This window comes from Actinoplanes sp. URMC 104, from assembly GCF_051386375.1.
Lineage (GTDB): Bacteria > Actinomycetota > Actinomycetes > Mycobacteriales > Micromonosporaceae > Actinoplanes.
Genome location: NZ_JBPQTO010000001.1, coordinates 1 through 53626 on the forward strand (window position 1 = coordinate 1; position 53626 = coordinate 53626).

General features: G+C 70.5%; 72 protein-coding genes (1 of these 72 cut by a window edge). 49 read left to right on the top strand and 23 right to left on the bottom strand.

The window, feature by feature from the left end:
- Positions 1–185: 185 nt before the first annotated feature.
- The 6 genes from ACSNN8_RS00005 to ACSNN8_RS00030 form a co-directional block, all read right to left on the bottom strand.
- Positions 186–407 (bottom strand): hypothetical protein, encoded by a 222-nt coding sequence (locus ACSNN8_RS00005; protein ID WP_436645936.1) that lies wholly within the window; start codon positions 405–407, stop codon positions 186–188.
- Positions 407–1165 (bottom strand): hypothetical protein, encoded by a 759-nt coding sequence (locus tag ACSNN8_RS00010; protein ID WP_436645938.1) that lies wholly within the window; start codon positions 1163–1165, stop codon positions 407–409. The genes ACSNN8_RS00005 and ACSNN8_RS00010 overlap by 1 nt, the downstream gene beginning before the upstream one ends.
- A 95-nt stretch (positions 1166–1260) precedes the next feature.
- On the bottom strand, positions 1261–1686 hold the full coding sequence (locus ACSNN8_RS00015; RefSeq protein ID WP_436645940.1) for a hypothetical protein: 426 nt from the start codon (positions 1684–1686) through the stop codon (positions 1261–1263).
- A complete protein-coding gene (locus tag ACSNN8_RS00020) occupies positions 1683–1871 on the bottom strand; it encodes a hypothetical protein (RefSeq protein ID WP_436645941.1) in 189 nt (62 codons plus the stop codon). Before ACSNN8_RS00020 ends, ACSNN8_RS00015 begins: the two co-directional genes overlap by 4 nt.
- A 74-nt stretch (positions 1872–1945) precedes the next feature.
- Complete coding sequence (locus ACSNN8_RS00025; protein WP_436645943.1) at positions 1946–2551, bottom strand: hypothetical protein; 606 nt, start codon at positions 2549–2551, stop codon at positions 1946–1948.
- A gap of 36 nt (positions 2552–2587) precedes the next feature.
- Positions 2588–2821 carry a helix-turn-helix transcriptional regulator gene (locus ACSNN8_RS00030; protein ID WP_436645945.1) on the bottom strand — a complete coding sequence of 78 codons (234 nt, stop codon included), beginning with the start codon at positions 2819–2821 and terminating at the stop codon, positions 2588–2590.
- Positions 2822–2982: 161 nt separating this feature from the next.
- Between ACSNN8_RS00030 and ACSNN8_RS00035 the strand changes: the two genes are divergently transcribed.
- Entirely contained in the window at positions 2983–3771 is a 789-nt protein-coding gene (locus ACSNN8_RS00035) for an SAM-dependent methyltransferase (protein WP_436645946.1), read from the top strand.
- Between the two features lie 46 nt (positions 3772–3817).
- Here ACSNN8_RS00035 and ACSNN8_RS00040 read toward each other — a convergent pair whose 3' ends face one another.
- Genes ACSNN8_RS00040 through ACSNN8_RS00050 form a run of 3 tightly spaced genes read right to left on the bottom strand, consistent with a single transcriptional unit; the run spans position 3818 to position 5005 of the window.
- A complete protein-coding gene (locus tag ACSNN8_RS00040; protein ID WP_436645948.1) occupies positions 3818–4057 on the bottom strand; it encodes a hypothetical protein in 240 nt (79 codons plus the stop codon).
- A 25-nt stretch (positions 4058–4082) separates the two neighbouring features.
- Positions 4083–4346, bottom strand: a complete 264-nt coding sequence (locus ACSNN8_RS00045; protein ID WP_436645950.1) for a hypothetical protein — start codon at positions 4344–4346, stop codon at positions 4083–4085.
- Complete coding sequence (locus ACSNN8_RS00050; protein WP_436645951.1) at positions 4343–5005, bottom strand: group I truncated hemoglobin; 663 nt, start codon at positions 5003–5005, stop codon at positions 4343–4345. Before ACSNN8_RS00050 ends, ACSNN8_RS00045 begins: the two co-directional genes overlap by 4 nt.
- A 77-nt stretch (positions 5006–5082) precedes the next feature.
- On the opposite strand from ACSNN8_RS00050, the gene recR reads away from it, so the two are divergent.
- From recR to ACSNN8_RS00065, 3 genes are all read left to right on the top strand, one after another.
- Entirely contained in the window at positions 5083–5676 is a 594-nt protein-coding gene (recR, locus tag ACSNN8_RS00055) for a recombination mediator RecR (protein WP_436645953.1), read from the top strand.
- Positions 5673–5981 carry a hypothetical protein gene (locus tag ACSNN8_RS00060; RefSeq protein ID WP_436645955.1) on the top strand — a complete coding sequence of 103 codons (309 nt, stop codon included), beginning with the start codon at positions 5673–5675 and terminating at the stop codon, positions 5979–5981. The genes recR and ACSNN8_RS00060 overlap by 4 nt, the downstream gene beginning before the upstream one ends.
- A gap of 531 nt (positions 5982–6512) precedes the next feature.
- Positions 6513–6809 carry a hypothetical protein gene (locus ACSNN8_RS00065; RefSeq protein WP_436645957.1) on the top strand — a complete coding sequence of 99 codons (297 nt, stop codon included), beginning with the start codon at positions 6513–6515 and terminating at the stop codon, positions 6807–6809.
- A 356-nt stretch (positions 6810–7165) separates the two neighbouring features.
- Here ACSNN8_RS00065 and ACSNN8_RS00070 read toward each other — a convergent pair whose 3' ends face one another.
- Positions 7166–7324: a hypothetical protein gene (locus ACSNN8_RS00070; RefSeq protein WP_436645959.1), complete on the bottom strand. Its 159-nt coding sequence runs from the start codon at positions 7322–7324 to the stop codon at positions 7166–7168.
- Between the two features lie 59 nt (positions 7325–7383).
- Between ACSNN8_RS00070 and ACSNN8_RS00075 the strand changes: the two genes are divergently transcribed.
- The 10 genes from ACSNN8_RS00075 (at position 7384) to ACSNN8_RS00120 (ending at position 14267) form a co-directional block, all read left to right on the top strand.
- Complete coding sequence (locus ACSNN8_RS00075; RefSeq protein WP_436645960.1) at positions 7384–7977, top strand: endonuclease domain-containing protein; 594 nt, start codon at positions 7384–7386, stop codon at positions 7975–7977.
- A 164-nt stretch (positions 7978–8141) separates the two neighbouring features.
- Complete coding sequence (locus tag ACSNN8_RS00080) at positions 8142–8516, top strand: hypothetical protein (RefSeq protein ID WP_436645962.1); 375 nt, start codon at positions 8142–8144, stop codon at positions 8514–8516.
- Positions 8517–8519: 3 nt separating this feature from the next.
- Positions 8520–8693 carry a hypothetical protein gene (locus ACSNN8_RS00085; RefSeq protein ID WP_436645964.1) on the top strand — a complete coding sequence of 58 codons (174 nt, stop codon included), beginning with the start codon at positions 8520–8522 and terminating at the stop codon, positions 8691–8693.
- A gap of 74 nt (positions 8694–8767) precedes the next feature.
- A complete protein-coding gene (locus ACSNN8_RS00090) occupies positions 8768–9205 on the top strand; it encodes a hypothetical protein (protein ID WP_436645965.1) in 438 nt (145 codons plus the stop codon).
- 121 nt (positions 9206–9326) lie between these two features.
- Positions 9327–9725 carry a hypothetical protein gene (locus ACSNN8_RS00095; protein WP_436645966.1) on the top strand — a complete coding sequence of 133 codons (399 nt, stop codon included), beginning with the start codon at positions 9327–9329 and terminating at the stop codon, positions 9723–9725.
- 89 nt (positions 9726–9814) lie between these two features.
- A complete protein-coding gene (locus tag ACSNN8_RS00100) occupies positions 9815–10105 on the top strand; it encodes a hypothetical protein (RefSeq protein ID WP_436645968.1) in 291 nt (96 codons plus the stop codon).
- Complete coding sequence (locus ACSNN8_RS00105; protein ID WP_436645970.1) at positions 10102–10701, top strand: hypothetical protein; 600 nt, start codon at positions 10102–10104, stop codon at positions 10699–10701. Before ACSNN8_RS00100 ends, ACSNN8_RS00105 begins: the two co-directional genes overlap by 4 nt.
- 339 nt (positions 10702–11040) lie before the next feature.
- Positions 11041–11460 (top strand): hypothetical protein, encoded by a 420-nt coding sequence (locus tag ACSNN8_RS00110; RefSeq protein ID WP_436645972.1) that lies wholly within the window; start codon positions 11041–11043, stop codon positions 11458–11460.
- Between the two features lie 15 nt (positions 11461–11475).
- Entirely contained in the window at positions 11476–13197 is a 1722-nt protein-coding gene (locus ACSNN8_RS00115) for a hypothetical protein (protein ID WP_436645973.1), read from the top strand.
- Positions 13198–13250: 53 nt separating this feature from the next.
- Positions 13251–14267, top strand: coding sequence for a neprosin family prolyl endopeptidase (locus ACSNN8_RS00120; RefSeq protein ID WP_436645975.1), 1017 nt, complete (start codon positions 13251–13253; stop codon positions 14265–14267).
- A 264-nt stretch (positions 14268–14531) separates the two neighbouring features.
- Here the strand turns inward: ACSNN8_RS00120 and ACSNN8_RS00125 are convergent, their stop codons facing one another.
- Entirely contained in the window at positions 14532–14831 is a 300-nt protein-coding gene (locus tag ACSNN8_RS00125; protein WP_436645976.1) for a hypothetical protein, read from the bottom strand.
- A gap of 49 nt (positions 14832–14880) precedes the next feature.
- Between ACSNN8_RS00125 and ACSNN8_RS00130 the strand changes: the two genes are divergently transcribed.
- The 34 genes from ACSNN8_RS00130 (at position 14881) to ACSNN8_RS00295 (ending at position 45948) form a co-directional block, all read left to right on the top strand.
- Positions 14881–16443, top strand: coding sequence for a phage portal protein (locus ACSNN8_RS00130; RefSeq protein WP_436645978.1), 1563 nt, complete (start codon positions 14881–14883; stop codon positions 16441–16443).
- Positions 16440–16763, top strand: a complete 324-nt coding sequence (locus ACSNN8_RS00135) for a hypothetical protein (protein WP_436645980.1) — start codon at positions 16440–16442, stop codon at positions 16761–16763. The genes ACSNN8_RS00130 and ACSNN8_RS00135 overlap by 4 nt, the downstream gene beginning before the upstream one ends.
- Complete coding sequence (locus ACSNN8_RS00140) at positions 16760–16948, top strand: hypothetical protein (protein ID WP_436645982.1); 189 nt, start codon at positions 16760–16762, stop codon at positions 16946–16948. Before ACSNN8_RS00135 ends, ACSNN8_RS00140 begins: the two co-directional genes overlap by 4 nt.
- Complete coding sequence (locus ACSNN8_RS00145) at positions 16945–17517, top strand: hypothetical protein (RefSeq protein WP_436645983.1); 573 nt, start codon at positions 16945–16947, stop codon at positions 17515–17517. Before ACSNN8_RS00140 ends, ACSNN8_RS00145 begins: the two co-directional genes overlap by 4 nt.
- A complete protein-coding gene (locus ACSNN8_RS00150; protein ID WP_436645985.1) occupies positions 17514–17756 on the top strand; it encodes a hypothetical protein in 243 nt (80 codons plus the stop codon). The genes ACSNN8_RS00145 and ACSNN8_RS00150 overlap by 4 nt, the downstream gene beginning before the upstream one ends.
- A gap of 54 nt (positions 17757–17810) precedes the next feature.
- Positions 17811–18311: a peptidase inhibitor family I36 protein gene (locus tag ACSNN8_RS00155; RefSeq protein WP_436645987.1), complete on the top strand. Its 501-nt coding sequence runs from the start codon at positions 17811–17813 to the stop codon at positions 18309–18311.
- A gap of 105 nt (positions 18312–18416) precedes the next feature.
- The gene (locus tag ACSNN8_RS00160) at positions 18417–21449 is read left to right on the top strand and encodes a GDSL-type esterase/lipase family protein (protein ID WP_436645988.1); all 3033 of its coding nucleotides are present in this window, start codon (positions 18417–18419) and stop codon (positions 21447–21449) included.
- A gap of 11 nt (positions 21450–21460) precedes the next feature.
- Positions 21461–21610, top strand: a complete 150-nt coding sequence (locus ACSNN8_RS00165) for a hypothetical protein (RefSeq protein ID WP_436645990.1) — start codon at positions 21461–21463, stop codon at positions 21608–21610.
- Positions 21610–22194 (top strand): DUF4082 domain-containing protein, encoded by a 585-nt coding sequence (locus ACSNN8_RS00170; RefSeq protein WP_436645991.1) that lies wholly within the window; start codon positions 21610–21612, stop codon positions 22192–22194. The genes ACSNN8_RS00165 and ACSNN8_RS00170 overlap by 1 nt, the downstream gene beginning before the upstream one ends.
- A 17-nt stretch (positions 22195–22211) precedes the next feature.
- Positions 22212–23438 (top strand): hypothetical protein, encoded by a 1227-nt coding sequence (locus tag ACSNN8_RS00175; protein WP_436645993.1) that lies wholly within the window; start codon positions 22212–22214, stop codon positions 23436–23438.
- A gap of 71 nt (positions 23439–23509) precedes the next feature.
- Entirely contained in the window at positions 23510–24118 is a 609-nt protein-coding gene (locus ACSNN8_RS00180; RefSeq protein ID WP_436645995.1) for a hypothetical protein, read from the top strand.
- Between the two features lie 69 nt (positions 24119–24187).
- On the top strand, positions 24188–24586 hold the full coding sequence (locus ACSNN8_RS00185; RefSeq protein ID WP_436645996.1) for a hypothetical protein: 399 nt from the start codon (positions 24188–24190) through the stop codon (positions 24584–24586).
- A 150-nt stretch (positions 24587–24736) separates the two neighbouring features.
- Positions 24737–25882 carry a hypothetical protein gene (locus ACSNN8_RS00190; protein ID WP_436645998.1) on the top strand — a complete coding sequence of 382 codons (1146 nt, stop codon included), beginning with the start codon at positions 24737–24739 and terminating at the stop codon, positions 25880–25882.
- Positions 25883–25945: 63 nt separating this feature from the next.
- Complete coding sequence (locus ACSNN8_RS00195; protein ID WP_436645999.1) at positions 25946–26365, top strand: head decoration protein; 420 nt, start codon at positions 25946–25948, stop codon at positions 26363–26365.
- Positions 26366–26437: 72 nt separating this feature from the next.
- Positions 26438–27475, top strand: coding sequence for a major capsid protein (locus ACSNN8_RS00200; RefSeq protein WP_436646001.1), 1038 nt, complete (start codon positions 26438–26440; stop codon positions 27473–27475).
- Positions 27475–27828 carry a hypothetical protein gene (locus ACSNN8_RS00205; protein ID WP_436646003.1) on the top strand — a complete coding sequence of 118 codons (354 nt, stop codon included), beginning with the start codon at positions 27475–27477 and terminating at the stop codon, positions 27826–27828. Before ACSNN8_RS00200 ends, ACSNN8_RS00205 begins: the two co-directional genes overlap by 1 nt.
- Positions 27829–27909: 81 nt before the next feature.
- Positions 27910–28599, top strand: a complete 690-nt coding sequence (locus tag ACSNN8_RS00210) for a hypothetical protein (protein WP_436646004.1) — start codon at positions 27910–27912, stop codon at positions 28597–28599.
- On the top strand, positions 28592–28906 hold the full coding sequence (locus tag ACSNN8_RS00215) for a hypothetical protein (protein ID WP_436646006.1): 315 nt from the start codon (positions 28592–28594) through the stop codon (positions 28904–28906). The genes ACSNN8_RS00210 and ACSNN8_RS00215 overlap by 8 nt, the downstream gene beginning before the upstream one ends.
- An 11-nt stretch (positions 28907–28917) precedes the next feature.
- Entirely contained in the window at positions 28918–29478 is a 561-nt protein-coding gene (locus tag ACSNN8_RS00220) for a hypothetical protein (protein WP_436646007.1), read from the top strand.
- 64 nt (positions 29479–29542) lie between these two features.
- Positions 29543–30265, top strand: a complete 723-nt coding sequence (locus ACSNN8_RS00225; protein ID WP_436646008.1) for a hypothetical protein — start codon at positions 29543–29545, stop codon at positions 30263–30265.
- 92 nt (positions 30266–30357) lie between these two features.
- Entirely contained in the window at positions 30358–30741 is a 384-nt protein-coding gene (locus ACSNN8_RS00230) for a hypothetical protein (RefSeq protein WP_436646010.1), read from the top strand.
- A 122-nt stretch (positions 30742–30863) separates the two neighbouring features.
- Positions 30864–31529, top strand: coding sequence for a hypothetical protein (locus ACSNN8_RS00235; RefSeq protein ID WP_436646012.1), 666 nt, complete (start codon positions 30864–30866; stop codon positions 31527–31529).
- 157 nt (positions 31530–31686) lie between these two features.
- Entirely contained in the window at positions 31687–31890 is a 204-nt protein-coding gene (locus ACSNN8_RS00240) for a hypothetical protein (RefSeq protein ID WP_436646013.1), read from the top strand.
- Between the two features lie 52 nt (positions 31891–31942).
- Positions 31943–32404 (top strand): hypothetical protein, encoded by a 462-nt coding sequence (locus ACSNN8_RS00245; protein WP_436646015.1) that lies wholly within the window; start codon positions 31943–31945, stop codon positions 32402–32404.
- 3 nt (positions 32405–32407) lie between these two features.
- Complete coding sequence (locus tag ACSNN8_RS00250) at positions 32408–33163, top strand: hypothetical protein (RefSeq protein ID WP_436646017.1); 756 nt, start codon at positions 32408–32410, stop codon at positions 33161–33163.
- A gap of 45 nt (positions 33164–33208) precedes the next feature.
- Positions 33209–39616 (top strand): hypothetical protein, encoded by a 6408-nt coding sequence (locus ACSNN8_RS00255; RefSeq protein WP_436646019.1) that lies wholly within the window; start codon positions 33209–33211, stop codon positions 39614–39616.
- Positions 39617–39700: 84 nt separating this feature from the next.
- Positions 39701–40663 (top strand): phage distal tail protein, encoded by a 963-nt coding sequence (locus tag ACSNN8_RS00260; protein ID WP_436646020.1) that lies wholly within the window; start codon positions 39701–39703, stop codon positions 40661–40663.
- Between the two features lie 13 nt (positions 40664–40676).
- Positions 40677–41972, top strand: a complete 1296-nt coding sequence (locus ACSNN8_RS00265) for a Gp37-like protein (protein ID WP_436646021.1) — start codon at positions 40677–40679, stop codon at positions 41970–41972.
- A gap of 18 nt (positions 41973–41990) precedes the next feature.
- On the top strand, positions 41991–42959 hold the full coding sequence (locus ACSNN8_RS00270; protein ID WP_436646023.1) for a hypothetical protein: 969 nt from the start codon (positions 41991–41993) through the stop codon (positions 42957–42959).
- Positions 42960–43055: 96 nt separating this feature from the next.
- A complete protein-coding gene (locus ACSNN8_RS00275) occupies positions 43056–43541 on the top strand; it encodes a hypothetical protein (protein ID WP_436646024.1) in 486 nt (161 codons plus the stop codon).
- Between the two features lie 64 nt (positions 43542–43605).
- The gene (locus ACSNN8_RS00280; RefSeq protein WP_436646025.1) at positions 43606–43899 is read left to right on the top strand and encodes a hypothetical protein; all 294 of its coding nucleotides are present in this window, start codon (positions 43606–43608) and stop codon (positions 43897–43899) included.
- A 13-nt stretch (positions 43900–43912) separates the two neighbouring features.
- Positions 43913–44401, top strand: coding sequence for a hypothetical protein (locus tag ACSNN8_RS00285; RefSeq protein ID WP_436646027.1), 489 nt, complete (start codon positions 43913–43915; stop codon positions 44399–44401).
- 96 nt (positions 44402–44497) lie between these two features.
- Positions 44498–44869 carry a hypothetical protein gene (locus ACSNN8_RS00290; RefSeq protein ID WP_436646028.1) on the top strand — a complete coding sequence of 124 codons (372 nt, stop codon included), beginning with the start codon at positions 44498–44500 and terminating at the stop codon, positions 44867–44869.
- Positions 44870–44964: 95 nt separating this feature from the next.
- On the top strand, positions 44965–45948 hold the full coding sequence (locus tag ACSNN8_RS00295; protein ID WP_436646029.1) for a LysM peptidoglycan-binding domain-containing protein: 984 nt from the start codon (positions 44965–44967) through the stop codon (positions 45946–45948).
- A gap of 67 nt (positions 45949–46015) precedes the next feature.
- Here ACSNN8_RS00295 and ACSNN8_RS00300 read toward each other — a convergent pair whose 3' ends face one another.
- From ACSNN8_RS00300 to ACSNN8_RS00315, 4 genes are all read right to left on the bottom strand, one after another.
- Positions 46016–46138 carry a hypothetical protein gene (locus ACSNN8_RS00300; RefSeq protein ID WP_436646031.1) on the bottom strand — a complete coding sequence of 41 codons (123 nt, stop codon included), beginning with the start codon at positions 46136–46138 and terminating at the stop codon, positions 46016–46018.
- A gap of 237 nt (positions 46139–46375) precedes the next feature.
- Positions 46376–46903: a hypothetical protein gene (locus ACSNN8_RS00305; RefSeq protein WP_436646033.1), complete on the bottom strand. Its 528-nt coding sequence runs from the start codon at positions 46901–46903 to the stop codon at positions 46376–46378.
- Positions 46904–46936: 33 nt separating this feature from the next.
- Positions 46937–47986, bottom strand: a complete 1050-nt coding sequence (locus ACSNN8_RS00310; protein WP_436646034.1) for a DUF5131 family protein — start codon at positions 47984–47986, stop codon at positions 46937–46939.
- 895 nt (positions 47987–48881) lie between these two features.
- On the bottom strand, positions 48882–49916 hold the full coding sequence (locus ACSNN8_RS00315) for a metal-dependent hydrolase (protein ID WP_436646035.1): 1035 nt from the start codon (positions 49914–49916) through the stop codon (positions 48882–48884).
- Between the two features lie 80 nt (positions 49917–49996).
- Between ACSNN8_RS00315 and ACSNN8_RS00320 the strand changes: the two genes are divergently transcribed.
- Positions 49997–50191, top strand: a complete 195-nt coding sequence (locus tag ACSNN8_RS00320; RefSeq protein ID WP_436646037.1) for a hypothetical protein — start codon at positions 49997–49999, stop codon at positions 50189–50191.
- Here the strand turns inward: ACSNN8_RS00320 and ACSNN8_RS00325 are convergent.
- The 8 genes from ACSNN8_RS00325 to ACSNN8_RS00360 form a co-directional block, all read right to left on the bottom strand.
- A complete protein-coding gene (locus tag ACSNN8_RS00325) occupies positions 50188–50670 on the bottom strand; it encodes a DUF3307 domain-containing protein (protein WP_436646038.1) in 483 nt (160 codons plus the stop codon). The two genes, ACSNN8_RS00320 and ACSNN8_RS00325, sit on opposite strands and share 4 nt — an antisense overlap.
- A complete protein-coding gene (locus ACSNN8_RS00330; RefSeq protein WP_436646039.1) occupies positions 50667–51029 on the bottom strand; it encodes a hypothetical protein in 363 nt (120 codons plus the stop codon). The genes ACSNN8_RS00325 and ACSNN8_RS00330 overlap by 4 nt, the downstream gene beginning before the upstream one ends.
- 77 nt (positions 51030–51106) lie before the next feature.
- Positions 51107–51622 (bottom strand): hypothetical protein, encoded by a 516-nt coding sequence (locus ACSNN8_RS00335; RefSeq protein ID WP_436646040.1) that lies wholly within the window; start codon positions 51620–51622, stop codon positions 51107–51109.
- Positions 51615–51995, bottom strand: coding sequence for a DUF6248 family natural product biosynthesis protein (locus tag ACSNN8_RS00340; RefSeq protein ID WP_436646042.1), 381 nt, complete (start codon positions 51993–51995; stop codon positions 51615–51617). Before ACSNN8_RS00340 ends, ACSNN8_RS00335 begins: the two co-directional genes overlap by 8 nt.
- A complete protein-coding gene (locus tag ACSNN8_RS00345) occupies positions 51992–52189 on the bottom strand; it encodes a hypothetical protein (protein WP_436646044.1) in 198 nt (65 codons plus the stop codon). Before ACSNN8_RS00345 ends, ACSNN8_RS00340 begins: the two co-directional genes overlap by 4 nt.
- A complete protein-coding gene (locus tag ACSNN8_RS00350; RefSeq protein WP_436646046.1) occupies positions 52186–52995 on the bottom strand; it encodes a hypothetical protein in 810 nt (269 codons plus the stop codon). Before ACSNN8_RS00350 ends, ACSNN8_RS00345 begins: the two co-directional genes overlap by 4 nt.
- Positions 52992–53366: a hypothetical protein gene (locus tag ACSNN8_RS00355; protein ID WP_436646048.1), complete on the bottom strand. Its 375-nt coding sequence runs from the start codon at positions 53364–53366 to the stop codon at positions 52992–52994. Before ACSNN8_RS00355 ends, ACSNN8_RS00350 begins: the two co-directional genes overlap by 4 nt.
- 13 nt (positions 53367–53379) lie before the next feature.
- Positions 53380–53626, bottom strand: partial view of a hypothetical protein gene (locus ACSNN8_RS00360; protein ID WP_436646049.1) — the final stretch only. Its footprint extends 287 nt past the window's final position; the window shows 247 of its 534 coding nt (coding positions 288–534); its start codon lies beyond the right edge, outside the window — the gene reads right to left on this strand; the stop codon is at positions 53380–53382.

Below are 53626 nucleotides of genomic sequence, written 5' to 3' on the forward strand. Positions count from 1 at the left end.
GCGGGCTTGGGCTTCGCGCCACATGGCGAGTTCGGTGCCGGCCTGGATGTGACGGCTGCCGGTGTGCATGCGCTCGGATCGGCCGTCGAGCCAGGCGGCGATCTCGTCGTGGCGGAGCTGGATGCGGTTGTCGGTGGTCATGGTTCCTTCTCGTTGTGCTGGTGGGCCGGGCCCGGGCAGGTGGATCAGTCGTCGGCGTTCGTCGTTTTCATCAGGTCGTCGACGGCGGTGCGCGCTACGGCGATCAGCAGGCTGATCCGTCGGGTTCGCATGTCGGACCGCGCGATGAGGTCGAGGCCGTCGAGGGGGGTGGCCGCTACGACCATCTCGGGCGTGACCCACTTCGGTGTCCGGCGCGGCAGCTCGGCCACCATCCGCGCCAGCCGCTGAGCCTCGCGAGCCTTCATCAGTCGCCGGCTCCCCAGACGCCGCCGCGGCCGTGGGCGTAGGTGCGCTGCTGCAAGAACCGGACGGGGTGATCGAGGACGAGTGTGGAGTGGGCGCGGCCGTCTTCGGGGTGGTGGGTGAGCTCGCGGGTGGCGGCGTTCCAGTGGTGCGAGGTGTGGCGCTGCCCGTCGGCGGCGTCGACCCAGCCGGTCTTGGCGTCGTGCGCCTTGGTGGTGGCGATCGCGTACAGGTCACCTTGGCGGTCGACGCGCTTGCCGGCGGCGGTGGCCTTCTTGACGGCGGCCGGGGTGATCCAGTCGAGGGCGTCGGTGACGGTCTCGATGGTGCCGGGGATGCGGACGGCGAAGTCGCCGTTGTCGTCGCGGCCGCACAAGTAGGAGATCGCGGCGAAGCGGGAGCCGTATGCGCGGCTGTAGTAGCGCCAGCCTTCGACGTGCAGCACGACCAGGCGGTCGCGGCGGTCGGTGATCGCGAGGGGCAGCAGGCGCAGGTCGGATGCTTTGCTGCCGGATTCGATGCCGATTTCGCCGCCGCGGCGCAGCACTTCGTTGGTGTAGCGGCGTGTGAGCACCGCGGGGAGGCGCTCGGCGGCGGGTTTGGCCGGCGCGGGCAGGGACGCTCGGAGCTGGCGGCGGGTGCGGCGCAGGTCGCGGATGGCCTTGATGGTGCGCAGGTTGCGTACGCCGTGCTCTTTGAGCGCGGCGATGAGGGCGGACGGGTCGCGTTCCAGGTAGGGCGGCAGGGTCAGGGTCGTCAAGGGTGGCTCCGGGGCTTGGAGTTGTGCTGACGACTCCACCCTACGACAGTCGTCTACAGTTGTCTACAAATGGATTACTAGGCTGGTCAGATGGACTATCCGCTCTCCAGGCCGCTCACATCCACGTCGAACCCGGCGTACACGGACGGGAACCCGGTCACGACCACAGCGCCGAGCTCGCGCGCCTCGTGCGCCACCTGGGCGAGCATCAGCGGGCCGATCAGCGCGACCGGCCTGGCCGCCGGCGCGGCGCGCAGCGCGGGCGCGGCCGCGGTCCCGACGGCGATCGCGTCGTGCTCGGACAGCGGCAGGGTGCGGATCCCCCGGAACGCGAGGATGAAGTCCCACTGGGCGGGCCGGGCGTTCATCACGGCCTGGGCCTCGGCGATGGCCAGGGTGGGCACGACCAGCGAGATGCCGCCGCTGTCCGCGTCTTCCATCAGCCGCATCAGGGTGCGGTGCCCGTTGAACAGCTCGACCAGGGCGGACGCGTCGAGGACGCGCAGAGCGTGCAGGGTCACGCGGCGCGGCGGCCGACCTGGGCCCGGCGCGCGGCGACCCGGTTGTCACCGGCGGCCAGCCAAGCCTGGTAGGCCTGCTCCTCTTCCTCGGTGAACGGCGTCGGCACCGGCCGGCCGAGGATGCGGGCGAGCCGGGCGGCCGCGGGCTCTCGGGTGCCGCTGCTCATGTCGGTGCCGTCTGCCATGGCGTTCAGGGTACGCACGATGTCCCACCGGCGCGAGCAGCCGGACGGCGCCGCGTCCCTCCCCGGGCAGGCACCTACGGCTCGATCAGCCGCTCGGGCTGCCCGCCTGGTGTGTGCTGCCAGCGGATGCCTGCCGCGTCGGTGTACTTGACGCCGGTCCGGTGTTTGCGGTTGGGGTCCGACCAGGGACTGGGTTGGTCCTTGGCGTACTCGCCTGAGCCGCCGGGCTCGCCGGGCGGCAACTGCGGCTGGATGACCAGGGCAAGTTGCTGGCCGGGCCTGAGAATGGACAGGTCGCCGCCCATGCGGGACCAATGCCTGAGGCTGAGCTGGCTATGGACCCGAGCAGCGGGTCCCGTCCGGATCGTCTCCTCCATGAACGGCTCGATCGCGCGAATCGGCAGCGGCGAGTCGTTGATTAGTTGGATGTCCCCTAGCCATCCCGGCAGGCGTTCATTTGTCGGGTGGCCCTTGGGGTCGTACCTCCACTCCAGCTGGACGGTGACCAAGCGCGCCTGCCTGGCCTCGTCGTCGCGCTTGGCCGCGGCCGCGGCTTCGGCTTCGGCCCTGTCCTTCCGGCGGTCGATGATGAACTGGCCGGAGAGGAATCCAAGCGCGCCGGCCGTGCCGATCGCTTCGACCCAGTCGGGGACGCTGCCGAAATCGGGGGTGAAGGGCATGCCCGGCATGATGCCCGACCGGCGCGAGCCGGTCGGCTACCGGTCGGTCTCGGGTTCCTCGGCCAGTTGGGCGCGGTGGGTGTCGATCCACTCGAGCACGTCGGAGGCGAGCCACGCCTTGCCCATGGCGAGGTAGTCGACGACCGGGTCCGGGAAGCCTTTGCGGCCGATCAGGACGTACGCCCATTGGCGGGAGACGCCGAGCGCCTGCTGGATCTCGGTGACGCCCATCAGCCGCGGCACGGTGCGGTCTGCGCGCGGGTCTGCCATGTGCATGACGCTATGAGCTGCAGTAATGCCTCAAGGTCATTACCAACGTTCGATGACGTGAGGTGATGACGTCAGGTAAAGTGCGGGCCGCGGTTGCGGCGTTCTGCCGGCGCCGCAGCCGCCCTAGTCGTCGAAGCCCCCGACGGTCTGGAGGTCCACCCGTGTCCGACCCGCTGAACGCTGACATCGCGCACCCTGCCCGCCGGTACAACTACTGGTTGGGCGGCAAGGACAACTTCGCCGCCGACCGCGAGTCGGCCGACCAGATCGCCGCGGTGAAGCCGTCGGTGCGTGTCTCCGCGCTGGAGAACCGCAACTTCATGCACCGCGCTGCCCGGCACCTCGCCGGGCTGGGCGTACGGCAGTTCATCGACATCGGCACCGGCCTGCCCGTGGAGCCGAACCTGCACGACGTGGCGCAAGGCGTCGCCGCTGACGCGCGGGTGGTGTACGTCGACAACGACCCGCTGGTGATGACCCACGCCCGCGCGCTGATGGTGGGCACGCCCGAGGGGCGCACCGACTACGCGGAGGCGGACCTGCGCCGGCCGGTCGAGCTGCTGGCCGCCGAGCAGGTGCGCGACACGCTGGCGTGGGATGAGCCGATCGCTTTGATGCTGATCGCGATCCTGCACTTCCTGTCCGACGACGACCATCCGAAGAAGGTGGTGGCCACCCTCGTCGACGCGCTGCCGGCGGGGAGCTGGATCGTCGCGTCGCACGGCACCGCCGAGCTCGAGCACAACCCGGAGATCGCGGCCGACTTCGCCCGCAGGCAAGGGGTGTGGCTGCGCGACCGGGACGCGTTCGCTGCGCTGTTCGACCATCCGCGGGTGCAGCTGGTCGACCCGGGCCTGCCGATGGTGTCGCGCTGGTGGCGGGAGCCGGACGATCCCGTGCCCGCCGATGATCTGGTCTCCGTCCGCGGCCTGGTCGCGAAGGTCAGCTGAGGACGGTTTCACGGGGGACGCGCGGAGGCACTGCGCTGCGCGAGGGTCAGGAAGTGGCGGCTTCCTGGCCCTCGTCGCTTCCCGCAGCCGGTCGGCGCGGGGTCAGGATCGCGGCGACCGCCGCCCGCAGCTCGTCGGCGCCGGCGACCGGGTGCGGGTCGACCAGGGCGCGGGAGCGGCACGCGTCGAGGTCGGGGGCGGCGGCGCGGCCGGTCGCGGTGTCCCACGTCAGCTCGGGGCACGTGCACAGCGGATGCCGGGCGGGCCGGTCGTGGTCGAAACTCATTTTGGGCCGCCACCGGGCGCGGCGGTCACCGCTTGCGGCCTTTCTTCGCGGGCTTGCGGACGGTGAGGCCTTCCCAGGTCGGGGCGTCCGCGGTCAGGTGCACCGCCGTGCCGGCTGGTTCCTCGCGGGTCGTCGTCGGCATGCCGTACGGCGCCGTGAGGCGCTGCTCGACTTGCAGGTCCACGAGGATCTTGTTGGAGCCGGACGCCTTCAACTCGATGGTTCTGGTCTCGGCGCCGCGGCGGATCTCGATGCGGACGTAGTCGGCGCCGTCGGTCTTCTTGCTCACGCGGGCTGCAGCTCCTTGGCGATGATCAGGTCTTCGACGAGCATCAGCTGCGCGGCGAGGAAGATCCGGATCTCGTGCGGCACCCGCAGCCGGTAGAGCACGGTGTTGAGGTGGGCGCACAGGAACGAGTACGCGGCCGGGCTGATGCCGAGCGGCTGGTGTGAGGCGCGCAGGATGCCGGCCGGGTCTTCGTAGTGGACGGGGCCGCCGAGCAGCTGGCCGACGAGCAGCGGCAGGTGCCGCTTGAGGTGCGGCATCGCCTCGATCGGGAAGTACGGCGCGAGCAGCGGGTCGGCCTGCACGCTCGAGTAGAACTGGTCGGTCGCGGCGCGCAGCGCCTCGGGGCCGAGCTGCTGGTACGGGGTGCGCCCGTCGGCGTCGACCGGCGGGGTGGTGATGGAGACGTACGTGCCCGGCTCGGGGCGCGGCTCGGCGTGGTTCGGGTACGTGCGGATGGCCACGGTGGTGCTCCTTCGGTGGGCGGCTTCGGTGGCGCGGGCGGCGGCCCGGGCGGCGCGCCGTTCGGGGCGTGCGGGGTCGAGGAGACGCCAGCTCGCGATGCCGGCGGCGGTGAGCACCCCGGCGATGCCTGCGGTGGTGGCGTTCGGGTGCGCGGCGAGCGCGCTGGTGATGTCGGTGTAGTGCACGGTCTCCCCCATCGACGCCGGTCACCGGTCACCATATCTGGCCGTTCCGACATTGCTACGTCCGTACAGGGACGGGCAGGATGGGACCCGTGTTCGAGGGTGTGGTGCAAGACCTGATCGACGAGCTGGGCCGGCTGCCCGGCGTCGGCCCGAAGTCGGCGCAGCGGATCGCGTTCCACGTGCTGTCCGCCGAGACGGCCGACATCAAGCGGCTCGTGTCGGCGCTGCACAAGGCGGCGACCGAGGTGCAGTTCTGCGAGTCGTGCTTCAACGTCTCCGACGCCAAGCTGTGCCGGCCGTGCCGGGATCCGCGCCGCACCGACGAGGTGCTCTGCGTCGTCGAGGAACCGAAGGACGTGGTCGCGATCGAGCGGACCGGCGAGTTCCGCGGCCGGTACCACGTGCTCGGCGGGGCGATCAACCCGCTGGAAGGCGTCGGCCCCGACCAGCTGAAGGTGCGCGAGCTGCTGGTCCGGCTGCGCGACGCCCAGGTCCAGGAGGTCATCCTGGCGACCGACCCGAACACCGAGGGCGAGGCCACCGCGAGCTACCTGGCGTACCTGATCAAGCCGCTCGGCATCACGGTCAGCCGGATCGCGTCCGGGCTGCCCGTCGGCGGGGACCTCGAGTACGCCGACGAGATCACGCTCGGGCGTGCGTTCGAAGGAAGGCGGACGGTGTGACCGGCACCGAGATCGACGTGTACCCCGTGGGCTGGCTCAAGGAGCTGCAGCTGTTTCGCCGCGCGCTCCACGCAGGACCCGACGCGCGGCGGTGGGCCGCCGGCCGGCTGCGGCGGCAGGCACGCAGCAACCTGCGGCACATCCGGCGCCGCCAGTGGCGCGACCTCAAGAACACCTTCAACGGCTACCTCGCCGAGCCGTACGAGTTCCCGGCCGGCGTCACCTGCTGCGGCACCGGCTGGACGCGGGCCCGCGCCCGCCGCGATCTCGACCGGCTCGTACGCGCGGCAGGAGCCCGACGGTGAAGTGGCTGATGGTCCTCGCCCCGATCGTCGCCACGGCCGCGGCGACGGTGGTCACCGCGGTCCGGGCCGCGTACGCCTCCCGAGTGTGCGCGTGTGGGCGCGACTGCCGCTGATGCACCAGTCTTGATCTCGGACACCGTGTCACGGATCGGAGCATTCGGGGCACGAGTGTGCAACGCCTTGAATTGCCGTACTCACAGGCCGTCACCGATTTCCCATCCGGTACAGCCTCGTCACTAAATACGGCGCGCCGACCCGCCTCTGACGTTGCGTCCGCTTCGTGCGGCGCATAGCGTCTACCCCAACATCAGGTACTTACAAGGGTGTAAGTCATCCACAGGTTGGGGTTTCGGCCTGCGGTTGTCCACAGCCTACATAGACGTTCCGCAGCTGGTCGGCTCCACTGCAGAGTTCTTCGCCGGTACCGGCGTCCTTGACCGGGCGCTCACGGCCGTTGGCTTCGATGTCGTCGAGGTCATCGACCCCGGCATCCGCCGGGGTTAACCCACCGGGGGAGGAACAGCAGTGTCCATGTCCACCACGGACGGGACGGAGGTGCAGTCTGGGCCCAATTCGGCCCAGCAGCGCCACCGGACCTCCGACCAGAACCGCCCGGAGAAGCCGCCTCGCAAGGGCGGCCGGCACCGGGCACCCGGACGGCAGCGGTTCACCCCGCCGTCGCCCACCGACCTCCTCAAGATCGCGTACTGGTTCGACCGGGGCGCGGAGGAGTTCGGGAAGCACGAAGCCTCCATCAGGGCGTGGTTTCACACCCATGTGGAGGCCGCGTGGCAGATCGTCGACGCCCTCGTCCGGCAGATGAGCTGAGCGTCGCGGTCTGGGTAACTCGGACGAGCCTTCACGCTGGCAGGCGTGGGGGCTCGTTCGATTTTCTTGTCACGGCACGCTCGGCGATATCTGAGGCTCCCGTCCCTCCGGGTACCGATATTCCTGCACGCGCCTGCACCGGAGTTAACTCCGTACAAGTCAACTCGTCAACCGGAGATGGACAACAAGTTCCAGCCCATCGTTCATTTCACCTGCTGAAACGCTGTTCGCGCATCTTCGCGCCGCTTCGCGCACCCGCGTGTCGCTCACGATGTCGGAACCCAGGGCGCCGGTGCGGCTTGGAGACGGGCAGGGCGTGCGCTACCCGTCCCCGAGCACAACGCCTTGCGGGCTGGTCAGTCGTCCTCGCGGGCGTGGCGCGCCACGTACGTCTTCTGAACGGCGGCGCGTTCGAGGGCCTCGTCAAGGAGCAGGTACTTCTTGATGTTCACGGTCGAGCGGACGCCGACTTCGCGGCGAGGGTTGATGTCGGTAGCGAGATGGGTTTCGGCCATGCGCGGGAGTGTAGATCGATCAAGCCGTGCTGTCGTACCCGTCCGGCACACTGGCCGGCATGCCCTCGATCGACGCGTCCACTGTGGCGGGCGTCAGCGTCGAGCTGACCTGGGAGTGCTGCTGGATCGGCCTGCCGAAGGTGGCGCTGCAACGGCACCACCTCGACCCGGAGACGTTCCGGGAGATGGTCGTGGCGCAGGGCGGCGCGTGCGCGATCTGCGGGTACGTCGCCGCGGACCGGCCGCTGCTGATCGACCACGACCATGCCTGCTGCCCCGGTAAGCACTCCTGCGGGCGGTGCGTGCGGTCGCTGCTGTGCGCCGGCTGCAACGGCTTCCTCGGCGTGCTCGAGGTGACCGGCGAGCTGGGGTCGACGCGGCTGCAGGCGATGCGGGCGTACCTCGCCCGGTGGGGCGTCGACCCGTTCGAGGCGGAGCAGTTCCGGCGCGCCGGTGAGCGGCACCGCGCGCGCCACGCCAAGCAGGGCATCGACTGCCGCTGCTACCACTGCACCGGCGACATGACGCAGCCGTCCGGGTGGATCGCTGAGGCGCTCGCGGCGGGCCGGCCGGTGTGGGATGAGGTCGAGCGGCGCAACGAGGAGGCGCTGCAGCGGATCCGGGACGCCGGGCTGAGCGTCGACGGGCTGTGACGGCGCCGCGCTGACCGAAAGTACGATTTCGGCCATGTCGGTCATCGGCAGCTCTTGACGAAGATCCTTAACTCACCCCATCCTCTCTATGTTGCTTGCACCATGACCAAGATCGGCGGTCCCGCTCGGCGGTGGCCGCCGTTCGCCGTTTCCGGGGGTGGTGCATGGCGTCCGAACGAACCCGCCCGGCGTGGAGCAACTCCAACCGCAAAGGCCGACTGCCCCAGAACTGGAACGAGCTGCGTGCACTAGGGCACCAGCTGAACCCAGAGCACATCTGCCACGTCTGCGGTAAGCCGGGCGGGTCCGACTTCGATCACAAGACCGCCGGGGACGACTCGTGCCAGCAGCCCCAGGTCCACGTGCAGCCGTGCACCTGCAACCTGGACTGGTGCCACAACCGCACCGATTTCCTCGCCGGCCGGTCGGACAAGAACTGCCACGGCGAGAAGTCGGCCGGTGAAGGCGCGCGGGCCCTGGCCGCGAAGCTCAAGTCGCAGCGGCGCCCACCGGAGCAGCACCCGGCGTTCGCGGACTGACCGGTGGCCGAGATCCACGTGACCCCGAAAGACGACCTGATCACGCACGAGGACAGCGGTTTCTGCGTGTGCGGGCCGCGCCTGGACCTGATCCGGCATCCGTCCGGCGCGACGAAGTGGGCGTACATCCACCCGTCGCTGGACAACCGCGAAAACCAGCAGGGAGGCCGGACGTGATGCACGACTGCCACAACTGCTTCCCGTGCAGGCTCGACCGCCTCGAGGCTGCCCAGCACCGAACGGAGACGCTCGTGGCATCCACCCTGGAGCAGGTCAAGCAGCTCGGCGCGGGCATCAGCCAGCTCACCGAGATCGTGGTCGACCTGGCCGCCGAGTTCAAGGCGTTCAAGGCGGCCGTCACCGTCGACCAGGAGTCCCCCAGCCCGGAGATGCAGACCGCCCTCGACGAGGCGAACGTCGCGCTCGCGGCGGCCAAGGCCCGGCTGCAGGAGCTGGACGTGGAGATCGGCGACGCGGACAGCGCGGACGGCGAACCGGCCGCCGCGCCCGGCCCGCTGGACTCGCCGACGTCGGAGTTCCCGATCTTCGACGAGCTCGGCGGCGGCGAGGTCGGTGTGGACGTGCCCGAGGGCGTGACGGTCGAGCCGGCCGACGCCCTGGACGACCCGGACGCCGGGACGCAGGTGGCTGTCGAGCCGGTCGACTGGTTCAGCAACCGCCCCGCCTGAGACTGCCCTCTGCCGGCCCGGCCTGGGCTGCGCTACGAACTCGCGCGGCCTTCCGGGCGCGCGTGCCCAGCCGCGGCCGTTCAGGCGTGGCTGGCGACTCCTCGTCGAAAGGACGCCTCGCATGGCGATGACCCTCACCACCGACGACATCAACGCGATCGTGAACGCCATCTTCGCGAAGCAGATCCCGGTCGGCAGCAGCAGCACCACGTTCCAGGGCTGCCAGTCGGTGTTCATGGCGCGTACCGACGCGATCACGAACACCCAGATGCCGGCGCAGGGAACGCAGCTGAACAACCTGGCCACCGCGGTCAGCGGCGTCAACACCGCGGTGGGCGCCGTCAACACTGCGGTCGGCGCGGTCAACACCAAGGTGACGACGCTGCAGAACACGGTCGACACCAACGGCACCGCTCGGCTGGACGCTCTGCAGTCGAGCGTCGACCTGCTGACCGCGGACCCCGCCTCGGGCGACTCGGTGATCGTCGACGCGACGCGCTACGCGATCGCGAACCCGTGACCGGTGCGGGGGCGTGCCCGGTTCGGGTGTGCCCCCGCCTGCACGTCCCCCAGGCCGTGAGGCCTTCCGCTTCCCGAGGAGATACAGGCATGCCTTCGTTCGGTGACGGCACCGGCCCGAAGAAGAAGCACAAGCCCGCCGACGGCGACGACCTGGACGGCTTCGAGGTGCTCGGCGGTTCGGTGGTGTTGCAGCTGGCCGTCGACCCGTCCCGCCTCGAGGCCGTCTACGAGCAGGTCCGCGCGGCGACCCGGCAGGGTGTGCTCGACGGGTACGCCGAGGCGATCGCGCTCATCAACGCCCCCGGCGACGGCGACGAGCCCGTCGACGAGCACGGCGCGCTCGTCGAGCCCCCGCCGGCGGCGCCCGAACAGCTGTGACCACGGTCGTCGGTCTGGCCGGGCTGACCGGGCTGTGGATGGCCGCCGACACGATGACCCACGTGTACGAGCGGCCGGTGTCTGGCGCGTCGAAGATCGTCCGGCTGCCGATGGCCGGTGGGCAGCATCTGCTGCTCGGCTTCGACGGCAGCCCCGGCATGCCGGCCATCGCGCTGCGGCTGTGGACCGACGAGCTGAAAGGCGACGTCGAGCTGCCGCCCAGCGTGGACCTGCTGCCGGCGTTCACGGCGCTGATCGCGTCGGCGCTGACCGAGGCGTTCCGCGAGGCCGGCATGACCGACATGGAGATGCGGCTCGACGGCACGATGCTGCTGGGTGTGCCCGGCGGTGAGGGCTTGGAGCCGACGCTGTGGACGATCACGCACCACACGGCGATCCGGCACCTGGACGGCCGCGGCGCCGTCGGTTCCGGTGAAGGCCCGGCGGTGGGCGCGCTGGATGCGCTGCTGACGCTCGGGGTGAAGCCGGGCGACGCGGTGCGGCAGGCCTGCGAGATCGGGGTGTCGCGGGACCGCTCGTCCGGTCTGCCGGTGCTGGTGGAGACGTTGACGACCGTTCCCGACACCAACGTATGATCGTCGGTACGTTGGTCCGGGCGGACCAGCCCGGCCGCGTCCGATACGTGGCCGGGCCGCGACGAGTCATTCGCCTTCAGTGCCGCTTCTGCTCGTGTCTGCTTCACCGCCCGGCCGCCCGGACCCAACGCCTCCCCCGCTGGTGACCACGCCCAGCGCGAACTGATCGATCCAGATGTCCCAGCGCGCCGGGTTGGGCGCGCACGGCCGCGGAGCCCGGAATGGGCCGCGGCCGTTTTGTTGCCCGCGAATCCCGGAATGGGAGTGATCACGATGCCCGGACCCGCACCGAAGGAGATAAAGCACGGCCACACGCCTAACGCGCTCTCCTGGACTGAGGTGCCCGACAAGCCGTTCGAGGACGGACCTGAGCTGCCGCCGTTGGGCCGCAACAAGAAGTGGCACCCGCTCGTGCAGCGCTGGTGGGCGATCGTCAAGGCGATGCCGCACTGCGTGCTGTGGCGCGACGAGGACTGGCAGAAGGCGCTCGAGCTGGCCTACGACAAGGACCTGTACTGGAAGAACGGCGAGGACCGTACGACCAGCCAGGCCACCGAGATCCGCCGCAAGGAGGACCAGCTCGGTATCGGCCTGGAGGCGCGGACCAAGCTGCGCATCAAGTACGTGGTGCCGCCCGAGGTCGAGGAGCAGCAGGCGCGCGACAACGCCGCCCAGGCGCTCGCGAAGCAGGCGGCCGGCGGGACCGGCAACGTGCTGTCGATCGCTGACCGCCGGAACGCCGCCAAGAAGCCCGCGTAGGCGTGCGGGGCCAGGATGCCGCACCAGAAGATCCTGTCGCCCGACTACGACCCCGAACGCAGCCTTGGGTGGCTCGCGACTGCCTGGATTGAACACAACGTGCGCCACGGGCCAGGAGACGTCGCTGGCCAGCCGGTGCACCACGGGCAGGAGTACACCGAGTTCATCGTCGCCTGCTACGCGATCGGTGACGACCCCACGAACAACCACCTGCTGCACGACACCGCCTTCCTCAGCCGGCCGAAGGGCTGCGACAAGAGCGGCATCGCTGGCAGGCTGTGCCTGTTCGAGGCGTTCGGGCCGAGCCGGTTCACGGGCGAGTACGCCAAGGGCGGCGAAATCTACCGCGATCCGTACGGGTCGTTCGTCTACGAATATCAGCCGGGTGAGCCGATGGGCCGCCCGGTGCAGTCGCCGTTCATCCGCATTCTCGCGACCGAGGAGAATCAGACCGGGAACACGTTCCGGACGGTTCTCTACAACCTGACCAACGACGAATGCCCGCTATATTACTGGCCCGGTCACGACGCCAGTAAGGAGAAGGTTTTCCTCAAGGCCAATGGTGGCGGCGAGATTCGCACGAGCACGGCCAGCGCCGCCTCGAAAGATGGCGGCCTTGAGACGTTTGTCGTGGCAGACGAAACGCACCTCTACGATGTGCCCGAACTTCGGGACATGAAAGAGACCGTGGCGCAGAACCTGGAAAAGCGCAAGAAAGGCGCTGGAACCTGGCTTCTGGAAACCACGACAATGTTCGCGCCCGGCGATGAATCGGCGGCGGAAGCGACCTTCAAAGAGGCCGAAGCGATTCTGGAAGGCCGTAAGCGGCGAGGCGCAGCCCGCCTGTATTACGACCATCGATGGGGGCAGGTGGAAAACCTCGCCAACGAGGCGGAATTGCGGCAGGCGATCATCGAGGCGTACGGCGACGCGCTGGAATGGATCAGCCTTGAAGGCCTGATCAACAAGGCGTACGACACCCGCACGACCCCGGCACGGTTCCGCCGCTACTTCCTCAACGCCCAGACCAGCTCGAAGGACAGCTGGATCAAGCTCGAGGAGTGGGAGGCGTGTAAGCGACCCGACCGCGAGCTCAAGGACGGCGACCTGGTCGCGCTTGGACTGGACGGGTCGATCACCGACGATGCCACCTGCCTGTCGGCGGCGTCGATCGAGACCGGCCACGTCGAGCTGCTCGGCTGCTGGGAACGACCGCCCGGCGCCGCCGGCGAGGACTGGATCGTCCCGCGCGAGGAGGTCGACGCGGCCGTCGCTCAGGCCTTCAAGCGGTTCCAGGTCGCGGCCTTCTTCTGCGACCCCCCGCACTGGCAGGACTCGATCGCGGCGTGGGAGGCCGAGTACGGCGAGCGGCTGAAGGTGAAGGCCAGCCAGAAGCACCCGCTGCACTGGTGGACGAACCGGCCGACGCAGATGGTCGAGGCGCTCGCGGCGTTCCGTGAGGCGGTATGGGAGAAGCGGCTCTCGTTCACCCCGCCCGAGGACCGGACCGGCCGCGTCGCCGAGCTGGCCGCCACGCTGCGCAGGCACATCAGCAACTGCCGGGAACGGCCGAGCCGCGCCGGCCTGCAGATCGGCAAGGAACACAAGGGCAGCGACAAGAAGATCGACGGGGCGATGAGCACCGTGCTCGCGTGGACCGCGCGGATGGCGTGTGTCTCCGCCGGCGTCAAGCCGGAAGGCCCGAAGCAGGTGTACGTCGCCCGCCGCATCCGATAGCCCCCGCACACAGCCGGACGACCCCCGTACGACTCCCTGGGAGGGGAAACCACATGGGTAACCTGTTGCGCCGCGGGCGGCTGGCGCTGCTCGCCTCGATCGGCGTCGGCGCGCTCGCGCTGGCGGCCGGCTGCACGGGCGGCGCCGACACGCCGGTGGACACGCCGCAGGTCTCGGCCAGCGTGGTGCCGCCGCAGTCGCTACTCAAGCCGCCGTCGACGCTGCCGTGGGGTGCGGCCCCGCCCGCCGGCGCGGAGCCCGGCCCGAACGCGGGCGAGATGCCGGTCGGGGTCGTCGCTCCGAAGGGGATGGCGCCCCGCGAAGGATCGGCGAAGCGGGCGGCGGCCGCGAACGTGACCGCTGCCGACTCGGACGTCTACTACTACTACGGCAACGGCTGGGAGACGCAGGCCTCCCCCGCCGACGGGCTGTGGGCGGACGTGGACATCGCCGCGCCGGCCTACGACATGGTGGGCGACTACCACACGCTGGTCGAACTGGCCGCGATCAATTACAACAGCACCAACGGCCGCAACATCGTCGAGGTCGGCTGGGCGCGGAACAAGCCCGTGTTCGGTGACGACCAGGTGCACCTGTTCGTGTTCCAGTGGGCCAACGACAACGGCGGCTGCTACAACGGCTGCGGGTTCGTCACCTTCGGGCAGGGCGGCGCCGTGCCCGGCATGGTCCTGCCGACCGGGGTGAGTAAGAAGTTCGGGCTGCAGCACTCGGGCAACGCCTGGTGGGTCATCTACGACGGCAAGTACGTCGGCTACTTCCCGGACAGCGTGTGGACGTCGCAGAACGAGACGTTCACCAAGGGCACCGACCTGCGGGTGTTCGGTGAGGTCGCCTCGACCAACGCCACCGCGCCTTGCTCGGACATGGGCAACGGGCTTCCCGGCTCGAACCCGGCCGCGCTGCGGGTCCGCAACGTGACCTACTACAACGGCGGCAAGCCGAACATGATCGGGGCTGTGAGGCCGGTGGCCGCGCAGACCGCCGGCATCTACAACGTGACCATGCAGTCGACGCGGTCGTTCCGCCTCGGCGGTCCGGGCGGCTGTTGACGTAGCCCCCGGTTGGGAGGCGCGGGGCCCGCTCCCACGGCGTCGCTGACGCCCGGGCCCCACGCCTCGCCCTTACTGCCTCGGGTTGCAGCGGCCCGGGTTCGGGGCGTTCGGAGGGGTGTCGAGAAACCCTCCGGATCCGAATCGTACGGAGGCTGTTTCCGCAGGTCAAACACTGTATAACGACGCTCTCGTTATACCCGCGCGACTAGACCCGGGCGGCGCCCGGTCGCTAATCGCGGGTACGGGTTGGGCCTTCGCAGCTCATGCCGCGCCGGCCCACCACACCAGGGTGCTCTTGCCGTTGCCGCGTGCGGCGTGCATCACAGCGTCCACCGCCCAGGTGCAGGTGTGCGGACGGCCGTCACAGCGCGCCGCGGCGTCGACCACGTCGGTCCAGGTGCGGCGCTGCCAGATGTGGCGCTCGGTCCAGCCGTACGCGTCGACGCTGCGCGTTCGGACCGTCGGCATCGGCCACGGCTCGCGGGGTGGCTGCCCGGCCAGCAAGGCGTACCCGCCGCTGAGGCGCTGCTGATCGACCGTCACCCAGCTCCGTCCAGTCATGGCCGCAACCGTACTGACGTACCTACGTACCGATCGAGAGGGGGCGACCGTGATCGAGACTGAGGTGGCCTACTCCCCCGGCTGGTACTTCAAGCAGCTGTTCAACCGGCTCGCGGAGAAGGAACGCCGGGACCGGCTGCAGCTGCTCGACAACCACCGCCGCGGCAAGGCACCGCTGCCGCGCGGCGCCGAGAACGCGCGGGAGGCGTTCGAGGCGTTCTGCCGCATGGCCCGCTCCAACTTCGCTGAGCTGATCACGGCGGCGCTCGCCGAGCGGATGCGGCCCGTCGGGTTCCGCACCGCGTCCGACTCCGACGTGACCGGTGACCCGGAGATCGGTTCGCTCTACAAGCGGGCCGGGCTCGCGGTGATCGCCGGGGACGTGCACCACGCGATGCTGGCGCTGTCCGAGTCGTACGTGATCGTCGGGGAGTTCGACGACGAGATCGACGCCGCGGTGGTCACCAACGAAGACCCGAAGCTGATGATCGGCTGGCCGGACCCGGTACGGCCGCGCCGGCTCAAGGCGGCGTTGAAGGTCAAGCACGACGAGGCCGACAACGTCGACCGGGCCTACCTGTATCTGGACGGCTCGGTCTACGGCAAGGGCAAGCCCGCGGCCGTGCTGGTCGCCAACCGCAAGGCGTCCGGCTCGCTCGGCCCAATCCACGGCTTCAACGCGAAGTCGTGGTCATGGGACGAGCAACGCTCCGGGGTGCTCGCGCACGACCGGATCCCGGTGGTGCGGTTCGCCAACAAGGACGAACTCGGGGAGTACGAACCCCACCTGGACCTGATCGACCGCATCAACCACCAGCTGCTGCAGCGCATGACCGTCGCGGTGATGCAGGCGTTCAAGCAGCGCGCCGTCAAGGGCCTGCCGCAGTTCTACCCCAGCGACTTCCCCGACCCGGCGCTGGCCGGGAAGCTGATCGACTACGCCGGGGTGTTCGCGTCCGACCCCGCCGCGATCTGGCAGCTGCCCGAGACCGCGGAGATGTGGGAGTCCGGCGCCGTCGACCTTCGGCCCCTGGTCGACGCCGTGTCGGCCGACGTGCAGCACCTCGCCAGCGTGACGCGTACGCCGCTGCACCTGATGATGCCGGCGGGCGATAACCAGTCCGCGGAGGGCGCGAACCTGCAGAGAGAGGGTCTGACCTTCAAGGCCCGCGACCGGATCGACCGCACCAGCGACCGGTGGACGCAGGTGCTCGGGCTGATGCTGCTGCAGGCCGACCCGAACACCGACCGCAAGGCCCTGGCCCGGATGGAGACGATCTGGGCGTCGCCGGAGCTGCTGTCGCTCGCCGAGCGGGCCGACGCCGCGGCGAAGGCGAAAGACGACATCCCCGTCCGGTCCCGGCTGACGCACCTGTGGCAGTTCCCGCCGGACGTGGTCGACCAGATGATGACCGAACGCGCCGACGAAATGCTGCTCGCACAGCAGATGGCGTTCGCGTCGGCCGCCGCCGCGCAGGCCTCCACCGCCGCGGCCGCGCTGCCCGGCACACCACAGGTGCCGCAGATCGGCGCGGCCGGCGCGATCGGGCCGCCCGTGCCGGACCCGCTCGCACCGCCCACCACCACGACCGGGACGGGGGTGGCGGGGTGACGGTCGTCTACATCTCGATCGGCAACAGCGACGACAAGCTGTCCCAGCGGGACTGGTCCGCGTTCGTCACCGCGGTCGGCGTCGCGGTCGCGCGCGTGTCCGCGCTGCCCGGCGCGGTCGTGCACGGGGCGTGGCTGTCGCACCCGGACCGGCCGTGGCAGAACGCCTGCTGGTGTTTGCAACTGCCAACAGCCGACGCGCACGTCGAGCTGCTACGGCACCGCCTGGCGCAGCTGGCCAAGAAGTTCCGGCAGGACTCGATCGCGTGGGCGCCGGTCACCGAGACCGAGTTCATCCGGCCGCTCGGGGGCACGCCGTGACCTACTTCCCCATCCCGCGCGACGTGCCCCGGCGCACGCAGGAACGGCTCGCGGAGACCGAACCGCAGGCGATCGAGCGGCTGATCGCTGACGAGACCGGCGGGGAGCTGCTCACCCCGGTCGTCGACGTCGTCTACGTCGACAGCCCGCAGCAGGACAACCGCATCGTGGAGTGGAAGCCGTGAGCGCCGACATCCTCGGCCCGGGCGATGTGCTCGTCATGGCCGTGCCGGGCGGCTGGCGCAAGAAGCTGGTCCGGTTCTTCATCAACTTGCAGGCCCGGCTGACCGGCTCCACGGCGCCGCAGGACCACGTCGCGGTTCTGTCGCACCAGGACGACGCCGGGAACTGGTGGGCGATCGAGGGCAAGCCCTCCAGCGTCGGCTTCGTGCTGGCGGACAAGTACCTGCGCACGCCGCTGCTGGTCACCAACGCCGCCCAGCCGAAGACCGACGAGCAGCGTGAGCTGATCGTCCGCGTCGCCACCGAGCTGCTCGGCACCCCGTACGACTGGACGGCGATCGCGACGCTCGGCGTCCGCGCTGCCCGGGTCAACGAGCTGTGGGACCGCACCCTCGCGAAGGACTGGGGCGAGGACGAGATGCCGGTGCACGTCATCTGCTCGTCGCTGGCCGACCTCGCCTACGAGAAGGCCGGGCTGCCCTCCCCGGGCGGCACGGTCGGCACCCGGTTCACCCGGCCGGCCGACTGGACCCGCTTCTGCCAGGAGCGGGAGTGGGAGGCGGCCGCTTGACCGGCCCGGCTGACACCGAGCAGGCGCTGTTCCTCACCGAAGCCTGCGACTTCCGGCTCGACCACTGCGGCCGGCCGATGCGCGTGAAGCGCTCGAGCACGTCCTGGACCGGCAGTTGGCCGACCGGCACGCAGAACCTCACCAACAGCTTCGAGTGCGACCGCTGCGGCGCCCGCCTCGACCTGGCCCTCGTCGAGCCGGACGGCAGACCCGTCGACGAGCCGCCCACCCCCGCCTGATCCGCCGCACCACGTCCCCGGATCAGGTCTCCCTCCCCCAGCAGAAGGAAGACCATGCTCAAGCGTGTCCTGGCGTTCTTCGCGACCGCCCTGCTCAGCGTCGGCGTCCTGTCGGTCGCGTCGCCGGCGCAGGCCGCCATCAACGGCTGCCCCCAGTCCGGCGGCTACATCTGTCTCTACGACTGGATCAACTACGGCGGCGGGCGCTGGCAGATTTCTGCGCAGAACGCGTGGGACGCCCCGTCCAGCTGCATCAACCTGACGCAGTCGAGCTTCACCACGGGTCAGCCCGTGTACGACCAGGCCGCCAGCTTGCAGATCACCGCGGCCACGAACAGCGACTTCATCGACCGGCGCTGGCTGATCTACGACTGGATCAACTGCAACGACAACGGCCCGCGCAAGCAGTTCTACGTCGACGGGACGGCAGGCACCTCGAACCTCAGCTACATCTCGAAGCCGCAGGGCCCGGCCGGTGACCAGAACTGGTACGAGTCGATCGCCAGCATCAGCATGTGCGAGATCAGCCTGACCTGCCCCCCGTGGATCGTCTAGGCACACCCGGCTACGAGGTGCCGGGCTCGCTCGACTAGGTCGGGCCCGGCACCGATCCGACGCACCGCTTCCCCCGAAGACCCCTGCACCACCTGGAGGTAGCTGGTGACCGCTCTGGCGTACACCGTGTTCGTCGGGACCACGAAGTACCCGGCCGGCACGGACCACACCGACATGCCGGCCGAGGCGGTCGCGGCGATCCGCAACGGCGAGGCGTGGGTCGGTGGGGTCGCCCCGCCGTACGACGCGCCGCCGCCCACTAGGCAGCCCAAGCCGATCCTCTCGATGTACGAGCTGACCAGCGGGCCGCGGCTGCTGACCGCGCTCGGGTTCAGCCTCGACGACCTTCCCGGTGGGGAGGACCCGGGCGGGCCGGCCAGCTTCATCGACTGGGCGAACATCCTCAACAAGCCGGCCGTGTTCCCGGCGGCGCCGCCCGCGTGGGTGAACGTCACCGGCAAGCCGAGCACCTTCCCGCCGTCCGGGCACAGCCACGCCACCTCCGAGGTGACCGGCCTGGACAACGCGCTCGCGGGCAAGGCGGCCGCCGGTCACACGCACACCACGTCGCAGGTCTCCGGTCTGGACTTCGCGCTGTCGGGCAAGGCCGACACCGAAGCGCTGGCGGGCAAGGCGAACGTCAGCCACACGCACGCGACCGGTGACGTGACCGGTCTGGACACGGCGCTGGCCGGGAAGGCGTCAACCAGCCACACGCACACCGCTGGTCAGGTGTCCGGCCTCGCGCCGGTCGCGACCTCGGGCGCGTTCGGCGACCTGGTCGAAGTGCCGGCCGTGTTCCCGCACGCGCCGATCACCTGGGACGAGATCGAAGGCAAGCCGACCACGTTCCCTGGCGGCGGCGAGGGCGGCGGCGGGACCGGCGGGTCCGTCTCGTGGGGTGACGTCACCGGCAAGCCGTCGACGTTCCCGCCGTCCGCGCACCAGCACCCGACCACCGACATCACCGGCCTGTCGTCGGCGCTGGCCGCGAAGGCTGACGCGTCCGCGCTGGCCGCGAAGGCTGACGCATCCGCGCTGGCGGGCAAGGCCGACGCCGTGCACAGCCACACCACGGCCGACGTGTCCGGCCTCGACACGGCGCTGGCCGGGAAGTCCGACAGCGGGCACACGCACACCGCCGGGCAGGTGTCCGGGCTCGCCACGGTCGCGAAGACCGGCGCGTACGCCGACCTGACCGGACTGCCGACCATCCCGCCGGCGGCGCCGGTGCAGTCGGTCGCGGGGAAGACCGGTGCGGTCACCCTGGCCAAGGGTGATGTCGGGCTGTCCGCCGTCGACAACACCGCCGACGCGGACAAGCCGATCAGCACAGCGACCGCGTCCGCGCTCGCGGGCAAGGCCGCCACCTCGCACCAGCACGCGGCCGGGGACATCACGTCGGGCACCCTGCCGACCGGGCGGGGCGGCACCGGAATGAACTCGTTCACGGCGGGCGGCTACGTGCGGGCGGCGTCGAGCTCGGCGCTCGAGCAGCGCACCGCGGCGCAGGTGCTCTCCGACATCGGCGCGGCCGCCGCGGCGCACTCGCACGCCACCAGCGACGTGTCCGGGCTCGACACGGCGCTGGCTGGGAAGGCGGCGGCCAGCCACGCGCACGCGACCAGCGACGTGACCGGCCTGGACACGGCGCTGGCGGGCAAGGCGAGCACCACGCACACGCACTCCGCCGGGGACATCGCGTCCGGGACGCTCGGGGTGGCCCGGGGCGGCACTGGCCTGTCCAGTCTCACGGCCGGCGGCTACGTGCGGGCGGCGTCCAGCTCGGCGCTCGAGCAGCGCACCGCGGCGCAGGTGCTCTCCGACATCGGCGCGGCCGCCGCGACGCACTCGCACGCCACCAGCGACGTGTCCGGGCTCGACACCGCGCTCGCGGGCAAGGCGAGCACCTCGCACACGCACACTGCGGGGCAGGTGACCGGGCTCGCGACGGTGGCGACGTCCGGCTCGTACAACGACCTGACCGACAAGCCCACCGGCGGTGGCGGGTCGTCGGCCTGGTCGTCGATCACCGGACGGCCGGACTACCTCGCCGACCGGGCCAACGCGCTGCGGACGTGGCGGGCGGCGCTGGCCGACCGGCACTACAACCCGGCGAAGATCGCGGTGATCGCCGACAGCCTGTCCGAGGGTGTCGGCGCCGGGGCGTACGGCCGTGGGTGGGTGCCGATGCTGCTCGGGCAGCTGCGCATGCGGTACCCGGTCACCGGCGTGACCGGCGGCCCCGGGTTCGTGTGCTCGTGGGACAACCCGGGCGTCGGCGCCCCGCCCGCCTACTCGTATCCGGTGGTCGTCTCCCCGAACAACTTCACGTTCCTCGAGAACGCCGGCTTCGCCATGAAGTCGTGGAACATGCAGGCCACGAACGAGACGATGACGTACACGTTCACCGGCACCAGCATCCACGTCTGGTACCTGCTGCAGAGCGGCGGCGGCTCGTTCTCGATCACCCTCGACGGCACGGTCGTCGCGTCCAGCGTGTCGACCGCAGGCACCGCAGCGCGCGGTATCTGGACGTCGGCGGCGCTGACTCCGGGCACGCACACCATCGTCCTGACCCGGCTGTCCGGGTCGTGCCGGATCAACGGGTTCCGCGTGCACGACGGCGACGAGGCCAGGGGCATCCAGATGTTCAACGGGTCGCAGAGCTCGCGGCAGGCGGCGGAGTTCGTCGCGCAAGCCTCGACCGGCGGCGGCTGGGCGGACTGGATCAACACGATCCAGCCGCACCTGTGCATCATCGAGCTCGGGCTGAACGACTGGGGCAACGGCGCGACGCAGTCCGTCCTCAAGGCGAATCTCAAGAGCATCATCTCGACGGTGAGGGCGCGGACGTCGACCAACCCGTCGTTCGTGATCTACGCGTCGCCGCAGGTCAACTCGGGCCCGTACACGATGACGTACGCGCAGCTGCACCAGGTGTGGGAAGAGGTCGCGGCGGAAGACACAGGCGTGTGCCTGCTGGACATCGCCGCCCGGTTCCGGTCCCCGGAGGTCGATCCCTCCGAGGGCTACTACTACCGCCTCGGCAACACCGCGACGCTCGACATCCACCCGAACGACAAGGGCCACAGCGCGATCGCGGACGCGGCCGCGTCGTTCCTGGCACCGCAGTAAGGAGGCTCCAGGTGGCTGTGCTTCGTCTTCCGCCGCACGCCGATGGCGGCGCCGTGCTCGACACCGCCCGGGTTGGGCCGACGATCATCGTGCTCGGACCGTCCGACCCCGTACCCGCGGGCACGGCGGCCGGCACGGTGATCATCCGCCGGGCTAGCTGATGGCGAACCTGTTCGGCAGCGAGGTGCCGGCGTCGCCGAACCTCGCCGACGGCACCGGCTACACGCTCGGCACCCGGTTCTCCGCCACGGCGGCGGGGCAGGTCGTCGCGGCGCGCTGGTACATCCCGACCACGGCGAACACCGGCAACCTGCGGTTCGTGCTCTACAACGCGACCGGGTCGTCGATCCTGGCCGACCGCACCGTGGCGGCGCCGACGACCGGGCTCGGGTCGTGGCAGGAGTTTGCGTTCACCACTCCGGTCACGGTGACGGTGGGCGCGCAGTACACGATCGCGGTGCTCACCCCGAACCGGTACGTGTGGACGCAGAACTACACCTGGCCGAAGACGTCGGGGCCGCTGACGACCCCGAACCCGGGCGGGTACGTCTCCTACTCGTCGACGCTGGCCTACCCGAACGACACGTTCTCCAACGTCAACTTCTTCGTCGACGTGAACTTCCAACCGGCGGCCGCGGCCGCGCCCACGGTCAGCGTGTGGAACGGCAGCGCGGAGATCCCCGCGTCGGTCAGCGTGTGGAACGGCAGCACGGCGGTGGCGACCACGCTGTCACTCGCGACGTAAGCCGGGGGGGGTGAGCGATGACGCAGCCCGCCCTCGCCCCGCAGCCGCAGCAGCTCGCGCAGCTCACCCCGGCGCAGATGGCGGCGCTGCTGGCCCTGGTGCAATCGCAGGCGGCGCTGCGGCGCCAGCTCACCCAGACCGCGGTGGCGGCGGTGCTGCTGCCGTTCCGTGCGTTGTCGGCGGCGGACTGGTGGGACGCCGACAAGGTGTCCGGCGCGATCCGGCAGGCCCTGGCCATCATCCAGCCGGCGCAGCGCAACGCCGTCGCGATCGCCGACGCGTACATCGCCCGGGCCACGTCGATCATGACCGGGCGCACGGTCCGGCCGGCCGGGTCGATCGAGGTCACCCGGATCCGGCGGGTCATCCCGGCGCCCATCCTCGAGCAGCTCGCCGAGATGCCGGGCCGGTTGCCCGTCGACGAGCCGGGTGTGACCGCGCCGGGTCGTCGCCGCGCGGCGCGGCCTGGGCGCAGCCCGGCGTGGATCGAGCTGGGCGACACCTGGAACGGTCCGGCCGACACGGTCGACGACGAGTTCTGGGCGATGGTCGACGAGTCGCTCAAAGAGTTCCTGCCGCCGTCGTACGCGTACGGCCGGGTCGCGGACAACTTCCGCTACCAGGTGACGGTGCGCGGCGACACCGAGGATAAGGCGCAGCAGAAGGCGCTGGTGCGGCTGGCCGCGGTCGCGGAGACCGACGTGACCCTCGCGGTGCGGGAGCAGTACCGGCATTCGATGGGGCAGGTCACGGCGACCGGGTGGCGGCGGGTGCTGCACCCGGAGCTGTCGGAGACCGGCCCGTGCGGGCTGTGCATCGTCGCGGCGAACAGGGTCTACAAGGTGGCCGACCTGATGCCGCTGCACAACGCGTGCCGGTGCGAGGTGCTGCCGATCATCGGGAACCTCGACCCGGGGTTCACCCTCAACAGCAACGACCTCAGCAACCTCTACAAGGCGGCCGGCGGCACCGCGCGGGACGCGCTCAAGCGGGTCCGGGTCGTGCTGGCCGAGCACGGCGAGCTCGGGCCGATCCTCGTCAACGGCGACCAGAAGTACCGCGACCCGATCGCCGTGGCGAAGTCGCAGTCGGCTGATCCGCGGATCCGCGCCCGGTCCGAGCTGGACGCGCTGCTGGAGATCAACGACATCACGAAATTCCGCGTCGAGCGCGGCGAGTCCCTGCCGAAGTCACTGCGATGGCAGCAGGACCGGATCGCTGAGCTGCAGGCGCTTCTCTCCTGATCTCCGGGGCGGGCGTGTAGGGAAGCCACGCCCGTCCCGGCCCGCTTCCCAACCCCGCCCGGGAGGGCACCTTGACGTTCAACCTGCGCGACATCCCCGGTCTCCTTGTCCGCGTCAGCGGCTGCCGCGGCGACCACCCGGACGCGTGCACCGCGTATCTGGTCGACGCCGACGGGCGGCCCGTCATCGCGGACGCCCGGCCGTACGCGTGGACGCTGCGGATGGAGCCGGGCAGCGGGCCCGGCTACTTCGACCTGTCGAAGGCCGAGCAGACGCTGATCGGGGACTTCCTCGAGCTGCACGGCATCACCCCGACGACGCGGTTCATCAACGGCAACACGCTCGAGGTGCGGGTCCGCTGCGACGGCACGCTGATGCTGCACACCTGGCGCGCGGTCGTCGACACCGGCGACCTGGTGATGTGCGAGTCCTGCCCCGGCTGCGTGAAGCAGGAACGGGTGATCGTGCCGCTCGCGGCGCCGGTCCCGGACGTGCCGGGCGCGTACATCGACCCCGGCTCGCCGTGGCTGCCGAAGCGCCGAGCGACCGACCGCAGGCACGCACTGAACGCGCTGTTCATCCAGCCGGCCGTGTACGACGCCGGCGGCCTGGCCGCGGTGAACCTGCGCCTGTCGGCGCTCACCAGCGCCGCCCGGGAGCGGATCGTGCGCGCCCACTGACTGTCCGGGCCGGGAGAGCTGGGGGGCGGTCCTCCCGGCCCGGACCCGACATCACGAGAGGGGGCCGTCATGGCGGCATGGGACTGGCCGGACACCCGCATCGAGCGGGTCATCGACGCCGACACCGTCGACGCGATGGTCACCCGCGACCTCGGGTTCGGCGCGACCGCGACGTTCCCGGTGCGGCTTCGGCTGAACCGGATCGACGCGTACAAGGACACCAGCGCCAAGGGGGTGCTCGGCGCCCGTCTGGTCGAGGGCCGCACCCGCGATGTGCTGGTCAATGCCACCACAGTCAAGCCGTACAAGTACGGCGGCCCGAAGGAACGGGCCGGTGAGTGGATGGTCGAGATCGTGCTGCCGGACGGCACCAACCTGTCCGACCTGCTGGTCTCCAAGAAGCTCGCCATCTACTGGGACGGCGAGGGCCCGCGGCCCGCCGTCGACCCCGCAGACCACCCCGCCTAGCTCGGGGTTCGCGCCGCCCGGACCGGTTGTTTTCCGGCCGCTGCCGCGCACCAGTTCCACCAGCCTCCGCCGACCGGCGGGGGCTTTTTTCATGCCCGCCATGGGCCGGACCTGCGTCAACGTCCACAACCCGGAATGGGGATCTAGCACATGAAGCCGTACCTGGCTGACACCGAGGCTCTGCCCACGCACGAGACGCTCACTCACCCGATCACCGGGCTGCCGGTCACCGCGATCGGCCGCCGCCGTGACGGCCGGCTGATCTGGCCCGCCATGGGCGGCTCGCAGCCGAACGGTGACCCGTCGATCCCGCCGCCCGCGCCGCAGCCGCCTGCTCCGCAGCCGACTCCGCCCGGCCAGCCGCCGGCGCAGCCCGCGCCGCCCGCCCCGCAGCAGACCCCGCCCGCGCCGCCGGCGCCGGTTCCGGGTCCGCCGCCCGGCGGCGACCTGGGCTTCCCGCCGCACACGCCGGTCGAGCAGATGACGGTGCAGCAGCAGGCGAACTTCTACAAGCACCACATGCGGCGCAACCAGGACCAGCTGCGCCAGTACGCCGACTACGAGCAGATCCGGCAGGAGCGTGACCAGCTGCGGCAGGCCACGCAGACGGACCTGCAGCGGGCGCAGGAGGAGGCCCGCCAGCAGGGTGTGCAGCTGGGCCAGCAGCAGGCGGGCCGTCAGGTCGTGGAGGCCTATTTCCAGGCCGCCGCGGCGGGACGGATGAGTCCCGAGCAGGTCGAAGCCGCTGTCCGGGTCGTCAACACCGACGCCTTCATGGCGAACGGTGTCGTCAACCGGCAGGCCGTCTTCGACTACGTCAACGTGCTCGTCGGCGCTGCGCTGCCGGCCGTCCCGGCGTACGGGCAGCCGCCCGCCGCGCCGGTCGCGCCCGCGCAGCCCGCACCGGTCGGCCCGTACGGCGCATACCAGCCGGTCGCGCCGGTGGCCCCGGCCGCGCCCGCTCAGCCGGTGTACGGGCAGCCGCCCGCCCCTGCCTACCCGCAGCAGCAGTACGGGCAGCAGCCCACCGTCCCGCAGCAGCCGGCGTACGGCTACCCGGGGCAGAACGGCCAGCAGTGGCCGGACGCGTACGGCACCACCAACCGGCAGCAGCCGGTGACCGACCCGTACGCGCAGGCCGCCCTCGGCGGCCAGCCGCAGCGGCAGGTGCCCGACTACGGGCAGGGCTCGGTCCCGCAGGTGCCGCAGAGCGGCCTGGCGGCGGGCGCCGCCCGCGCCGCGCAGCGGCACGGCGGCCGCACCCGCACGCAGCAGATCAGCGGCCAGCAGAGCTAGCCGCACGGCCTGCCGTCGGCTCGCTCACCACTTTCGCAACTTCACCGTTAGGAGAAACCGCACATGAGCGGTCTGGACATTTCTGTCCGCACTGGCGACGCCTTCATCCCCGAGGACCGGTCCTGGCTGGGCGACGTCGACGGCACGCAGGCCACCCGGTCGATCACCCTCAACCCGGCGCTGTTCACCCCGGCCACGCACTTCCCGAACGGGGTGCTCAAGAGCGGCACCCTGATCGCTCGGGTGACGGCGGCCGGCGCGACGCAGGGCAACTGGGGCCCGTACACCGCGGGTGCCAGCAACGGCCTGCAGACGCCGGTCGGCGTGCTGTTCAACACCGTCCGCATGAGCGCGGGCGGCCCGAAGGTCGGCGCTCCGCTGCAGGAGCGCGGCGTCATCCGCCCCAACCGTCTGCCCGCCAACTCGGGTCTCGACGCGGCCGCGCGTACCGCGATGGCCGCGAAGTGGATCTTCCGCGACTAGCTCGCGCCCTCACCCATCAATCCGTGACCGGACGAGGGCGACCTGCTGTCCGGAAGTGAAGGAGATCGTTCGTTGATCATCGACGACATCATCACGCCCGCCGAGCTGACGGGCTACGTGCGTGAGGTCCCCGCCCCGGTGAACCTCATCCTCAACCAGTTCCTGCCGGACCGGCCCATGCGGTCGATCAAGGCCGCCGTCACGGAGGTCCAGCGGACCAACCGCGCGGCGACGTTCCGCAGCTGGGACACGCCGGTCGGCATCGGCCGCCGGGACTCGTTCCAGACTCGCGAGCTCAAGTTCCCGCCCCTCGGCCAGAAGCTTCCGGTCGGCGAGCAGGAGGAGCTCGAGCTGGAGATGGCCCGCACCGGCGGCGACAACCGCTCGGCTCTGGTGGACGCCATCTACGACGACGCCGACAACAACGTCCGCAGCATCTACAACCGGATGGAACTGGCGCGCGGCGCCGCCCTCTCGACCGGCCGCTTCGTGCTGAAGGAGAACGGCCTGGAGCTGGAGGCCATCTTCGGCGTCCCGTCCGACCACTTCGTCGCCCCCGCCGGCGCGGACTGGGACGACCACGAGAACTCCACGCCGCTGTCGGACATGCGCCCGTGGAACCTGCTCTACACCACCCGCAACGGTGTGGGCGCGGGCTACATGATCGCCTCGGCCGCGACCATCGGCCACATGCAGATGTCGCTGGAGGTCCGCAAGGCCGCCGCCGGCGCCGGGCAGATCGCTCCGTTCGTCACGTTCGAGGCGCTGCAGCAGATCCTCGCGGTGCACCGCTACCCCCAGCTCGTGCAGTACGACTGCACCATCGAGCTGGAGGCGCAGGACGTCCGCGCGATCGAAGAGGGCAAGGTCGTGTTCGTGCCCGCCGACGCCGAGTCGCTGGGCCGCACCGCGTGGGGCATCACCGCCGAGGCGCTGATGCTCACCCGCGGCAGCAACCCGTCGCTCGCGTTCGAGGAGACGCCCGGCCTGGCCGGTGTCGTCACCCTCGAGGGCGACCCGCCCCGCCGGTGGACGAAGGTGTCCGCGGTCGGCATGCCGCTGATCTCCGCCCCGCGCCGCCTGATGGTGGCGACGGTCTGGACGCCGTGATGAGCGCCGTCCCCGAGCTGGCGAACACCGTGAACGTGGGCGGCCGGGCGTACCTGGCGGGCACCCGGCCCCCGCTCGCGGTGGCCAAGCAGATCAAGTCCCGCTCCGCGTGGGGCGGTCAGGTGCCGGACCTGTCCGGCGCGAAGGACGGCGACGAGACGGCCGGCCCCGCCGAACCGTCCAACCCGACCGGGGTGATCGGCGGTGACGCGGCGATCCCGCTGTCACCGGCCACCACCCTGCCCCCGGCCACTGCCGAGGACCAGGGCGACACCAAGGCGGACGAGGCCGCGGCCGAGAAGCCGAAGACCACCCGCCCCCGCAAGACGGCCACCACCAAGGCGGCCGAGTAGCAGCACAACGGTGAGGGGTCCGCGCGCCGGGCCCCTCACCGGGTGCGCCCTGCACACCAGCCGCCCGGGAGGGAAACACTCGTGTCCGCTGTGGTCGACGTAGGCGACGCGTTCACCTTGACGTTCACGGCCGCGCCCGGCGCGACTGTGCACCTCGACTGGCTCGACCCCGACCTGGCGCCGGTCCTCGACCAGCAGGTCGTGCCGGCCAGCCCGGACGGCTCCGACCAGTTCCCGGTGACCCTCTCCGGTGACCGGCCGGGCATGTGGACCGCCCGGTTCTTCACCGACGGCAACACCGACGACTACCACGTGCGGGTCGTGTCCACCGTCGGGCAGCCGCCGCCGCTGGCCGCGGTCGGTGACGTCGGCAAGCTCTACCCGAACATGACCGTCGACGAGCAGTCGCTGACCAAGTACCTGCTGCGCGCCGCGTCGAAGATGCTGCGCCAGCGGCAGCCGAACGTGGACACGCTGCTCGCGTCGGGCCGCCTCGACGCCGACGTGGTCGCCTTGGCCGCCGCGAACATGGTGTTGCGGGTGCTGCGCAACCCGAACGGTCTCAAGGCGGAAACGACCGGCCCGTTCAGCAAGACGTACGACGTGAGCGCCGCCGCCGGGCAGCTGGTGGTCACCGCGGACGACCTCGCCAACGTCACCCCCGGCCCGGCCGCCCCGGCGGCGTCGTCCGGGTGGGCGCCCGCGGCGACGATCCGGGTCACCCCCGGCATGGTGCCGCCGGCGAACTGGCGCGGGGGCTGGCGTGGCTGAAACCGTCACCGTGATCCGCCCGGCCGGCAAGGACGCGTTCGGGGATCCGCTGCCTGGCAGCGACCAGCAGTACCCGATCCCCGGCTGCGAGTTCGCGCCCGGCGCGTCGAAGGAAGCGGGCGGCGACTCCAACCAGGTCAACACCGAAGGGACCGTGTACGCCACCAAAGGCGTCCGCGGCGTCCCCGGCGGCGTCCAGCCGACCGACCTGATCGAGGTGCGCGGCAAGACGTACGCGGTGCACGGCGAGCCGCAGGACTGGGGCCGCGCCGGGTACGTGATCGAGCTGCGCCGCTACACCGGCTGAGAGGGGCGCGCGTGGCCAGCTTCGGCGACGGCAGCTACACCGGCCCGACAGAGTTCTCCGACCGCCGCCAGACCGTGTACCGGTCCCCCCGGGTGAAGGTCGACTTCCAGATGAACCGGGCCGGCATCCGCGACATCGCCACCGGCTCGGACCTCACGCACGCGCTGCAGATGCTCGTGCTCACCAAGGCGCTGCCGTACGCCCTCAAGATCAGCCCGAAGGGCCGGAAACGCTCGCCGAGCGAACGCGACGAGCACAGCCGGTACGCGAGTTCATTCACCGTACGGCGCAGCACCGTGGTCCTGGTCGGCATGGAACGCACCTCGGTGCGGCTGGTCAACACCGCCAAGCACGCCGCCGCCGTCGAATGGGTCAACCCGAACGGCCACGGCCACGGCTTCCACGTCCTCGGGCAAACGATCGCCCACCTCAACGGCGAGACCCTCGCCGGTCTGCGCCGCCGGCAAGCCCGCAAGCGCGACAACCGCCGCCGCCGCGACCAAGGCCAGCCGCCGCTGACCCCGAAGCCTCGGAACCGGCCCGGCGAGACACCACCTCAGCAAGACACCTGACCTGCGCGAACCCGCCCGATGGGGCGGGTTTTTGCGTCCCTCGTCAACGAAAGCTGGAGGAGCTTTGCCCAACAAGACCAAGCGGGCGCTGGCCGCGCTCGCCACCGTCGCGGCCGTGCTGGCGATTGCCGCGCAGCCCGCCCAGGCCGACGAGCCCGGCCTCAGCCTGTCCGACCTCACCCCGGGCGTCGGCTACCTCGTCCACAACGGTGAGATCACCGAGCTGAACGACGACCTGCCCAGCGCCGGCGAGACCGCCACCGCCCAGCGCGCCCGCGCGACCGCCAGCGCCCAGGGCGGCGACGTGACCGCCGCCGCGGTGCAGGGCTGCCCGACCTCCGCCGACTCCGGCGGATACGGCTACCTGTGCCTGTACGACTACGTCAACTGGAACGGCGGCCGCTGGCAGACGAACACCGACGTGTTCTGGCCGGCGTCGGTGACCTCCACCCGCAGCTCGTGCTGGAACCTGAGCAACTCGACGTTCAGCACCGGCGGCAACGTCAACAACTCCGCCGCGAGCATCGTCGTGACCGCCTCCTCCTGGGCGCCCGAGAACGCCCCGAACGACGGCAACTACCCGCACACCTGGTACTGGGTCCTGTTCGACTGGGTCAACTGCCAGTCCGCGGGCGACTTCATCTTCTACCCGATCGAGTACAACGGCGGCGACAGCCAGCTCCAGTGGTCCGGCGGCGGCAGCAACGTGTCGTTCTGGGAGAACCCGACGAGCATCCAGATGGTCTCGGACAACCTCCTCAACCAGATGATCTCCAACCACGGCTGACCAGCCCAGCCAGCCACCTGACCGGTGAAGCCCGCCCCCACCTTCCCGGGGGCGGGCTTTCTGCTGCACCCCCGCAGAGAGGCGGTGACGGCATGGCGCGCGGTTTCGCCCACATCGAACGCACCCTCGCCGGGCTGCTGGTGCCCCGCTTCTTCAACGGCGACGCCTCCCGGGTCGGTACGCAAACCCCGCCCGACCTCGACGACAAGGTGCCGTTCTGCCTGCTCAACAAAACCGCAGGCGACCGCACCCAGATCGACGACAACCCGTTCGTCGACCTCGACGTGTTCCACCACCTCGACACCGAGGCGTGGCGGATCGCCAACGAGATCAGCGACTTCCTGCTCACCAAGCCGTTCCCGCTCGACGTCGTGGCCTGCCCCGAGTCGCCGCGCGAACTGCCGTGGCGTGAGGACTCGTCGCTGCGCCGCTACGGCGCGACCTACTCCATGAGCCTGCGCCGCATCCGCCTCTGACCGCGGCCCGCGCAGCGCCCTGATTCACCGCCTGGCCGCCGCGCCGGCGGGAGGCCCACCCGCCTTTCACCCGCCCCGCATGTCGGGGCCCACCCACGCCTCGGCCTAGAAGGGGACGAAGCATGTCTTACACCGATCTGCGTGACAAGCAGAACGAACTCATCCGGCGGGCGAAGGACGGCAGCGTCTTCGTGGCCCGCATGGACGTGGCGCTGCCTGCCACCCTCACCTCGGGCACGAACGCCGAGCTGGTCTCGCTCGACCCGGACGACTGGATGGACCTCGGCCACTTCACCACGGACGGCGCCACGTTCGACCGTGAGACCGAGTCCACCGACACCATGAGCTTCGGCTCGCGCGAGGCCACCCGCACCGACGTGACCCGCGACGAGATCAGCCTGAACATCACCGCCCAGGAAACGCGGCTCTTGACCATCGGCCTTACCACCGGCGCCGAACTCGACTCGATCAAGGCCGCGTTCCAGACCGGCGAGGTCATCATCGACAAGCCGTTCACCCCGCGCCTGCGCTACTACCGCGTGTTGGGCCTGTTCATCGACCACGACGACGAGGGCAGGGAGATCTACTTCGGCCGGCTGATGCCGCGCGCCCAGATCGCGGAGTTCGGCTCCCAGGGCTACTCCGAGGGCGAGGAAGGCATCCAGTACCCGATGACCTGGCGCGGCAAGGAGGACGCCACGGCCGGTTACAGCCACCGCTGGTTCTGGGCAGGGCCCGGCTGGCGCTCCCTGCTCACCAAGATGGGCATCCCGCAGCTCACCAGCTGAGGTTCGCTCGCAGCACCACCGGAAAGACCCCGGCGCCGGTCACGCGGTTCGCGTGGCCCGGCGCCGGTTTGTGTCGGGGCGGCGTACCGGGTGGGCGCGCCGCCCCGGCTCACAACCTCTTCTTCGGCCCACCAGCATCTCGGAGGTTCATCCCGTCATGGCAGCGATCAAGGGCACCAGCGCGCGCGTGTTCACCAAGAAGGGCCCGGACGGCGAGACGCTCGAGCGTCACGTCTACTCGGCGGCCGACGAGGTGGCCGCGCGCTTTGACGGCTTCACCGCGCCGGCCGACGCCGACTCCGCGAAGAAGCCTGCCGCGCAGGCCTCGACCAGCAGCACGGCCAGCTCGCCCAAGAACTGACCGAGCACCGCCCCCACAACCGCATACCAACTGAATAGGAGCCCACCCGCTCATGTCTGACCAGACGATCCCCACCGCCCCCGTTCCGGGTGTCCAGGTCGAGCAGCCCGCCGCGGCGGCCGCGCCCGCCGAGCAGCCTGCGCCCGCCGTGGCCGCGCCGGTCGAGCAGGCCGCGCCCGCCGCGCCGGCCGAGCCTCTCGCGCCGGTGTCGCTCGACCTGGACTCCCTGGAGAAGATCGACGTCCTCGACGACGTCGTCACCGAGCCGTTCACGTTCCGCCTCGCCGGCGCCGTGTTCGAGCTGATGGACCCCCGCGACATCGACTGGCAAGACCTCACCCGGGCGGTGCAGAACCCGCTGTCGATGCTGCGGTACGCGCTGCCGCGCGACCAGCAGGATCTGTTCTACGCGCTGCCCATGGAGGGCTGGAAGCTGCAGGTCATCTTCGAGCGCTGGAACAAGCACTTTAAGATGGGCTCCCCCGAGGAGCTCGCTCAGGTCCTCAACGGCTAGCCGGTGAGCCTGCTCTCGGAGCTCGACGGCCTTGACCGTGAGCGGCCAGAGCAACCGTTCACCGTCCGGGTCGCCGGGCAGGTCATCACGTGCCGCGACCCGCGCGAGCTGTCCTGGCGCGACCTGGTCGACGGGTTGCACAGCCTCGTCGGGTTCGTCCGGTGGATCGCGCCCGACGAGGCCGCTGCCATGCTGCTCGCCGCGCTGCCGCTGTGGAAGATGCAGGCGGTCGTCGCCGCGTACCGCAGGCACTACGGGCTGCCCGCGTCCGTCCGCGAGGACGGCCGGCTGCTGATGCTGATGGGCCGGCCGCAGTACCGGCGGGCGATCGAGTGGGATCTGCACGCGCTGCACCACCTCGACCTGACCACCGAGTGGCAGGCGCGCAGGTGGCGGCGGCTGATGGATTTCATCGACGCGCTGCCGAACCACTCGCACTACGCCGAGCAGCTCGCCGCCGACGAGGAGCTGGCGGAGGTGCTGCTCGACCAGGACGACGGCAGCGAGAAGAAGCCGGTGCGGCGGCTGTCGGAGTTCACGCCCGAGGTGGAGCTGCTGTCGACGCTGGCCGACCGGGTCGGTGACCTCATCCAGGTGACGGTCGCGTCCAGCGGCGGGAAGGCGCGCAAGGTCACGCCGCAGCCGCGGCCGGTCGGCGCGATCGAGAAGGTCCGGCTGCGCCGCCGCGCGAAGCGGCACGACTGGACGGTGGCGCGCGTGTACGGGCGGATCGGGCCCGAGACGCGGCCGCCGAAGTAGAAGCGTTGGCGGCTGGTCCCGCCCACCTGATCGAAGGGGGGCGGAATGGCCGCCGCTGCTGCTGCAAAGGGCAAGGTCTACTCGGCGGGCACGGCGTGGTTGCAGGTCGTGCCCTCGTTCTCCGGGGCCGAGGAAGCGTTCGGCGACGAGGCCGCGAAGCTGGGCAAGCAGCTCGAGGGGACCATCGCGAAGGCGCTGCCTGAGGGTGTGGCCGAGGGCCTGAAGAAGGCCGACAAGCAGACCAAGGCGCGCGCTGAGAAGTCGGGCGCCCTGTACGGCGGCACGTACGGCCGCGCCGCGGTCCGCTCGCTGGAGTCCGCGTTCCGGGCGCTTCCCGAACCCAAGCCGAAGATGACGGCCTGGGAGAAGGAGATCGACAAGGCCCGCAAGGGCGTCGAGAAGCTGATGGGCCGGGCCGGCGAGGGCACGATCCTGCCGCACCACCTGACCGCCGGGATCGACTACTGGGCGCGCCGGCTGCGGGAGCTGCAGGACACGGCCACGTCGGGTGCCGGCTTCTTCAACTCGCGCGACGCCGCCGACGAGCTGCAGAAGTTCGTCGATATCGCCGACGAGGCCCGCCGCCGCGGGGTCGAGGTCCTCGCGGCGCAGGAAGCCGACCAGCTCGGCGACAAGGCCGGGCAGACGTACGGCGGCGCGTTCGGTAAGAGCGCGCTGGCGCAGATCAAGTCCGCGTTCGAGGCGATCCCGGCGCCGAAACTCAACATGACGGCGTGGGAGTCCGAGTTCGACAAGATCCGCAAGGAGCTTGAAGGGCTCTGGAACGGCGCGATGGCCGGGAACCTCACCCCGGAGGCGCTGACCAAGGGCGTCGAGGCGTCGTTCCGCCAGCTGGAGGATCTGCAGGGCCGCGCGACCAGCGCGGTCAACTGGCACAACGCGGAGACGACCCGCCGGGAGATCCAGTCGTTCCTGGACATCGTCGACAACGCGCGGCGCCGCGGCGTCGACTTGACGGCCGGGCACGGCGGGTCGCTGCAGGACGACATCCGTGAGGCGCTGACCAAGGCTATCGAGAAGCTGCCGGACTGGCAGTACGACCCGAAGGGCGCGAAGACCGCCCGCAACGAGCTGGCGTTCGCTCGGGAGCAGATGGCCAGCGCGTCGAAGGCGCGGATCGGGATCGACACTGACCCGGCGTACATCATGCAGTGGATCGCGGACACCGAGCGGGCGCTGCGGAAGACGTCGAGCGACACGACGGTCGGGAACGAGGAGCGGTGGGTCGCGAAGGACGCCGCTGATTCGCTGGCTGAGCTGCTCAAGAAGTCCGCGCCGGACGTGGCGAAGGTGTACGGGTCGGCGTTCGAGAAGGAGTTCGCGACCTCGCTGGAGCGGGCGCTGGGGTCGCTGCCGAAGGTGGCGATCGCGCCGAACACGTCGGCGGCGCAGACGGAGCTGCAGCGGATCCGCCGCGAGATCGATGACCTGTCGGGCAAGAAGATCGGCATCGACGTCGATGCTGACGCGGCGTTCAAGGAGTTCGCGCGGCTGCACCGGGAGCTGCGGGAGCTGCAGAACCAAGACGTTGAGGCCGACGTGCGCACGAACGCGGCGGCCGCCGCGGACGGCATGTCGAAGTTTGTCGGGGAGACGAAGAAGGCGGAGCAGGCGCTCAAGGACGCCGACCGGCAGGCGAAGCTGACGATGTCCCGGCTGGGTTTGATCATCGGCTTGTCGGCGTCGTTCGGTTCGATGGCGGTGCCGTCGTTCCTGTCGGCGGCGGCCGCGCTGGGCACGGTCGCGTCGATGGCGGCCGCGGCCGGCTCCGGCATCGGTGTGCTGGTGCTCGGCTTCAACGGCATCGCCGACGCGGTCAAGGCGATGAACGAGGCCGACGAGAACGCCGACCAGATCGCCAAGTCGCGGACGCAGGCCACCAACAATCTGCGCCGGGCCCGGGAGAACGTGACGGAGGCCGAGGCCAACCTGGGCCGGGTCCGCCGGGACGTGGCCGAGGGGGCTGCCGACGCGGCCAGGAACGTGGCCGACGCGGAGAAGGACCTGGCCGAGGCGCGCCGGTCCGCCGCGATTCAGGCGCGCGACAGCGCCCGGGAGATCCGCGACGCGCAGGAAGACGTGACCGAGGCTGAGGCCGACGCGGTCAAAGTCCGTGAGGAGCTGAACGAGGCCTACCGCGAGGCGGGCCGCGCTCTGGACGACCTGCGCTCCAAGGTGGCGGGCAACGCGATCGACCAGCGTAAAGCCACCACCGAGATCATGAAGGCGCAGGAGGAACTCAACAAGATCCTCTACAACCCGCGGGCGACGCTGATCGAGAAGCGGGAGGCGCAGGAGGCCTACGACGAGCGGGTCCAGCAGCTCAAGGATCTGCAGCGCGAAGGCAAGCAGCTCGGTCAGGATCTGGCCGAGGCCAATCGCAAGGGCATCGAAGGCAGCGACCAGGTGGTCGCCGCCCGCGAGAAGATCGAGGCCGCCGACAAGCGGGTCGAAGACGCGCAGGAGAAGCTGGCCCGCACCCGTGAGCAGGCCGCTGAGCAGCAGCGCCGTTCGGCGTTGCAGATCGCGGACGCGCAGCAGCGGGTGGCGGACGCGCAGCGGGCGCAGGCGCGGCAGGCGACCGACGGGGCGTTGCAGATCGCCAACGCGAGCAAGTCGATCCGCGACGCTCGTGAGCAGGAGGCCGAGGCGGTCCTGGCCGTCGGCGTGGCCGGCGGTGAGGCGTACCGCAACCTGCAGCAGGCGATGGACAACCTGTCGCCGGCGGGGCGCCGCTTCGCTGAGTTCCTCTTCAAGCTCAAGGACGAGGCGAAGGGGCTGCGCGACGCGGCGCAGGAGAACCTGCTGCCCGGGTTGCAGACCGCCCTCGAGATGGCGTTGCCGGGCCTGCCTGCGTTGGAGGGCTACATCGGCAAGGTGGCCGGCAAGCTCGGCGACCTGGCCGGTCAGGCGGTCAGAACCTTCCAGAACCCGACGTGGCAGCGGTTTTTCAGCTACGTCGACTCGACGGTGGAGCCGTCGCTGCAGCGCATGTTCGACATCGGCGCGAACCTGTCGGAGGGGCTCGCGAGCCTGTATCTGGCGCTGTCGCCGTTCGACTCGTCGGTCGGTGACGGCCTGGTCGGCATCACCGAGGACTTCGCCAAGTGGGCCCGCGAGGTCGACCAGTCGGAGGGCTACCGCAAGTTCATCGACTACGTGCGCGAGCAGGGACCCGAGGTTGTCGAGCTGCTCGGCGACATCGGCATCGCGCTGCTGCACATCATCGAGGCGGCGATGCCGCTGGGCGCGCAGATGATCGACCTGACCACCCGGGTCATGGAGTTCATCGACGCGATCCCCACCCCCGCGCTGACGATCTTCGTCACCGCGCTCGGCTGGGCGGCGCTGGCCGTGGTCGGGTTGAAGGCGGTGCTGCGCGGCAAGCAGTTCTTCGCCGAGATCAGCACCATCTTCGGGCCGCGCGCGCAGCGGATGATCCAGACGTACGCGATCAACACCGGCCGGGCGACAGCGCAGACCAACCTGTTCGGCAAGGCCACGGCCACCGCCGGTGGGATGGCGGCCGCGGCCGGGTCGAAGATCGCGGGCGCTGCGAGCACCGTCAACCAGCTCGCCATCCGGGCGGGCACGGCGACGGCGAACAGCGTGCTGCTGGGCCGGGCGTGGAACGCCGCGTCGAGCGTGGTGTCGGCGGCCGGCGGCCGGATCGCGGCCATGGGCGGCCAGGTGCAGCAGTTCGCTGTCAACACCGCGCAGGCGGCGGTGCAGAGCAACCTGTTCGGGCGGGCGTGGCAGCGCACCATGCAGGCCGCGTCGTGGGACGGCACCCGGCTGCAGGGCATCGTCCAGGGCATCCAGCGCATGACCACCGGCGCCGTGCAGGCCGCCAGGCAGAGCACCGTGCTCGGCACCGCGTGGCAGCGCACCGTGCAGGCGATGTCGTGGGAAGGCACCCGCCTGCAGGGCATCGTCCAGTCGGTCCAGCGGTTCGCGACCACCAACGTCAACGCGGTGCGGCAGAGCACCGCGCTGGGGACGGCCTGGCAGCGCACCGTGCAGGCGATGTCGTGGGAGGGCACCCGCCTGCAGGGCATCGTCCAGCGGGTCCAGTCGCTCGCGACGGGCGCGACGAACGCGGCCCGGCAGAGCACCGTGCTGGGCGGGGCGTGGCGTACCGCGTCGAACATGCTCGCGTCGACGGGCTCGGCGCTGCAGAACGCCGGCACCCGCATCGCGAACGCCGCCCGCAACGTGCAGTTGGTAGACCGAGCGGTCGGCCTGGCCCAGCGCAGCGCGAGCGGCCTGATCGGGGTGCTCGGCGGGCCGTGGGGTGTCGCACTGCTGGCCGCCACGACCGCGGTCGCGTACTTCGGCGCCAAGGCGGCCGAGCAGAAGCAGAAGATCGACCAGCTGGCCAGCGCGCTCGGGGCGCTCAACGACGAGTTCAAGTCGCTGCAGAAGGACGGCATGTCGGCGGGCGACGCCGCCGACGAGGCGTTCCGGCGGGCGGTGCAGAACAACCCGGAGCTGCAGGAGATGGTGATCCTGCTGGACAAGGTCGGCATCGGCTACGAGCAGATGCTTCGGGCTGCCACCAGCGGCGACGTGTCGACGGTCACCAACGCGATCGATGCGCAGATCGAGCGGCTGGAGTCGTTCATCGCGTTGGGGCAGGCGCAGCGGCAGTCCGTGCAGCGGGTCGCTGACGCGCAGAAGGAAGTGGACAGCCTCAAGCAGCTCAAGCAGGGCTTCATCGAAAACGCGGAGGCGATCAGCAAGCAGGCCGGCGCGATGGCGATCCTCAACCGGGAGGCCCAGGCGAAGTCGCAGATCGACGCGTACATGCGGTTGCACCCGAACGCGACGCCGGCGGAGATCAACGCGCAGTCGGCGGCGTACGAGAGCAACGCGAGCCGGATCGCTGAGCTGACCCGGCTGACGCAGCTGATGGGCACGGAGCAGGGCAAGGCCGCGGTCAGGGCCGACCTGCTGCGGCAGGCGATCGAGCAGCAGACCAGCGCCGCGATCGGCGCGGCGGAGGCCTCCGACGCGTTCAACTCGTCGCAGGTCAGCTTGCGGGAGTCGATCGCGAGTAACGGTCGGACGTTGTCGGTGAACACGCGCGAAGGCCTGGCCAACCGGGACGCTCTGCAGCAGACGGCGTCAGCGTCTCGGGATCTGATGATCGCGGAGATCAACTCCGGGATCGAGGTGAAGAAGGCCGCGGCCGCGCACAAGACCCGCATCGACAACTTGAAGCAGGAGGCGGCGCGGGCGTTCGGCGCGAAGAAGACCACCGACCAGCTGATCGACACGTACGGCAAGGTGCCCGACGACGTGGAAACGATCCTCAAGTCGGACGAGGCCGGGTTCGCCAAGGTCTACATGGAGCTCAAGCAGCTCCAGTTCATCCAGGACGCGTTGAGCCGGGGCCTGTCGGTCGAGGCGGCGCAGAAGGAATGGGACCGCTGGGTCGGGCAGTCGCAGTACCAGCGGTACGTGCCCGGCAAGCCGGGCGGCGCCGTGCCGAAGAAGGCCACCGGCGGCCGCATCACCGGGCCGGGCACCGGCACGTCGGACGACGTGCTGATGTACGGCTCGAACGGCGAGTGGGTGCACAAGGCCGCCGCGGTGCGCTACTACGGCGACGATGTCATGGACGACATCAACAACATGCGGGTGCCGCGCGAGTGGTTCCTGCCGGGGTTCTCGACCGGCGGGAAGGTCGGCGGGGACGGCGCCAGCCTGATCCCGGCGTACGCCAGCGGCGGCAAGGTCGCGCAGAAGTGGCCGTTCGTGGTCGACCTCAAGAAGACGTTGATCCCGTCGGTCGACGAGGTCGCCGCCGCGCTGGGCGGCGGGGTGCCGAGCAACAGCGCGTTGGGCGGCGCCGGCGGCGGCGTCGGCTGGAAGTGGCAGATCGCGCAGCTGCGCAAGGTGTTCCCCGGCCTCGACCTGTACTCCGGGTACCGGAAGAACTCGTACACCAACTCGGGGAACCTGTCGTGGCACTCCCGCGACGGTGGCCGTGCCGTGGACGTCGAGCCGCGGCAGGACGTCTTCAACTACATCCACGACACCTACGGCAAGCAGACCAAGGAATTGATCTGGGGTGGTGACCCGAACCGCAACATCCAGCACGGTCAGCACCACAGGTACTCCGATTCGCTGCTGTACCAGCACGGCCCGTACAAGGGCAAGCGCGGGCCCAGCCCGCACGTGCACTGGGCGTTCGACAACGGCGGCTGGCTGATGCCGGGCATGAGCCCGGTCAACATGCTCGGCCAGCCCGAGCCCGTGTTGACGCCGTGGCAGTGGGACGCGATCGAGAGCTTCGTCAATCAGGGCCTGGCCGGCAAGGGCGACACGTACCAGTTCACCTTCGCCGACACCACCTTGACCCCGGAGCGGCTCACCGCGATCCAGCAGCGGCAGGACGCGCTCGCCCGCGTCGGCCGCCCCCGATAAATCCCGTCCCTGGCCAACCGGCCCCGCCCACCGCACCTGGTGGGCGGGGCCGGTCGCCTTCCTGCACCCAAGAGGGGGTGAGCCGTGACGGCACCCGTCGACGAGCAGACGCTGTACCCCGACGACGACCTCGGCACGATGTCCGCGACGTGGATCGACCCGGACGGCATCGAGTGGCCGCTGTCCAACGACGAGCTCGGCTGGTTCACCATGTCCGGCCCGGCCGGGTGGGGTGCGACCCCGATCGAGATCGTCGTCGACCCGCTGCCCCGCGGCGGGGAGCAGGTCCGCTACATCCGGCAGCGGCCGCGCCGGCTGCAATGGCCGCTCTACATCGGCGCCGACGAGGGCGGCGGCCACCAGAACTTCGTCGACAAATACCGGGCGCTGATGCGGGCGTTCACCAAGACGACGCAGCGCGGCGCGCCCGGCTGGCTGGTCGTGTCTCGCCCTGCGACCGGCCGCTCGAGGCGGATCGCCTGCTACTACGAGGAAGGCTTCGACGGCGCCGCCGGCGAGAACCACCTGTGGGCCAAGCCGGTCATCGGCTTGTACTGCCCGGACGGGTACTGGTCCGGCGACACCGCGGTGGTGGAGCGGCGCGAGTTCCAGGCGACCGGGACGACGCCGGCGTCGTTCTACAGCCCGTTCATCAACGTCACCAGCTCGCGGGTGGTGACCGACGACGGGGCGGGGTCGTCGACGACGACGCTGCTCAACGACGGCGATGTCGAGGCCTGGCCGACGTGGTCGATCACCGGCCCGATCAGTGAGCTGACCGCGAAGAACCTGACCACCGGCGCCCGGTTCAAGCTCGCGTACACGCTGACCGCCGGGCAGAAGATCACGATCACCACGAACCGGCCCACCGTCCGGCTCGCGGCGACCGGCGCGAACCTGTCGAAGTACATCGACTGGCTCAACCCGGCCGGCACCGAGCTGTGGCCGCTGGTCGACGGCGAGAACGACATCACGTTCACCGCCCTCGGCGCCGGGACCGGCACCGCGGTGGAGCTCGCGTTCACCCCCCGCTACGAGACCGCGTGACGGGGGTGAGCCGATGACCGCCCCGCTTCCCGTGACCGGCCCGGCCGCCGAGAAGGCGCTGCGCGCGCACTTCACCATCCTGGTCACCGACCCGAACCTGAACGTGCTGGGCGACCCGCTGCACGAGTGGTCGTCGCTGCAGGCCACGATCAAGTGGAAGGAGCCCGGCTCCGGGCAGGTGGTGATCCCCGCCTACCGGTACGTCCTCGAGCAGCTGGTGCCCGGCTGCCGCATCGTCATCATCCGCCGGGTGCTCGGCCAGTCGAAGGTGCTCATCGGCGGGCCGATGGAGCAGATGCTGCGCGAGCGCGGCGACGACGGTGAGAACGGCGGCGTCGGCAAGGTGACGGTCACCTTCGCCGACGACCTCTCCTCGCTGGCGACCCGGCTGACGTACCCGAACCCGGCGCTGCTGCCGCAGGACCAGACCACCGACTACTGGACGTACTCCGGGAACCCGGAGCAGGGCATGCTGACGTTGGTCAACACGCAGTGCGGCCCCGGCGCCAGGTCGGAGCGGCGCATCCCGAAGCTGACCGTCGCCCCGTTCTCGGGGATCTCCGGGACGGGCACGGTCGCGTTGGGCCCGACGTCGGACGTGAACCCGCGCGAGCGGCTCGAACACGTCACCGACGTGCTCCGCAAAATCTGCACGCTCGGCGTCGGCGCCGGCCAGCACCCCGACTCGTTGGGGTTCCGGGTGCGGCAGACGCAGACCAACGGGCAGGACGTGCTGCTGTTCGAGCCGGTCCGGTCCCGCAACCTCGCCGGGGACGTGCACTTCTCGCTGGCGATGGGCAACCTCAAGTATTTCGCGTACGAGCTGTCCGCGCCGACGCTCACCACGGCGATCGTCGGCGGCCAGGGCGACGGCGCCGACCGGTTCGTCGTCGAGATGAACAACACCGACCCGAAGGCGACCGTGTGGGGCCGGATGGAAGGGTATGTGCCGCAGCCGGGCACAGCCACCAACCTGGAACGCATCGACGCCGCCCGGCAGGCGTGGGCGGAAGGCGGCCCGACCGTCCGGCTGGCATCCAACGCCGCCGACACCGTCGACCAGCGCTACGGCGCCCACTACGACGTGGGCGACATCGTGTCGCTCGACCTCGGGCAGGGCGAGACCGTCTCCGCGCCGGTGCAGACGGTGTCGCTGCAGGCGTGGCCGACCGCCGGTGAGGTCGTCGGCACCACCATCGGTGACCAGTCCGCCGTCTACGAGACGCCGTGGAACAAGGCCCAACGCATCTTGGACACGCGGGTCGGCAGGATCGTCCGCCTGCTGAACCGCGCCCCGACCACCACATAACTGCATAGGAGGCCCCGCGTGGGTGAGCTTTCGTACCCCGTCGCCGGCGGCGGCGGGGTCACCGACGCCCGCTACGAGCAGCTGCTCGGCGACGTGACCGGCAGCGGCCGGATCGCCTACAACCCGAACGAGACGCTGATGAACACCTCGCTGGTGTACGGCGACAGCTCGGGCCGGCAGGTGAAGGTCCGCTCGAACATGGCCGCGCTGGTGCGCGGCTTCCGGTGGGAGACCGACTCGTCCGGCATCATCCGCTCACTGAACGCCAACACGAGCGGCCTGACCCGCATCGACCTGGCCGTGCTGCGGCTGAACCGGTCGGACTACACGGTGACGTTCCAGATCGTTCCGGGCGTGCCCGCGTCAACGCCGGTCGCGCCCGCACCGACGCAGACGATCGCCTCCAACGGGGTGTGGGAGCTGCCGCTGGCGACGATCCGGGTCACCTCGAGCTCGGCGGGCGACCAGCCGTCGATCGCCGCGTCCGACGTCACCGACCTGACGACGTGGCTGGCCGCGCAGCCGCAGATCGCGCTGTCGACGCGCCGGCCGAGCGTGTCGTCGTGGGGGTCGATCTTCACCGAGTCGGACACCGGCCGCACCTACGTCGGGTTGGGCGGCTCGTGGCATCTGATCGGTGACCCCGGCCAGGGCACCCGGCTCACCCCGAACTCGGGCTGGAAGACGCCGGGCAACATCTTCGCGACCCGCCGCAACGGCATGGTGTCGTTCTACTGCCTGCTGCTGGAGAACGGGACGATGGGTAACCGGCCGGCGGGCACCGACACCACCATCTGCACCATCCCGGATCAGTTCCGGCCGAGCGGCGACGTCCCGATCCTGGCCTGGTACGACGGCGGCAACGTCGCCCGCTGCTACCTCGACGCGTCGACCGGCCGACTGTTCATGAGCAACTTCTCGGTGGCGTTCGCGTCCACCCACGCGCTGACGATCCCGCCGTACGCCTGGCCGGCGAAGTACAGCTGACAAAGGACTCCGATGAATCAAGGTCACTGCGAGACGTGCTCGTGCGACAGGGGCGGAGTCATCAGATGGCGGCCGGTCGTCGCGATCCTGCTGCTCATGTCCGGCTGGGACACCATCGGTCTGCTGTTCGGTGAGCGGGTCTACATGAGCCCCAGCTACGACGTGCTGCGCGAGGTCGCCAGCGGGTTCAAGATCGGCGGGTTCAGCATCGGCATCCGCGTCTACGGCGGCATCCTGCTGGTCATCACCTCGGTGGTGGCGTGGGCGCTGCTGCACCAGCGGTACCGCGACGGCCGCATGACGCGCCGCCTGCGCCTCGGCCTGTCCGCGCTGGCCGGCTACTGGGTGGCCTGGTGCTTCGGGGTGGTCATGACGTTCGTCGTGAACGCCCAGGTCTACTCGTGGGGCGCGATCGGGAAGCTCGTCGGGATCGCCGCGATCGCGGTGCTCGCCGCCCGGGTGCCGCCGCCGAAGGCCACCACACAACAAACGGGGAGAGTGAAGCGTGCGGTGGGCCCTGTCCCTGTGGATCCACGACCGGACGGGGCTGGCGGGCCCCCTCATCCCGCTGCTGGCACCTGACCTGGCGGCGACCGAACCAAGCCTCGCCGAGAAACTCGCCATCCCGATCATCGGCGCGGTCGGCATGATCGTCGTCGCCGTCATCACGCTGATCGGAACGTTCCGCACCTCGGGCCGCACCGCGCAGGTGCAGCGCGACAACGAACTCGACCAGCGCGCCGACCGGCAGAACGAGCGGCTGATGGCCGAACTGACCCGGCTCACCGAACTGGTGGCGACCCGGGAGAAGGAACGCGACATCGCGATCGAAGCCAGGGACCGCGCGCGGGAGCACCTGCACGAGTACCGCGAGCTGTATGCGGCGCTGCGGGTGCGGGTGCGTAACGCCGGGCTGGACCCGGACACCATCGGCGAATAGAAGGGCGACCAGCGTGGGCCGAGACCCGTTCGCTGCCACAGACGAAGACCACGAGTACCCGCTGCTGTCCACCGAGCCGGACACCGTGGCGGTGAACCCGGCGCGCCGGTTCCGCAACGGGATCGTGCTGCTCGCCGTGGCGGTGGTCCTGCTGGCCGGGGTGTCCGCGTACACGGCGACCGCGCTGGCCGGGGAACGCACCGACCAGCACACCGAGCAGCTGCTGGCCGAGCTGAACCGGCGCACCGCCGAACGCAACGACCAGGCCGCGTACACCGCGGCGGTCCTCGAGCAGAACCGGCGCACCCTGTGCGAGCTTCTGCCGGCGGTGGAGCAGACCGACAAGATCCGCCAGCTCACCCGGGCGTACCGGTGCGGCACGGCCAAGGACGCGCTCGTCCCGCCCGGCTGGACGGCCCCGCCCGGCTGGCCGCAACTTCCGCCCGGCCCGGCCGAGTTCGGCGCCGGAACCCCTGACGTTCAGCCGTCGACCGGCAGCTGAACCGCACCACCCCTTTTCTCCACTCGAGCCCGGACCGCACGGTCCGGGCTTCTTTCATGCCCTGGCACGTGCGGGGCCCACCCGAAGGAGCACCACATGTCCCTGATCCAGAAGTACGGCAAGGCGCTCGTGCCGGCCGCGATCGCGGTCGTCACCGCCGCGCAGGCGCCGCTGACCGACGGCAAGATCACCACGGCCGAGGTGATCGCGTTCTTCATCGCCGTCAACGCGGCCGTGTCCGTGTACGTGGTGCCGTCGCTGCACGTGCGGTACGCCAAGACGTTCGTCGGCGTGGTCAACGCCGTGCTGATGGCGCTGGCCACGGTCATCGTCGGCGGGGTCGACGCCAGCGAGGTCACCCAGCTGATCCTGGCCGCGCTGATGGCGCTCGGCGTGAAGGCCGCGAACGCCGAGTCCGACCCGGTCGTCGTCGAGGGCAACCCGTACGCCGGCGGCACCGAGCTCTGACCGGTCCCCCGTCTCTTCGAGAGCCCCGCGCCCAGGCCTACGCCTCGGCGCGGGGCTCTTTTCGTGTCTGACCCCTGCTAAGGAGAGCTCCTGCCGTGTCCACCACGCTGATCGAAACCGTCCTGTGGCCCGCCATGCACGCGCTGGAGCCCCCCAGCAAGCTCGGCGGGACGCTGACCAACAAGCCCGGCTACCACGCCAGCCGGGACATGCACCGCAAGGCCGGGCGCACCAACGACTACAGCATGCGCCTGCAGCTCGACCTCGTCGGCGGCCCGTCTGACACCTCGAGCGCGATCGACTGGACGTTCCCCGACGCCCAGCGCGGCGACTACCGCACGATCAACAAGTACAGCGCCCGGCTGCTCGCCGCCGGCCGGTCGAAGGACCCCCGCGCGTACGGCATGCGCGAGTTCTTCGGCAACGCCGACGGTGACCGCGAGGTCGAAGGCTGGGACTTCTACCGCGACACCACCAGCTCGTCGGACACCTCGCACCTGTGGCACATCCACATCAGCGTGCACCGCTGCTACGTCAACAACCCGCGGGCGATCGACGGCATCATCTCGATCCTCAAGGGCGAGCCCCTCGCGACGTGGCAGAAGCGGTGGGGTCTGCCGGTCACCGGCGGCGGCGGGCCGGTGATCGCGCCGAAGCCCGGCGACACCTACACCGTGCGCTCCGGGGACACGCTGTCGAAGATCGCCGCTCGGTACAAGACGACCGTGGCGACGCTCAAGAAGGTCAACGGGCTGCCCTCCGACCTGATCCGGGTCGGGCAGGTGCTCAAGCTGGTCGCCGCGGCGCCGGCCGCGCCGAAGCCGCCGGCGTGGCCGAACGGCGCGAACGACTACTACCGGCCCCGCGCGAACGCTCCGTACTACGCGCTGGTCGGCAAGTGGCAGGCCCGGATGAAGCAGCTGGGCTGGCCGATCGACGCGGACGGCTACCTCGGCCCGAAGTCGGGCGCGATCGTCAAGCAGTTCCAGAAGCAGGTCGGGCTGCGCGTCGACGGGATGCTGAACAAGGCGACGTTCGACGCGGCCTGGACGTCGCCGAAGGCCGCGCACCACGGCTGAGTTTCCGCATAGGGTGACACCGGCCCCCGTTGTTGCTGTGTGAGGGCCGGCGTCGTGGTTACGGTGGTCAGTGCAGGATGGCCCAGACGATCATCACGATGATGATCAGGATGGCCAGGCGGGCGGTTCGCTGATTGCTTCCTAGGGCGCAGCGGACCGCCTTCGCCGTTTCTGCAATGGCTTCGTTCATGCGGGGGGTCACCTCCTTAACGGACGTTCAAGCGGGACGACTCCCGCTCTCCCCCATATCGTTGTACGCACCAGAGCGCCCCGGCGGCTTTAACGCAATTTCCCTCACCTCGCGACGCCGACTGTCCGATATGTCAGTCCGATTGGTAACGACTAAGCCACTTGGCCCGAGTTTCTGCATGCGCACATCCGCCGATTAGCCCCACACAGGACCCACCGCCGGGTCCACGTCCGTGTATTACTCGCCGGCGTACGGCACGGCGGGGCCGGTGCGGTTCATCCGGAAGCCGTTCCACAGCACGGCCGACTGCTGCGAGCTCGGCCCGACCCAGCGGCGCAGCCCGGCCCAGTCCCCCGCCTCCACGAAGTCGTGGCAGCGCTGGCACACGTACATCTTGTCGCCGGACGTGAAGCCCAGCGCCGCGGTGGGGCCGGGGATCTCGAACTGCTCGAACGGGTAGAAGGCGACCACGTCGAAGCTGGTGCAGAAGTCGCACAGGGCGGCGCCGGGCTTGTTCAGCCCGGCCGGCACGGTCACCCCACCGGGCACCTGCAACGCGTCGACCGCGGTCGCGATCGCGACGTTGTCGAACGCCGAGTCGACGAGCTGGGCGAGCCTCTCCCCGCCCTCGGAGCGCACGTGCTGCATGAGCCGGGCCAGCTCGGGCCGGTCGTTCGCGTCCAGGGCGGCGCGCATGCGCAGGAACATGTCGTGCAGGAACGCGGCGTTGGAGACGGCGCCGGGCCGGGGCAGGTCGTCGGTCATCCGGTCATCCTCGCGCACCGGGGCCGCCGCGGGTCAGAAGCTGCCGTATCCGGGGTACTGCTGCCAGGTTTCGCCGTCGAGCTCGTGGCCGGCGTCGCGGCGGCCCATGCGCAGGGCGAGGGTGTTGTCGTCGAGCATGATGCTGCCGTCGCGGCGTTTGTCCCCGGCGCGGAGGCGGCGCATCTGCCCGCCGCGGCCGGGTTCGCGCATCACGGCGGCGGCGACTCCGCTGCTGGGGTGCCGGAACGCCCAGCCGGTCGGGAATGCGGAGCTGGTGAACAGCTCGACGGCGCGGTAGGTGCCCCAGCCGCGGAACAGGAACGGCACCTTCGCGTCGGTGGCCTGGTTGCGCAGCATCCGGAACCAGTCGATGTGGCTGGGTCGGGCGCGGGGGCCGTACTCGCCGGCGGTGACGATCCAGTCGAGGCCGGCGCTGCCGAGGGCGCCGGGTACGCGGCGCAGGTTGATGGGGCCGAGCAGCGGTGCCGCGTAGAGCAGCCGGGTGAAGGCGGCGGTGTCGAGCAGCGCGGCGATCGCTGGTTCGGCGGTGTCTTGGTCTTCGGCGCAGACGCCGACGCGCAGGTTGGGCAGGGGCCAGCGCAGTTCGGGTGCTCGCATGCCGCCGCCGCTGAGGGCGTCGACGTTGCTGTGGACGTGGTGGCGGAACGTGGGGCTGGTGAGCAGGTGCTGCATGCGCTCGTACAGCTTGGTGACGACGACGAAGGTGTGCTGGCCGGCGACGGCCATGACGGCGAACATGCTGGCGATGAAGTCGTCGGGGACGCCGTTGTGGAAGACCTCGCCCATGGAGTTGACCCACCAGGTTGTCGGCTTGTGCCGTTCGAGGGGGATGGTGAGCCGGGCGTCGAGCAGGTTGATGCGGCCGGTCCAGGTGACTTCGCCGTCGTCGCCGGTGCGGGTGAGTCCGGCGTATGCGGGTGCGGCGTCGGCGTCGCCGTTGGTCTGGCGGAGCACGGGGGCGAGGTAGCAGCTGCCGCAGTCGCAGCCGAGGGAGGGGTTCCATGCCTCGCCGGTGCTGCCGTCGCTGTTGCGGATCCAGTCAGCGAACGGCGACGACGACATCGGTGGGCCTCCAGTGTGGTGGGTCGGCGGTCGTGCTGTGTAGTGAAAGATTTCACTACACAAGTACGCGGTCGTGGGGCCGCACGCGCCGTCATGGCGTGGGTCACGTTCCCTCGAAACTCCCGGTCGCGCTTCGTACATGTGTTCGACTAACGTGTTCCGGCGAGGGAAAGGGGGATCTACGTGCAGGTCTTTGGGGTTCGACGGGCGCGGATGACCGTTTCGATCCTACCTCCGCCCGCGCGGATAGTAGTCACCATGTGGGCGCATGGCAAAAGCGAAGGGGGTAGCTCGTGCAGCAAATCGCCTCGGAATGTGTGGGTAAAGCGCCGTCTGGGCGCTAGAGTCCGTGGCAGGCGCGACTCAAGCCGTTCGTCGGATATGAGCCAACATCAACACGCGATATAACTGCTGACGCTCCACTGTGCTCGTGCGGCGGACAGCTTAGTTCGCAAGGCCCTTTACAGTGGCGTGACGAACCACTCTTCGGGAAAAGGACGAAACCTAGAAACGCGACGACGACGCAAGACCGGGCAGAGTGCGCGGAGGCAAGCTGCAACACCCCGCCCTGGTCTCACGCCGTCGCCGCACGCAGCCCGAGGGCTGCGGCAGGGAAGGTGATCGGGGGTTCCCCGCGATGTAGCCGCGGGGGCTCCCGGCACCTCATACTTATAGGTTGACCGCCCTCGATTCAAGCGGTCTGTCTGGACAATGGTTTCGACTGCTTCGCCGGCCGCCCCCGCGTACCGACATCGACCCGAGAGGGCCGGGTTGCATAGTGCGAGCAGACTACACACGCACTACAACCATTTCGTACATCCGAGTTGATCTTAGAGTATCCGAATTTTAGGGGTATTTCCCGTACAAATGGCCGTCGTCCATATAGGCCTTTCGGCTACCCGGCCTGCACAGCGGACACCCAGGTAAGCACCGCCGGCCACCAGCTCAGATACAAGACGGCGGCCGCCGCACCCACCGTGACCAGCACGGCATAGCCGAGCACGTACTCCTCCACTCGATCCTCGCGGCCGACCATACCCCTGTCTCGTGGCGGCCGCGCCTGACGGATGTCATACCCACCATCCGGCCGCGCCGCCTCACCACCAGCCCGCCGACCTCCGGTGACGAACCGCCACTGCGGCCGCGGCCGCACCGCATGCCACGTCCGGCCCCGCACCGGCACCGGCCACAGCAGCGGCACACCCTTCCACGTCATCGCATCGCCGAGGCAGTGCACCAGACACCCGGCGCCGACCGCGAAGCCCAGCCACCAGCCCGACGGCGCCGGCCACAACCACATCGCCGCGGCGACGACCAGGCCGCCGCCCGGCGCGATCGGCACATGGATCAGCCCGGTCCCCCACGCCAGCCGCTTGCACACCTTCGCGAGCTCGCGCAGCCGCCGCGCGCCCAGCGGCATCTCCGCCCGGCTGGTGAACCGGGCCACCCGTTCCAGCCCGGCCGCCCGCCTCGAGAACCAGCGCCCCAACGAAAACGAGCGCCGCCCCGCAGGGAGCAGCGCCCGGATCGCTGTGCTGGCCGCCCAGAACACCACGGCCAGCGGCGCCCACAGCCCGCCGTAGCGGCCCAGCGCGCCGAACCCGACCGTGGCGGCCGCGCAGAACACCAGCGTGTGCGTCAGCGTGCGGTGCCCGGTCTCGGACGGCTCGTCGCGGTCGGTGCGGGTCAGCCAGTGCACGACCAGGCACACCCGGGCCACCGCCCGGGACAGCCACCGCGTGACCGGCCCGAGCGAGGTGGACACGTTCGCCTTCTCCATGTCGATGTCCGGCAGCACCGCCCCGAACGCGCACAGCGCCGTCCCCACCACCATGACGTGCACGCCCGGCGGGTGCCCCTCGGTCACCGCGACCAGGCAGCCGAGCTGCCACACCGCGGCGCCGGTCGCCGCGTGCGTGAGGCCTAGCATCGCGACCCCCGACCCGTGGTGTGACACAGGTCACCGCGAATCGACCTCACGCAACGGCTCTCCCAGAGCCCTCTACTTACATGAGCGAACAGCCGAACCCGCAGCGCCCGACCGAGCCCGCCGACGATGCCACCACCGCAGAACTGGCCGACTACTTCACGCTCGTCGACCGGTACGTCGAGGCCCTCTGCACACCCGAGTCCGTCGAACGCAGTCTGCGCGAGGCCATCCGCAAGGCGAGCGAGCGCGACAGTGGACTCGCACCTGACGCCTAGCATCGCGGCGCTCGATCCCGCTCAGGGCCGCTGGCCTTGCTGATGACCAGCGCAGCGAGGAACAGGAACCCGACGTGCGCGGACTGGTCGAGGGCGTACGCCCCGGTGCCCAGCGACGGGTTGTCGTCGCGGCCCGGGCGGGGCACGCCGAGCTGGTAGAAGCCGGCCTTGCCGGTGGCCGCGGCGTACCGGCGCAGCGGCTCGCGCCGGTCGATCACGTAGTGGCTGACCGCCGAGACGGTGAGCCCGGCGGCGAGCCGGCCCCACCGGGGCCGGGCGCCGGCGGCGAGGTGCGCCCCGGCGAGGGCGACCGCCGCGGTGGCGGTGTACGAGGCGACGTGGGACAGGCAGGCGCGGTGCCCGTCCCGGCCAGGCAGGGACTTCACCTGGGCGTCGCTGTCCCGCTGAACGTGGTGGTCACCGACCTGGTGGGCGGCGAACAGAGCGGCGAACACGCCGCCGAGCCCCAGCGTGCTCACAGCTCACCGCCCCGGCTGCGCTGGTCGGCCGCCAGATCGCGCAGCAGCTTCGACGCGTCGCGGCTGACCTTCACCAGGTCGGCGGCCAGCGGCTGCAGCACGCGCGCCGCCCGCTGCCGGGCCAGCGCGCGGTTGGACCGCCACGCGCCGACCGCGGCGACCAGGGCGAGCGCGGTGAACAGCAGCAGCCCGTACCAGGGCAGCGGCTCGACGTCGGTGCGGCAGGCCCGCACCGACAGCACGGCGACCAGGAGCACCAGGAAGCTGAGCCCGCCGAGCTCAGCGCCGACGTACGGCCAGTCCTCCGGGTGAACGTTCGCGGCCCGTTCGCGGGCACGCTTGAGTAGGGACTTGGGCACGGTGTTACCGTCCTTCCGCAATCCAGCAAGATCCCGGCGGTCGGCCTGCACTCCGGCCGCCGGGCCGAAAAAGGGGTTCAGCGGCCGGCGGGCTGCTTGTCGAAGTGGCCGGTCCGCAGCATGTGGTCGAACAGGTGCTCCTCGAGGAACCGGTCCATGACGGTGCGCTCGTCCTTGAACCTCGGCAGGCCGTCCTCAACGCGCTGCCAGCCGCCGTCGTCCGGCTTGAGCACGGCGATGCCGTAGCGGTGCGCCAGCGCGAGCATCTTGCGCGGCGTCCTGGTGGTGCGCACCGCGACCCGCCCGTACGACCGCCACCGGAATGCCAGCGGTGGTTCACCGCGCATCGCGCTCTGCTCACCGAAGATCGCGCCGACGTACGTGATCGGGCTGGGCGGGCCGCCCAGCTCGGGCACCTGCTCCCACAGCTCGAAGTCGGCCCGCACGAGGCAGGCCTGCGGCATCAGCTCCATCCGGCGGGCCAGCTTCTCCCGGTCGACGCGCACCGCCATGTCGGCCGCGGTCCGCCAGATACGCGGAGCCCGGAGCAGCACCGCGTCGTTCCAGCCGAGGGCGGCCAGCTCGTCAGCCATCAGAGTCTCCAATCAGTTCACCGAAGATGGACGTCTGCACCGCGGTAGGCGCCGACGCGGGCGGCGGTTCGGGCAGCACGGGGCAGCTGGTGCACGCGCAGATCCACCGGCAGTTCTGGCCGGTCAGCCAGAACGGGTCGCGGCCCGCGCCGTCGCTCAGGCAGATCCAGCCGGCCGGGTGCTCGCGGATCGCGCCGCCGAACGCGACGACGGTGCACGGGCTGCGGTGGTCGAACAGCTTGCAGTGGTCGCAGACGCCGCCCTCGCACGGGCAGCTACGGAACCACCCCTCGCGCTGGGCCGGGGTCAGCACGACCTCGGCGATCCAGTCGGCGGCGGCGGCCGGCATCGGCCACGCCACGGTGGACCTCATCGGGAGCGCCGCTTCCGCCGCCACGCCTCGAGCGCGTCGATCATCTCGTGCTCGAGGTCGACGGCGGTGGCCATCATCGAGCACCTGCCGACGCCGCCGCAGTCCGACCGGTCGGGGTGGGTCTTGTCGTGCCGGTTCTCGAGGATCGCCCACTCGGCGGCGAGCTTGTCGAACTTCGCCCCGTACGAGCTCACGCCGCACCACCAGCGTGCGGGAGGTCTTGGGCGTAGGCCCAGGTCTGGCCGTGCACACCGTCGTGCCAGCCGTGCATCGCGCCGTCGCTCATCACTGCGATCTCGTCGGCGTCGCGGCCGTGGTCTTCGACGAGGTGCTGCTCGAGGCTGCGATGCCCGCGCCCCAGCTGCGAGCCGTGCACCCACGGCTTCCACTCCCCGTTCGAGGGCACGGCCGCGTCGGGGGCAATTTTGCCCCCGGCCGTGCCTGGGTACGGCGCGTCGGGGTGGCGGCGCTGCTCGCGCAGGATCGCGCGCACGTAGTTGACCAGCTGGGCGTCGCCGCGTTCCATGCCGGGCACGTAGCCGTACTCCCAGTGCTGCGCGGCGCGGACGGCGGGCAGCAGCGCGAGCACCTCGGCGTCGGTGGGCTCGGTGCCGTAGTGCCGCATGCAGTCGGGGTCGATGTCGTCGGCGGCCGCGCAGCTGCAGACCGGCATGGCGCCGGCGAACGGCAGGTGCTGCTCGGCGGCCCGGGCGAGGGCTTCGACGACGGGGATCTGCTCGACGGCGAAGTCCGGGTCGAAGCCCTTGCGCCAGCGCGGGCGCACGGTGAACGCGGTGCCGAGCTTGTCCAGGTGCAGCAGGCCGCCGGTGGGCAGGTGCCGGTACCGCCAGATGTGGACCTCGCCGTTGGTCAGGCCGCCGACGCTCGCCCACCGGGCGAGCTCGTCCTGGCCGACGAGCGCGCGCAGGTAGCCGAAGGCGGCGGTCTTGTCGTAGCCGTCGACGTTCTTCCACGGGCCGGGGATGACGCGGGCGCTCATGCGGGTGCTCCGCTGCGGTTCGGCTCGTCGGCTGCGGGCTGGTAGGCGCGGGAGAGTTCGTCGCTGTCGGCGACGATCTCGACGCGCTCGATGGAGCCTTGGTCGGCGGGGATGTCGAGGTGCACGACGATCCACTGGCCTGGGTCGATGTCGAGGTCGTCGGTGCTGCCGCCGCCGTAGACGGTGAACTGCACCGTGTTGTAGGCGAACTTCTCGCGCGGCCAGCCCTCGTCAGGCTCGTTGCGGACGCCGGTCTCGTCGTCGGGGCCGATGTAGTCGCGGACGAACTGCTCGACCTCGTCGAAGTTGTGGCCGGTCCACTGGATCGCGGCGATGCGCCAGGGCCGGTGGGTCATCAGCTGGGCAGGCATGGGCTTCCTCGGGTTAGGCGCGGGTGGCTTCGAGCAGGCGCGGGGTATCGGCGAGCTGGAGTTTCTTCCAGCAGGTCCGGCCGTAGCCCTGCTCGTATCCGGGGTTGCTGGGGTCGGGCTGGATGGGGCGGCCGCAGGCGCGGCAGCGGTTGCCGGCCAGGGCCTGAACGCTGTCGCGTGCGGCCGGCAGCATCTTGTCGAGGTCGTCGATGACCAGGTCGGCGAAGGCGCGGCTGAGTTTCTTGGTGATGAGACGTTCG

Bases quoted from the DNA above. Each gene is read 5' to 3' on its own strand.
- ACSNN8_RS00030 (WP_436645945.1), bottom strand. From the start codon at position 2,821: ATGGCAGACCCGCGCGCAGACCGCACCGTGCCGCGGCTGATGGGCGTC.
- ACSNN8_RS00095 (WP_436645966.1), top strand. From the start codon at position 9,327: ATGGCGATGACCCTCACCACCGACGACATCAACGCGATCGTGAACGCC.
- ACSNN8_RS00255 (WP_436646019.1), top strand. From the start codon at position 33,209: ATGGCCGCCGCTGCTGCTGCAAAGGGCAAGGTCTACTCGGCGGGCACG.
- ACSNN8_RS00175 (WP_436645993.1), top strand. From the start codon at position 22,212: ATGACGCAGCCCGCCCTCGCCCCGCAGCCGCAGCAGCTCGCGCAGCTC.
- ACSNN8_RS00190 (WP_436645998.1), top strand. From the start codon at position 24,737: ATGAAGCCGTACCTGGCTGACACCGAGGCTCTGCCCACGCACGAGACG.
- ACSNN8_RS00120 (WP_436645975.1), top strand. From the start codon at position 13,251: ATGGGTAACCTGTTGCGCCGCGGGCGGCTGGCGCTGCTCGCCTCGATC.
- ACSNN8_RS00310 (WP_436646034.1), bottom strand. From the start codon at position 47,986: ATGTCGTCGTCGCCGTTCGCTGACTGGATCCGCAACAGCGACGGCAGC.
- ACSNN8_RS00155 (WP_436645987.1), top strand. From the start codon at position 17,811: ATGCTCAAGCGTGTCCTGGCGTTCTTCGCGACCGCCCTGCTCAGCGTC.
- ACSNN8_RS00335 (WP_436646040.1), bottom strand. From the start codon at position 51,622: ATGGCTGACGAGCTGGCCGCCCTCGGCTGGAACGACGCGGTGCTGCTC.
- ACSNN8_RS00355 (WP_436646048.1), bottom strand. From the start codon at position 53,366: ATGCCTGCCCAGCTGATGACCCACCGGCCCTGGCGCATCGCCGCGATC.
- ACSNN8_RS00080 (WP_436645962.1), top strand. From the start codon at position 8,142: ATGGCGTCCGAACGAACCCGCCCGGCGTGGAGCAACTCCAACCGCAAA.
- ACSNN8_RS00230 (WP_436646010.1), top strand. From the start codon at position 30,358: ATGGCGCGCGGTTTCGCCCACATCGAACGCACCCTCGCCGGGCTGCTG.
- ACSNN8_RS00050 (WP_436645951.1), bottom strand. From the start codon at position 5,005: ATGGGGGAGACCGTGCACTACACCGACATCACCAGCGCGCTCGCCGCG.
- ACSNN8_RS00240 (WP_436646013.1), top strand. From the start codon at position 31,687: ATGGCAGCGATCAAGGGCACCAGCGCGCGCGTGTTCACCAAGAAGGGC.
- ACSNN8_RS00315 (WP_436646035.1), bottom strand. From the start codon at position 49,916: ATGCTAGGCCTCACGCACGCGGCGACCGGCGCCGCGGTGTGGCAGCTC.
- ACSNN8_RS00290 (WP_436646028.1), top strand. From the start codon at position 44,498: ATGTCCCTGATCCAGAAGTACGGCAAGGCGCTCGTGCCGGCCGCGATC.
- ACSNN8_RS00205 (WP_436646003.1), top strand. From the start codon at position 27,475: ATGAGCGCCGTCCCCGAGCTGGCGAACACCGTGAACGTGGGCGGCCGG.
- ACSNN8_RS00340 (WP_436646042.1), bottom strand. From the start codon at position 51,995: ATGAGGTCCACCGTGGCGTGGCCGATGCCGGCCGCCGCCGCCGACTGG.
- ACSNN8_RS00305 (WP_436646033.1), bottom strand. From the start codon at position 46,903: ATGACCGACGACCTGCCCCGGCCCGGCGCCGTCTCCAACGCCGCGTTC.
- ACSNN8_RS00235 (WP_436646012.1), top strand. From the start codon at position 30,864: ATGTCTTACACCGATCTGCGTGACAAGCAGAACGAACTCATCCGGCGG.
- ACSNN8_RS00265 (WP_436646021.1), top strand. From the start codon at position 40,677: ATGACCGCCCCGCTTCCCGTGACCGGCCCGGCCGCCGAGAAGGCGCTG.
- ACSNN8_RS00125 (WP_436645976.1), bottom strand. From the start codon at position 14,831: ATGACTGGACGGAGCTGGGTGACGGTCGATCAGCAGCGCCTCAGCGGC.
- ACSNN8_RS00170 (WP_436645991.1), top strand. From the start codon at position 21,610: ATGGCGAACCTGTTCGGCAGCGAGGTGCCGGCGTCGCCGAACCTCGCC.
- ACSNN8_RS00185 (WP_436645996.1), top strand. From the start codon at position 24,188: ATGGCGGCATGGGACTGGCCGGACACCCGCATCGAGCGGGTCATCGAC.
- ACSNN8_RS00020 (WP_436645941.1), bottom strand. From the start codon at position 1,871: ATGGCAGACGGCACCGACATGAGCAGCGGCACCCGAGAGCCCGCGGCC.
- ACSNN8_RS00025 (WP_436645943.1), bottom strand. From the start codon at position 2,551: ATGCCCTTCACCCCCGATTTCGGCAGCGTCCCCGACTGGGTCGAAGCG.
- ACSNN8_RS00075 (WP_436645960.1), top strand. From the start codon at position 7,384: ATGCCCTCGATCGACGCGTCCACTGTGGCGGGCGTCAGCGTCGAGCTG.
- ACSNN8_RS00300 (WP_436646031.1), bottom strand. From the start codon at position 46,138: ATGAACGAAGCCATTGCAGAAACGGCGAAGGCGGTCCGCTGCGCCCTA.
- ACSNN8_RS00275 (WP_436646024.1), top strand. From the start codon at position 43,056: ATGTCCGGCTGGGACACCATCGGTCTGCTGTTCGGTGAGCGGGTCTAC.
- ACSNN8_RS00245 (WP_436646015.1), top strand. From the start codon at position 31,943: ATGTCTGACCAGACGATCCCCACCGCCCCCGTTCCGGGTGTCCAGGTC.
- ACSNN8_RS00005 (WP_436645936.1), bottom strand. From the start codon at position 407: ATGAAGGCTCGCGAGGCTCAGCGGCTGGCGCGGATGGTGGCCGAGCTG.
- ACSNN8_RS00100 (WP_436645968.1), top strand. From the start codon at position 9,815: ATGCCTTCGTTCGGTGACGGCACCGGCCCGAAGAAGAAGCACAAGCCC.
- ACSNN8_RS00065 (WP_436645957.1), top strand. From the start codon at position 6,513: ATGTCCACCACGGACGGGACGGAGGTGCAGTCTGGGCCCAATTCGGCC.
- ACSNN8_RS00070 (WP_436645959.1), bottom strand. From the start codon at position 7,324: ATGGCCGAAACCCATCTCGCTACCGACATCAACCCTCGCCGCGAAGTC.
- ACSNN8_RS00320 (WP_436646037.1), top strand. From the start codon at position 49,997: ATGAGCGAACAGCCGAACCCGCAGCGCCCGACCGAGCCCGCCGACGAT.
- ACSNN8_RS00350 (WP_436646046.1), bottom strand. From the start codon at position 52,995: ATGAGCGCCCGCGTCATCCCCGGCCCGTGGAAGAACGTCGACGGCTAC.
- ACSNN8_RS00280 (WP_436646025.1), top strand. From the start codon at position 43,606: ATGATCGTCGTCGCCGTCATCACGCTGATCGGAACGTTCCGCACCTCG.
- ACSNN8_RS00115 (WP_436645973.1), top strand. From the start codon at position 11,476: ATGCCGCACCAGAAGATCCTGTCGCCCGACTACGACCCCGAACGCAGC.
- ACSNN8_RS00195 (WP_436645999.1), top strand. From the start codon at position 25,946: ATGAGCGGTCTGGACATTTCTGTCCGCACTGGCGACGCCTTCATCCCC.
- ACSNN8_RS00040 (WP_436645948.1), bottom strand. From the start codon at position 4,057: ATGAGTTTCGACCACGACCGGCCCGCCCGGCATCCGCTGTGCACGTGC.